We start from the raw sequence: 56,775 nt of genomic DNA, 5'->3' as shown, positions 1-56,775 counted from the left end.
CTGGCCGCCGCCGTGCCCAGGGCGGTGCCCAGGGCGGTGCCGAGGGCGAAGGGAGAGGCATGATCCGGGTGCTGCTGGCCGACGACCACCTCCTCATCCGGGAGGCGCTGGTGCTGCTGCTGGAGACCGAGGACGGCATCGAGGTCGTGGCGGACGTCGGCCGCGGCGACGAGGCCGTCGAGAGCGCGCTGCGCCTCAAGCCCGACATCGCCGTGCTCGACATCGACATGCCCGGGCTGGACGGCCTCGCCGCGGCCGAGCGGCTCTCCCGGGAGCTGCCCTCCTGCCGGCCGGTGATCGTGACCGCGCACGGCCGTCCCGGCAACCTGCGCCGCGCGATGGCCGCGGGCGTGCGCGGCTTCCTCGGCAAGGACGCCCCGGGCGCCCGGCTGGCGGAGGTCGTCCGCCAGGTCGCCGCGGGCGCCCGGTACATCGATCCGCAGCTGGCGGCCGACGCGCTCGCCGCCGAGGAGTGTCCGCTCACGCCGCGCGAACTCGACACGCTGCGCGCCGCCGCCGACGGCGCCCCGGTGAGCCGGATCGCCCGCGGCCTGGGCCTGTCGGAGGGCACCGTGCGGAACTACCTGTCGGCGGCGGTCACCAAGCTCGGCGTCGACAACCGCCACGCGGCGGTGCGGGCCGCCCGCGACCTCGGCTGGTTGTGAGCGGGGCCGGGGCGAAACGTCCCGGCAACCTTCCGGTAACGCGCGGCCCCTAACCTCTCCGGCACCCGCCGAAAGGTTCCCCGTGCATCCCGTTAGCCCGGCCCGCCGCCTGGTCCATCGCCCAGGTCGCCGACGTTCAGGCGCGGGCCAGGGTGTAGTCCAGGTCGAGGGCGTCGAGGATGGCGCCGTCCAGGGCCAGGGCCTCCACGACGGGCGCGCGGCGGGCGCCCCAGACCACGACGGTGTGACCGTGTGCGGGGACCTCCAGCATCCGGTTGCCCACGCGCAGGTGGCTGGCCTCCGCCGCGACCCGGAGGCGGGCCTGGCTCACCCACTTGGCGCCCCAGGGGAGCAGCCGGTTGGCGTTGCGGACGGTGCGGCCCGTCCCGTACCGCTGCAGGTGCCGTCCGCCCAGTTCGGCGGCCGAGCGGCGGGCGAGGGGCTCGTCGAAGGCCGAACCGCCGGCGCCGCCCAGTTCCATCCACTCGCCGTCGCGGCGGTGGAACATCCAGCCCTCGATGAAGGGAGGGAGCCCTCCTGAGACGCCCCCCGGCCGTCTTAGGAACGTGACAACGGCGATGTCACCGTCGACGTCGAGGCAGAGCGGCAGGAACCCCCGGCCGTCGTCGAACCCGGCGGCGGTGGGCTCGGGGAGGCCCTCCCGCAGCAGCCGCACACACTCCGCGTGCACCTCGTGGTCGTTCATCCGGTGACCTCATGATCAGGCAGGCAGGGGAAAGGGCCCTCCCGCAGAGAGGGCCCTACGTCGGATTCACTCTAAAGGTCTGGGTCACTCGGTTTCATCCGTCTCTCTGACTCCCGTCGGCTCCGGATATGCCGGGAGTGGTCGCAGCGACCGGACGGCAGGGTGCCCGGCGGGGTTCGGCCCGCGGGTGCGGGCCTTTTCCGGCATGTCCGGATCACGGGTCAGCGCGCGCACCGCCAGCGTCGCGCACAGCCCGGCGACGGGCAGTTCCACGCCGGCGGCGAGGGCCAGCGCGGCCGTCCGCCCGGGCCCTGCGGGAGCGGTGGTCACGTCGAACCAGGCGTCCATGACCAGGAGCGACGCGGTGGCCGCGGCGGTCAGGCTGTGACGAACATCGCCCCGGGCCAGCAGCGTCCCGGTGGCGATCAGCCCGGTCGCGAGCGCCGCGTCCAGGCCGATCCACGCCGCGGACCAGTTGGACACCTGCGTCGTGGACGGCAGCCGCGCGGCCAGGACGCCCATCCACGGCACCAGCGCGGCCCCGCCGGCGACCAGCCCCCAGCCCGCGAGCCGCGTCCTCCTGTCGACGGGGTCCGCCAGACCCGCACGCCACTCCGGCCACTCGCGCCGCCGCCGGGACGGGCGGCGGGCTCCTAGGGGGGCGGCGACCATCGATGACCTCCTTGGCTCGGTTCCCCGTCAGCCTGTCGTGCGGGCGGGCCGCTTTCAGTAGCGCGGAAGTCCGTTTCGGGGGTGGCACTAGGTACAGCCCGGGGCTGCACCCCGCTGCATGGCGCGGTCCATTTCAGGGCAATACGGTTTGCCCATGGCGTCCCTCTCCCTGCTGCGGCGTGCGCGCGTGCACGCTCCGTGGTCGGCGGCGGCGTGGCGCGACACCGCGTTCGCCGCCTCCGGGGTGCCGCTCCAGTTCGGCGCCTGGGTGATCATCGGCGCGCCGTGGACGGTCTGGGAGCCGTGGGACGTCCTGCCCCTCCTGGCGCCGCTGGTGGTCGTGATCCTGGCGCACCCCTTCGCCGCGGCGCAGCGCGAGCGCTGCTGGGCGATGCTGGGCCTGCACGTCGCGCCGCCCGGGGAACGGCCCGGGCGCCTCCGCATGGACGGGCTCTGGCGGTCCCTCGCCTACCACCTGATCGCGGGCCCGGTCGTGGGCTGCGCGGCCCTGCTCGTCCTCGCCGCGTGGGCGGGCGGCGCCGCGCTCGCCGGGATCACCGCCTACGCCTGGACGCTCCCGCAGATCGGCCCGTACGGGCAGTGCGCGCTCACCGCGGCCGGCGTGCTGCTCCTGATCGCCGCGCCCTGGACCGCGATGGCGGTGCGGCGGCTGGACACCCGCGCGATCGGGCTGCTCCTCGGCCCGGACCGCGCCAAGGAGCTGGAGCGCCGCGTCGAGGACCTGGCCGAGAAGCGCGCCGGCGCGGTCGACGCCGCTGACATCGAACGCCGCCGCATCGAGCGCGACCTGCACGACGGCGCCCAGCAGCGGCTCGTCGCCCTCGCCATGAACCTCGGCCTGGCCCGCGAGACGCTGACCGGCGTCCCCGACGAGGCCATGCAGGTGATCGTCGAGGCGCACGAGGAGGCCAAGGAGGCGCTCACCGAGATGCGCGACCTGATCCGCGGCCTGCATCCGGCCGTCCTGGAGGACCGCGGCCTGGACGCGGCGCTGTCGGGGATCGCCGCCCGGGTGCCGCTGCCGGTGCGGCTGCGCGTGGACGTCCCGCGGCGCGCCTCGTCCACCGTGGAGGCCGTCGCCTACTTCGTGGTCTCCGAGTCCCTCGCCAACGTGGTCAAGCACGCCCGCGCGTCCGCGGTGGAGATCGACGTGGCGCGGCGCGGCGACGTGCTGCGGGTGACGGTCGCCGACGACGGGGTGGGCGGCGCCGACCCGGCCCGCGGGTCCGGCCTGGCCGGCCTGGGGCGCCGGGTCCGGTCGGTGGACGGTACCTTCCGCATCGTCAGCCCCGAAGGGGGACCGACCACCGTGACCGTGGAGCTGCCGTGCGCATTGTGATCGCCGAGGACTCGGTCCTGCTGCGGGCGGGACTGATCAAGCTGCTGGAGACCGCGGGGTTCCAGGTCCCGGCGGCGGTCGGGGACGCCGAGGCGCTGCTGTCCGCGGTGGAGGAGCACCGGCCGGACGCGGCGATCGTGGACGTCCGGATGCCGCCCGCGTTCACCGACGAGGGCGTGCGCGCGGCGCTGGTGATCCGGCGGCAGTGGCCCGAGGTGGCGCTGCTGCTGCTCTCGCAGTACGTGGAGGAGCGGTACGCCGCGGACCTGCTGGCCACCAACACCAGCGGGGTCGGCTACCTCCTCAAGGACCGGGTCGCGGACGTGTCCGCGTTCCTGGACGCGCTGCGCCGGGTGGCGGGCGGCGGCACGGCGCTGGATCCTGAGGTGGTCGCGCAGCTGCTCCTGCGCCGCCAGAGCGACCCGCTGGACCGGCTCACGCCGCGCGAGCGGGACGTCCTGGGGCTCATGGCGGAGGGCCGCTCGAACGCGGGCATCGCCGCCGCCCTGGTGGTGAGCGAGAGCGCGGTCGCCAAGCACATCAACGGCATCTTCGCCAAGCTGGACCTCCCGGACGCCGAGGGCGACCACCGCCGCGTACTGGCCGTGCTGCGCTTCCTCGGCGGCGGCGCGGGGAGCGGTGGGGACGCATGACGCGGACCGCTCCCCCGGCGCCGGGCGGGGGCGGGGAAGGACGGCCGCGGCGGCGCGGCATCTGGGTGCTGCTGGCGGTCGGGACCGCCCTGGCCGTGGTGATGCCCGCCGGGCTGCGCGTCTACGGGACGGCCATCCGCCGCACCGTCTTCGACACGGTGGTGCACCACCGCCCGGTCAGCGAGGTGGAGATCGACGCCGGGCGGGCCCGGGTGACGGTCGGGCCGGGACGGGCCGGCCAGGTCCGGGTCTTCCGGCGGCTGACGTGGGCGTTCAGCAGGCCGGAGGTGGAGCAGATCTGGGCCGGGGACGTCCTGCTGGTCCGGTTCACCTGCGAGGGGGACAAGGGGATCTACTCCGACATGGAGTGCGGCGCCGACCTCGACCTCCAGGTGCCGCCGCGGGTGCGGATCAGGGCCACGGCGGACTCGGGCGAGGTACGGGTCCGGGGCATCGAGGGCGATCTCCGGCTGGAGGCCCGGTCGGGGCTGCTGGACATGGCCGAGATCCGCGGCCGGGTCTGGGCGCGGGCGGCCTCGGGGCGGATCACCGGTACGGGACTGGCCGTCCCGGAACTGGAGGCCGAGGTGGGCTCGGGACGGATCGGCGTCGGCTTCGCCGTGCCGCCGCGGCGCGTGAAGGCGTCCGCGGGGTCGGGGGAGGTGCGGGTGACCGTGCCGCGAGGCTCCTACTACGGGGTGGAGGTCGAGTCCGGCACCGGGGACGTGCGGGTGGACCCGGCGCTGGACGACCGCTCGTCGCCGCGGACCATCGTCGCGAAGGTCGGCTCGGGCCCGGTCCGGATCGGGTACCACGGCGCCTCCGGATGACCGGTCGGCGTTGAGGCCACCGGGCTTGTGATCCTGTTCACGGCGGTGCCCGAGAATTTGCGTCAGCTGCGTGGGCCGGGTTTACTCATGGCATGACCGCCGTACGCCCCCGCCCCGCGCCGTGCCGCACGCGCGCCGTCCGGGACCTCGGGTGTACGCGCCGGCGGCGAATGTGTGGGTGCTGAGGGCCCCCGCCTGACCTCGCGCCCCGAAGCGAGCCGTTCACTCCGAGAATCACCGCCGCCATGAGCTTCCAGCGCCACCTTCTGAGCCACGCGCCGTACCCGCCCGGCCGCTCCTGAACCCCGGCGCGCCCCCATGCCCGGCCGGCCTGCCTGAACCGCCTGTCTGCGTGGTCTGCCCGGCCGCCCCCATCCCATCTGCCCGTCTGGACGGATGATTTCCTGTGATTCAGATCGAAAAACTCAGCAAGGTCTACCGCTCCCGGGGACGCGAGGTGACCGCCGTCGACGGCGTCGACCTCACCGTCCGCGAAGGTGAGATCTTCGGCGTCCTCGGCCGCAGCGGCGCCGGCAAGAGCACCCTGCTGCGCTGCGTGAACCTGCTGGAACGCCCCGACTCCGGCCGGATCGCGGTCGACGGCCGGGACCTGCTGTCCCTGGACGGCCGCGAGCTGCGCCGCGCGCGCCAGGGCATCGGGATGATCCACCAGCACTTCGGGCTGCTGTCCAGCCGTACCGTGGCGGGCAACGTGGCCTTCCCGCTGGAGGTCATGGGCGTGCCGCGGTCCGAGCGCGCCGCCCGGGTCGCCGAGCTGCTCGCACTGGTCGGCCTGGACGAGCACGCCCAGGCGCACCCCGCGCAGCTGTCGGGCGGGCAGAAGCAGCGCGTCGGCATCGCGCGTGCGCTGGCGGGCCGTCCCAAGGTGCTGCTCTCGGACGAGGCCACCTCCGCGCTCGACCCCGAGACCACCGCCTCCATCCTGGAGCTGCTGCGCGACCTCAACCGCCGCCTCGGGCTGACCGTGCTGCTGATCACCCACGAGATGGAGGTGGTCAAGCGGATCTGCGACTCGGCCGCGATCATGCGGCGGGGCCGCGTGGCGGAGTCCGGCCCGCTGCGCGAGCTGCTGCTGCGCCCCGGCTCCGAACTGGCCCGCGACCTGCTGCCGCTGCCCGACACCCCGCCGCACCCGGGCGCGGGGACGACCGTGGTCGACGTCACCTTCGAGGGCGACAGCGCGGACCGGCCGTTCGTGTCCTCGCTCGCCCGCACCTACTCGATCGACGTCAACATCCTGGGCGGCGCGGTCGAGCGGATCGGCGGCACCCGGATCGGCCGGCTGCGGATCGAGCTGCCCGGCGACCCCGACGTCAACGCCGCCCAGCTCGCCCACCTGCGCGAGGCCGGGCTCACCGTCGAGGTCCGCACCCCCGCCGACACCCCCGCCGCCGAGGAGGCGTCGCTGTCATGAGCTGGGACGAGATGGCGCCGCTGCTGCGCCAGGGCACCCTCGAGACCCTCCAGATGACCGTCTGGTCGACCCTGTTCACCGCGGCCGGCGGGATCCTGGCCGGGGTCCTGCTGATCCTCACCGCGCGGGACGGCCTGATGCCCTCCCGCCCGGTGAACGCCGTCCTCGGCCTGGTCGTCAACATCGGCCGGTCGGTCCCGTTCGTCATCCTGATGATGGGGATCATCCCGTTCACCCGGCTCCTGGTGGGCACCTCGATCGGCACGCAGGCGGCGATCGTGCCGCTGACCGTCGGGGCGATCCCCTTCTACGCCCGGCTGGTGGAGACCGCGCTGCGCGAGGTCGACCCCGGCACGATCGCCGCCGCCCGCGCGATGGGCGCCTCCCGGCCCGCACTGGTCCGCAAGGTGCTGCTGCGGGAGGCCGCGCCGGGCCTGATCGCCGGGCTCACCATCACCGTCATCGCGCTGATCAGCTACTCCGCCATCGCGGGCGCGATCGGCGGCGGCGGGCTGGGCGACCTGGCCATCCGGTACGGCTACCAGCGGTTCGAGACGCAGATGATGCTGGCCATCCTCGTGCTGCTGGTGCTGCTGGTGGCGATCGTCCAGTTGGTCGGCGACCTGTTCGTCCGGCGGCTCACGCACCGGTGAGGCTCACGCACCGGTAGGCCGCCGCGGCACCCGTCCACCTCCCCTCTTCCGCATCCCTCTTCACGAACGAGAAAGGCACTCCTCGTGCTGCGCAAGATCACCACCGTCCTCGCGTCCGCCGGGCTCCTGCTGGGCCTGGCGGCCTGCGGCGGGTCGGGCAACGACAGCGGGACCCTCACCGTCGGCGCCACCTCGGTGCCGCACGCCGAGGTCCTCACCTACGTCAAGGACAACCTGGCGGCCAAGGCCGGGCTCAAGCTGGAGATCAAGGAGTTCAGCAACTACGAGCAGCTGAACCCCGCCCTCAACGACGGCCAGCTCGACGCCAACTACTTCCAGCACCGCCCGTACCTGGCCGAGTCCAACCAGAAGACCGGGCAGAAGCTGGAGTTCCTCGCGGGCGTCCACCTGGAGCCGCTGGGCGTCTACTCCAAGAAGGTCACCAGACTGCAGGACCTGCCCCAGGGCGCCACCGTCGCGCTGCCCAGCGACCCGTCCAACCTGGCCCGCGGCCTGAAGCTGCTGGCCGACAACGGCGTGGTCACCCTCAAGCCGGGCGCGGGCGAGAGCGCCACCGAGAAGGACGTCGCCGGCAACCCCAAGGGCATCACGTTCCGTCCCACCGACGCCGCCGCGCTGCCGCGCCAGCTCGCCGACGTCGACGCCTCGGTCATCAACGGCAACTACGCCCTGGAGGGCGGCCTGACCCCGGCCAAGGACGCGCTCGCCATCGAGAAGCCGGAGAACAACCCGTACGTCAACGGGCTGGTGGTCAAGCCCGAGAACAAGGGCGACGCCGACATCAAGAAGCTGTCGGAGCTGCTGACCGGTCCCGAGGTCAAGAAGTACATCCAGGACAAGTACAAGGGCTCGGTCCTCCCCGCCGCCTGAGGCCGCCGCGAAGCCCCTGGACGCCCGCGTCCGGGGGCTTCGGCCTTTCCCCCGGAGGAAACCACTGATTTCAACCGTTTCGAGGAGGATGTCGCCGGCGACTGATAGGACGGTCCCCGAATCGAAGGGGAACCGATACCGATGAGCATCTACGAGCACCTCAGCACTTTCGCCGGACTGCGGGTGTGCGATTTCCAGCACGAGCACGAGGGCGACACCGTCCAGGAGCACTACAGCGGGGAGGAGGAGCCCGACTCGCCCGGAGAGGCCGCCTGGCGCGTGGGCAGCTGGTTCGAGGGCCCCTCCTTCGACGACCTCTTCGCCGCGTTCCTGGAGAGGATCGACACCACCGAGGTCACGCACCTGATCATCGGCTTCTGGGGCGCCGATTACGACGACGGGGCGGTCGACCCCGTGCCGGTGCTCGCCGGCGCCGCCGACCGCCTGCCCAACCTGCGCGCGCTGTTCCTCGGGGACATCGTGATGGAGCAGGCCGAGATCTCCTGGATCGAGCAGTCCGACATCACGCCGCTGTTCGCCGCGTACCCAGGACTGGAGCACCTGGGCGTCCGCGGGGGCGCGGGCCTCGCCCTCGAGCCGTTCCGCGCGCCGGCCCTGAAGACGCTGCGGTTCGAGACGGGCGGGCTTCCGGCCGGCGTGGTGCGGGCCGTCTGCGCCAGTGAGCTGCCCGTCCTGGAGCACCTGGACCTGTGGCTGGGCACCGCGAACTACGGCGGCGACGCCACCGTGGACGACCTGGCGCCGATCCTGGGCGGCGAGCGGCTGCCGTCCCTGCGCCACCTGGGCCTGGAGGACAGCGAGATCCAGGACGAGATCGCGGCGGCCGTCGCCGGCGCCCCGATCGTGGCGCGGCTGGAGTCGCTGAGCCTGGCGATGGGCGCGCTCACCGACCTGGGCGCCGAGTCGCTGCTGTCGGGGCAGCCGCTCACCCATCTCAAGCGGCTCGACCTTCACCACCACTTCCTCACCGACCCGGTGGTGAAGCGCGTGCACGCCGCCCTCCCCGGTGTCGAGGTGGACCTCGGCGACCAGCAGCAGAGCGACCGCGACTGGCGCTACGTGGCGGTCGCCGAGTAGCCGGGGCCGGTGGCGGGCGGCGTTCGGCGGCGGTATGTCGGCTCCGGCTGGTAGGACAGGTCCCGACGATCATCCGAGAGGGCTTCAGGGGTGGGAAGCGAATGACGATCAACAGCCATCTGACGGAGTTCGGCGGTCTCCCGGTGGCCGTCTTCGACGCCGAGACCGATCCGGAGACCGCCGAGCTGCCGCCGGCCGCGTCCCGCGCCTGGCGGGTCGACCTGAGCAGCGGCTGGCAGGAGGAGAAGGTCACTCCGGCGGTCCTCGACCGCTTCACCGGCGCGGTCGACTCCACCGCGGTCACCCACCTGATCATGGGGCACTGGGGCATCCAGGAGTACGGCGACCCCACGCCCGTCGAGGTCCTCACCGCCGCCGCCGACCGCTTCCCCGCGCTGCGCGCCCTCTTCCTCGGCGACATCGTCATGGAGGAACGCGAGATCTCCTGGATCGAGCAGTGCGACATCACGCCGCTGTTCGCCGCGTTCCCCGGCCTGGAGACGCTGGAGGTGCGCGGCGCCGAGGACCTGGGGCTCAAGCCCGTGCGCGCCGAGCGGCTGAAGAGGCTCCGGTTCGAGTCGGGCGGGCTTCCCGGCCAGGTCGTCCGCGGCATCGCCGCCTGCGACTTCCCGGCGCTGGAGCACCTCGACCTGTGGCTGGGCACGGAGAACTACGGCGGAAACGCCACCGTGGACGATCTCGCCCCGATCCTGAGCGGTGAGCGGCTGCCGTCGCTGCGCCACCTGGGCCTGGAGGACAGCGAGATCCAGGACGAGATCGCGGCGGCCGTCGCCGCGGCCCCGATCGTGGCGCGGCTGGAGTCGCTCAGCCTCGCCATGGGGACGCTCACCGACCGGGGCGCCGAGTCGCTGCTGTCCGGGCAGCCCCTCACCCACCTGGCCTCGCTCGACCTGAGCCACCACTACATGACCCCCGCCACGGCCGACCGCCTGAGGGCGGCGCTGCCAGGCGTCAAGGTCGACGTCGGCGACGGGCAGGACCCGGACGACGACTGGCCCTACGTCGCCATCGCCGAGTGACCCCCGTACGAAGACCACATCGAGGAAGTCGATGACGTTCAACGAGTACCTGGACGAGTTCGCCGGACTGCCGGTGGTGGGCTTCACCCCCGAAACCGAGGTCGACGAGGGGGAGGCGCTGCCCGACGACCGGGTCGCCTGGGCGGTCCGGGGCGACTGGGGCGACGAGTCGTACCCCGACCTGTTCACCCGGTTCATGGACGCCGTCGACACCACCCGGGTCGAGGCGCTGGTGCTCGGCTTCTGGGGCTGGGACGACGCCGACGGCCTCGGGGTCAAGACCCTGGTCGAGGCCGCGGACCGCTTCCCCGCCCTGCGGTCGGTCTTCGTCGGCGACATCCTCGACGAGGAGTACCACCTGTCCTGGATCCCGCACGGCGACCTGACGCCGCTGGTCGAGGCGTTCCCTTCGCTGGAGCGGCTGGAGGTGCGCGGCTGCGCGGGCCTGAACCTCAGCCCGTTCAAGAGCGACACCCTCAAGGCGCTGCGGTTCGAGTCCGGGGGCCTGCCGGCCGAGGTGGTGCGGGCGGTGGCGGCCAGCGACCTGCCCGCCCTCGAAGAGCTGGACCTGTGGTTCGGCGTGCAGATCTACGGCGGGCACGCGGAGGTCGACGACCTCGGCCCGATCTTCGAGGGGGTGCGGCTGCCCTCCGTCCGCCATCTGGGCCTGCGGAACGGCGAGTTCCAGGACGACATCGCGGCCGCCCTGGCGTCCGCGCCGATCGTGGCCCGGCTGGAGACGCTGGCGCTGGGCCTGGGGATGCTCTCCGACCAGGGCGCGGAGTCGCTGCTGGCCGGGCAGCCCCTCACCCACCTGAAGCGGCTCGACCTGAACTACCACTACGTCTCGGAGCCGATGATGGAACGCCTCCGGAAGGCGCTCCCGGGCGTCGAGCTCGACCTCGGCGGGGCGCGCGCCGTGCCGGCGGAGGGCTGGGAGGAATGGGAGGGCTTCATGTACGTCGCGGTCACGGAATGACGTCCGCCGCGTTCACCGTGATCGGCGCGCCCGGCGACCGGCGCACCGCGCTCTTCGCCGCCGCCTGCCGCGCCGCGGGCCTGCCGGGGCCGCTCGTGATCGGCTGGCACGACGTCCTCACCGCCACCTCCCTGGACATCGGGGCGGCGGGGGACGGGACGCTGGTACGGATCGACTCGCCCGGTGAGGACGCCGCCGTCGACGCCCTGCTGCGCGGCCCGGGGGAGCCGGCGCGGGTGGGCGGAGGCGCCCGCTGGTACCGGACGTTCACCGCGGGCCTGTCGCGCATCGCGGCCGAGGCGGACAGGGCCGGCGCGCGGCTGCTCAACGACGTGGACGACATCGCCGTCATGTGCGACAAACGGCGCTGCCACGCGCGCCTCCGGGCCGCCGGTGTGCCCGTACCGGAAGCACTTCCGCCGGTGTCCTCCTACGCCGAACTCCGCACCCGCATGGCGGAGGCGCGGATGCACCGCGTCTTCGTCAAGGCCGCGCACGGTTCGTCGGCCTCCGGCGTCATCGCGCTCCAGACCGCCCCCGGCGGCCGCGTCAAAGCGGTCACCTCCGCCATCCCCACCGGCTTCGGCTACGTCAACTCGCTGCGCGTCCGGTCGTACGAGACGGAGGCCGAGGTCGCCGACCTGGTCGACGCGCTGGCCCCCGACGGCCTCCACGTCGAGCGCTGGTTCCCCAAGGCGGCGCTGGACGGCCGCGTCCTCGACCTGCGCGTGGTCGTCGTCGCGGGCGAGCCGACGCACGCGGTCGTCCGGACGAGCCGCTCGCCCATGACCAACCTCCACCTCGGCGGCGCGCGCGGCGACCTCGGCGCCGTACGGCGGGCCATGGGCGAGGACTCGTGGCGGGACGCCCTCGACGTGTGCGCGCGCGCCGCCGCCTGCTTCCCCGGCAGCCTCATGGTCGGCGTCGACCTGCTCGTCCGGATCGGGTGGCGCGGGTACGCGGTCGGGGAGGTCAACGCGTTCGGCGACCTGCTGCCCGGCCTGACCGGTCTCCCCGGGAGCGGGGCCGAGGGGATCGACACCTACACTGCCCAGGTCAGAGCCGCCCTGTCAGGAAACCTCCCAGCATGTACGACATGAACGAGGTCATCGGCAGCCATGACCTGCTGCTGGTGACCCTCGACACGCTGCGCTACGACGTGGCGGCCGAACTCGCCTCCGCCGGGGAGCTCCCGACGCTCGCCGGACTGCTCCCGGGCGGCCGCTGGGAACGGCGCCACAGCCCCGGCAGCTTCACCTACGCCGCGCACGCCGCGATGCTGGCGGGCTTCCTCCCGACGCCCGCCCGGCCCGGCCCGCATCCGAGGCTGTTCGCGGCCCGCTTCCCGGGCAGCGAGACCACCGCCTCCGGCACCTGGACGTTCGACGCCGCCGACCTGCCCACCGGCCTCGCCCTGGCCGGCTACCACACGGTCTGCGTCGGCGGCGTGGGCTTCTTCAACAAGCTCACCCCGCTCGGCTCCGCCCTGCCCGCCCTCTTCGCCGAGAGCCACTGGGAACCGGAGTTCGGCGTGACCGACCCCGGCTCGATCGGCCACCAGATCGACCGGATCGCCGCGACGATCCGGCGGCTGCCGTCCACCCGCCGCCTGTTCCTCCTGCTCAACGTGTCCGCCCTGCACCAGCCCAACTGGTTCTACCTGGACGGCGCCACCCGCGAGCACGGCGACTCGCGGGAGAGCCACGCCGCCGCCCTCCGCCATGTCGACCGGCATCTGGACCGCCTCTTCGCGCTCATGCGCCGCCCCTGCTTCGTGATCGTCTGCTCCGACCACGGCACGGCGTACGGGGAGGACGGCCACACCGGTCACCGCATCGGCCACGAGGTCGTGTGGACCGTTCCGTACGGGGAGTTCGTGCTGACATGACCGGGCCCTACCAGGGATACGTGTACGCCTATCCCCACAAGACCGCCTACCGCCCCCTCGACCCCCAGCCGTCCCTCCGCGAGGTCTGGGCGGACGAGGACCGCGCTGCCCTCTTCCTCTACCTGCACGTGCCGTTCTGCGAGATGCGCTGCGGGTTCTGCAACCTCTTCACCCGTACGGGAGCGCCCGAGGAGCTCACCGGCGCCTACCTGGACGCGCTCGACCGCCAGGCGACCGCCGTCCTGGGGGGCCTGGGCGACGCCACGTTCGCCACGGCGGCGTTCGGCGGCGGCACGCCCACCTACCTGACCGCGTCCGAGCTGGAGCGGCTGTGCGACATCGCCGGCCGCTTCGCCGGCCTCGGCTCGATCCCGCTGGGCGTGGAGACCTCCCCGGCCACGGCCACGAGCGACCGCCTCGCCGTCCTCGCCGAACGCGGCGTCACCCGCGTCTCGATCGGCGTCCAGAGCTTCCTGGACGAGGAGGCCCGCGCCGCCGTGCGTCCACAGAAGCGCGCCGAGGTCGAGGCCGCCCTGGACCGCATCCGCGCCGCCGCCATCCCGACGCTCAACATCGACCTCATCTACGGCATCGACGGCCAGACCCCGGCGACCTGGCTGCACTCGCTCGACGCCGCCCTCGCGTGGGAACCCGAGGAGCTGTACCTGTACCCGTTGTACGTGCGTCCCCTGACCGGCCTCGGGCGCCGGGCGCGGGACTGGGACGACCAGCGCATGGAGCTCTACCGCACCGGCCGCGACCACCTCCTCGCCCAGGGGTACGAGCAGGTCTCCATGCGCATGTTCCGCCGCCCCACCGGGCCGGCTTCCGCCGCGTCGCCGCTCACCGGGACCGAGTACTGCTGCCAGACCGACGGGATGATCGGCCTCGGCTGCGGGGCGCGCTCGTACACCACCGGGCTGCACTACTCGTTCGAGTACGCGGTGGGCGCGACCCCGGTCCGCGCCATCATCGACTCCTACGTACGGGAGGCCGACTTCACCACGGCACGGGTCGGATTCACCCTGGACGACGGCGAACGGCGGCGCCGCCATCTCATCCAGTCGCTGCTCCAGGCGTCCGGCGTCGACCGCGCCGCCTACCGCGAACGCTTCGGCACCGACGCCGCCGCCGACTTCGACCTGGAGCCGTTCGCCGAGCGCGGCTGGGTGGAGGAGGATCGCGACGTCGTCCGGCTCACCCCCGAAGGACTGGCGCACTCGGACGCCATCGGGCCGGCGCTGTTCTCACCGGAGGTGCGGACCCTGATGGATTCCTACGAGGCGCGCTGATGGGGCACGGGCATCTCACGATCCTCTACCGCGGGCCGCTGGCGAGCTGCGACTACGACTGCCCCTACTGCCCGTTCGCGAAGCGGCGCGACACCCCCGAGCAGTTGCGGGCCGACCGCGCCGCCCTCGAACGCTTCACCGGCTGGGTCCGGGACCGGCGGCACGCGGTCTCGGTCCTCTTCACGCCGTGGGGAGAGGGCCTGGTGCGGTCCTGGTACCGGCGGGCGCTGGTCGAGCTCAGCCACCTTCCGCACGTGGAACGCGTCGCGATCCAGACGAACCTGAGCCACCGCGTCGACTGGACGGCCGAGGCGGACCTTTCCCGGCTGGCGCTGTGGACCACGTACCATCCCGGCCAGGTCCCCTACGACCGGTTCCTCGGCAAGTGCCGCGACCTCGCCGCGCGCGGGGTGCGGTTCAGCGTGGGCGTCGTGGGGCAGCCGGAGCATCTCGACGCCGCCCGCCGCCTCCGCGCCGACCTGCCGGGCGAGGTGTACCTGTGGGTGAACGCGGCCGAGGGGCGCACCTACACCGACGCCGAGGCCGCCGACTGGACGGCCCTGGACCCGCTCTTCGCCTACAGCCGCGAGCCGCATCCCAGCAAGGGCCTGCCCTGCCGTACCGGCGAAACGGTCATCTCCGTGGACGGCGAAGGGACGGTACGGCGCTGCCACTTCATCCCGACCGTCCTGGGCAACCTCTACGACGGCTCCTACGAGGCGGCCCTGCGCCCCCGCCCCTGCCCCGCCGACATCTGCGACTGCCACATCGGCTACGTCCACCTGGAACCCCTGCCCCTCTACGACGTTTTCGCCGGGGGCATCCTCGAACGCATCCCCCTGACGAGCTGAACGAGAGACCACGGCGGAAGGGCATGTGAAGCCGTGACCGCGCTCGGCTCGTGAGCGAGCATGGCCGGAAATGCCTGGGCGGATGTCCCCTGATGACTAGGGAAGTGATCATCAAGGGACATCCGCCGTGGCGGCCGGGGACACCGCCCCGACCGGTCTAGAACCGCCCTCCACCACCCCGCGGGCCTGGACCCTTGAGCACGGGCCCGGCAGGTAGCGGCGTCCCGCCCGGCGGCGGTTCGGCGATGGGCGTTTGGGATGGGCGTCAGGTCTCCTTCTCCGGGCGGTAGTCGCGGGGGTCGATGCCGAACGTCCAGGCCACGCCCTCGCGGGCGGTGCGCGTGCCCGGCGGGACCCGCAGGAAGTAGGTGCGGTACGACCCGTCCGGCTCCGGTGTGGAGTTGACCACTTCGACCATGGCGATGGCCTCGTCGCCGGGGAGGTCGATCCGCCACAGCACTCCGGACTCGCCCCGGTTCACCGGCTTGGCCCCGGTCTCGGCGAGGTAGCGGTCGTAGCCGAAGATCTCGAGCATGATCCGCCGCTGCTCGGCGTTGGCCTCGGCCCGGATCCGCTCGGGCGTCAGGTCGGTCAGCGACTCGATGAAACCGCCGGGCATCGGCATGCCGCGCCAGGCGTGCAGCGAGAGCCCGTCACCGTAGGCCAGGGCGGGCCCGTCGCCCCGGTGCAGGCGGCCCTGCTCGTCGCGGTGCAGGACGACCGGGCGCTCGGAGATGATCGCGATCCGCTCGTACGGCCACCACCAGCCCGCCACCCGGGAGACCTCCGCCAGCCCGGCCAGCGCGGCGCCGGGATGGCCGTGGGCGTCGAGATGGCCGAGGGAGTCGACCAGCGACAGCCACGGGGCGTCGTGCTGGCCGAGGACTGCGTCGAGGGTGGCGCCGCGCAGCAGGGTCGCGGTCGCGGGGTGGTCCGCGGCCAGTTCGCCGATGGCGCGGCGGACCCGCGTCGCGAGGTCGTCGACCTGGGCCCAGAGGCGGCCGCCGGTCTCCGCCCAGGCGCGTGCCCACTGCTCCGGCCCCAGTTCGGAGCATGCGGCGGTGCGCGCCTTCTCCCACGGGAGGGTGCGCACGGCCTCGCGCACGCTCGCACCCGTCTCCGGCATGTCGACCAGGGGCGCGACCGGCGCGATGTACTCGCCGAGCCCCGCCTCCCGGAGCGCGTCCCCGTGGCCGGCGATCAGTGCGGCGGCGATCGCGCCGTGCGCGGGGGAGGGCACCCAGACGATGCGTTCGGGCGGCGCCAGGCCGGCGGCCGTGTAGGCGGTGCGGACTCCGGCCTCGGCGCGCTCGTGCTCGGCGGTGCCGGTCGGGCCGGAGGAGAAGGCGACGGACTGCCAGGCGAGGACGGTCTCGCCGCGCGTCCGGACGGGGGCCTGCGGCTCGTCGGCGCCGGCGGGGGTCTCCTGGGTCGTGGTCTGCACGTCGGGCCTCCGGCTCAGTCGGCCACGACGCGGACGGCGCCCGGCACGTACTCGCGCTGGCGGATGACGCGGAACCAGCCCTTCGGGAGGGCGATCGCCGCGTGCTCCTCGTGCACCAGGCGCCCGCCGTGGGGGAGATGCAGATGGTCGGGGCGCAGCGGATCGGCGTCGCGCAGCAGCTCGCCGGGGGCCGCGACGGCGTGCGCGTGGCCGGTCGCCTCGCCCAGCGCGAGCACCATGCGACCGCGGTCGTCGCGGGGCGCCGGCGACAGCCCGCGCGCGGCGGCGGGGATCTCGTCCTCGGGGACGGGAACGATGAGGATGTCTCCCTGTCGGTACATGTGCCGCAACGTAACCGGCGCCACTGACATTTCCGCGCCGCCGGACCGCCGGAAACCCGCCGCGTCCCCCGGAACCATCGGCCTCTGAAGCTCTGACCAGCGAGGCCACCCGTCTCGGGGACCGCCGGAAAATCGGTGCCGGGCGACCGCCGGACGAGCGATCGCCCGGACGGTCAGTAGCCGCGGGTGCGGCGGGCGGCGGGACGCGCCCAGCGGCCCGAGGCGCTGAGCCCGACCCGCTGGAAGGCCCGGACGAGTTCACCGCCGAGGTTGACCCCCGCGCCCAGGGCCAGCGCCACCGACAGCGCGGCGATGAGGCTGAGCACCCCCGCCTCCGGGTCGCCCGTGTTCAGCTCGACCATGCCCCGGTAGAGGAGCGTTCCCGGCAGCAGCGGCGCGATGGCCGGGACGACGTAGGGCAGCACGGGCGCGTTCCGGCGGCGCGCCAGCATGCTGGCCAGCAGGCCGATGGTGGTGGCGGAGATGGCCGAGGCCAGGACCGGGGTCACGTTCCAGTTGAGCAGGAGCACGTACATGACCCAGATCACGCCGCCGCCCAGGGCCGCCGCGACGAGCACGTCCTTGGGCACGGCCAGGGACACCGCGAACGCCAGTGACACCGCCGCGGCCGCCAGCACGGGCACCGGCTCGAAGAGGGCGGGGGATTCGGGCAGGTGGGCGACGCTCACGTTCACGTTCAGCTTCACCGCCACGTACACGACCACGCCCAGCCCGGCGACGATCGCGGCGATGATGAAGAACACCTCCAGCATGCGCGCGCCCGCGCTCACCAGATCGCCGGTGATGCCGTCCTGGATGCTCGCCACCAGGGGGCGGCCGGGCAGCAGCGCGAGGACCGCGCCGGTCACCACCGTGGACGCGCGCGCGGGGCTGCCCATCGCCACCACCATCGCGGCGGCCGTGGCGCCGAACGACGAGGCCACGAGAAGCTGGAAGAACTCGGCGATCCCCCGGCGCGCCAGGGCGGCGGCGGCGCGGTCGCCCAGCATCGTCGCCACGAACGCGGTCGCGGCGACCAGGGGTCCGCCGCCCACCAGCACGCTGGCGGACGCCGCGATCAGCCCGAACGACACCACCAGCAGCCACGGCGGGTAGGGGCCGCGGCCCCGCTTGATCGCGGCCAGGCGGGCGTGCGCCTCTTCGAGCTCCAGCATCCCGATCGAGGCTTCCTGGACGATCTGGTGCAGCGCGGTGAGCCGCCAGTACGCGGGGGTGCGGCGCCGGATCGCGCGCGACCCGGTGACCGGGAGCGCGCTGCCCCCCGGGTGGGCCGACACCAGCAGGCTGGTGAAGGTGACCTGGACCTCGCAGCGGGGCAGTTCGTAGGCCACCGCCAGGCCGAGCATCGCCTCGTTCACCCGCTCGGTGGACTCGCCGCTGGCCAGCAGCAGTTCCCCCACGCGCAGCACGAGGTCGATCACCCGTGCGTTGACGATCTCGCTGGGTTCGTCCTCCGGGGGTTCCGGTGGCGAGCCGTCCATCAGGACCTGCCAGGTCCGCCGCAAGCGCTCCGTCGCCCGCCTCATTCCCGGTCCTACGCCTCCGTCCGTTCCCGGCACCGAATTCGACGGAAGGCTACCCGTTTGGGGATCATGCTCAATCCAGCGGGGAGGGGAGAGTTGTCCCCAGAATCGGGTTCGGGTGCATGCCGTCGGCGGCGGCTGGTAGCAAGGACGAATGAGCCTTCCCGAGACTCCGCCGGGCCCCGCCGACCCCGCCTCCGACGACGGGCTGCGCGCCGAGGCCGAGCGCTGCCTGCGCGCCCTGGCGGGGGAGGGCGCGCGGCTGCGCGACGACCAGTGGACCGCGATCCACGCGCTGGTCGTCGGGCGGCGCCGGGCGCTGGTCGTGCAGCGCACCGGCTGGGGCAAGTCCGCCGTCTACTTCGTCGCGACCCGGCTGCTGCGCGGCCGCGGCGCCGGCCCCACGGTGATCGTCTCGCCGCTGCTGGCGCTGATGCGCAACCAGATCGACGCCGCCGCCCGGGCCGGGATCCACGCCCGGACGATCAACTCCGCCAACACCGACGACTGGGAGCCGATCTTCGCCGAGGTCGAGGCGGGCGCGGTGGACGTGCTGCTGGTCAGCCCCGAGCGGCTCAACAACCCCGACTTCCGCGACCTGGTGCTGCCCAAGCTCGCCGCCGGGGCGGGCCTGGTCGTGGTCGACGAGGCGCACTGCATCTCCGACTGGGGCCACGACTTCCGCCCCGACTACCGGCGCCTGCGCACCCTGCTGGCCGAGCTCCCGCCGGGCATCCCCGTGCTGGCCACCACGGCGACCGCCAACGCCCGCGTCACCCAGGACGTCGCCGAGCAGCTGGCCGCCGACGACGCGCTGGTGCTGCGCGGCGCCCTCGAACGCGACTCGCTGCACCTGGCCGTGGTGCGGCTCGCCGAGCCCGAACGCCGGATCGCCTGGCTGGGCGAGCATCTCGGCACGCTCCCCGGCTCGGGCATCGTCTACACCCTCACCGTCGCCGCCGCCCACGAGATCGCGGGCTACCTGCGCGACCGCGGGTACGAGGTGGCCGCCTACTCCGGCCAGACCGATCCCGCCGAGCGGCTCCAGGCCGAGCGCGACCTCCTCGACAACAAGCTCAAGGCCCTGGTCGCCACCAGCGCCCTGGGCATGGGCTTCGACAAGCCCGACCTGGGCTTCATCGTCCATGTGGGCGCCCCGCAGTCGCCGGTGGCCTACTACCAGCAGATCGGCCGTGCCGGACGCGGCGTCGACCGCGCCGAGGTGATCCTCCTCCCCGGCCGGGAGGACCGCGACATCTGGGCCTACTTCGCCAGCCTGGCGTTCCCCCCGGAACCGGTCGTGCGGGCCACGCTCGACGTGCTGGAGGCGGCGGGCCGCCCGCTGTCCACCGGCGCCCTGGAGCCCCGCGTCGACCTGGGCCGGGCCCGCCTGGAGATGATGCTCAAGGTCCTGGACGTCGACGGTGCCGTCCGCCGGGTGAAGGGCGGCTGGACGGCCACCGGCCGGGACTGGTCCTACGACCGCGAACGGTACGAGCGGGTGGCCGGCGAGCGCACCCGCGAGCAGCGCGCCATGCTCGACTACCTCGCCACCGAGGGCTGCCGCGAGGAGTTCCTGCGCCGCCAGCTGGACGACCCCGCGGCCGGTCCGTGCGGCCGCTGCGACAACTGCACCGGCCGGCACTGGCCCGCCGAGGTGTCCGAGGCGGGCGCCGCCAAGGCCCGCGACCGGCTGCGCCGTCCCGGCGTGGAGGTCGCCCCGCGCCGCATGTGGCCCACCGGGGTCAAGGACGACCTCGGCGTCTCCGGCCGCATCGCCCCCGACCACCAGGCCGAGCCCGGCCGGGCCCTGGGCCGCCTCACCGACATCGGCTGGGGCAACCGGCTCCGCGAGCTGTTCGCCGGGTCCGACACCGACGTCTCCCCGGAGATGTTCGACGCCGTGGTGAAGGTCCTGGCCGCCTGGGACTGGTCCAGCCGTCCGGCGGGCGTGGTCACCATCGGCTCCCACACCCGCCCTCGCCTGGTCGAGGGCCTGGGGCGGCGGCTGGCGGAGATCGGCCGGCTGCCCTACCTGGGCGGGTTCGTCCCCCTAGGTGAGCCGATCCCGCGCCGCCACAACAGCGCCCAGCGCCTGCGCTCGGTCTGGCACGCTCTGACCCTGCCCGACGACGTCGCCGCCGCCGTCCGCGAGGCGGACGGCCCGATCCTGCTGGTCGACGACCGGATGGAGACCGGCTGGACCATGACCGTGGCCGCCCGCCGCCTCCGCGAAGCCGGCGCCCCGGCCGTCCTCCCCCTGACCCTCGCCGTGACCACATGACCCGCGATCACGGACTTCCTCACCAAACCCTTCACCGCCCCGGCAGGCCCGTTCCCCAGAACGAGAGGACGAGACCCCGCGCGTGACCGCCCCTCGTGGGTCGCGCGCAGGTGCCCTGCCGGTGCGGGTGGGCGGTGGGACGGGGCCGTGCGCGGCCCCGGGCAACGGGAGAAAAGTGTTCTAGAGGTCAGTAAAGATCGTCCAGCTGTTTGGGAGAACATCTAGAGATTAGTTCGGGGGTAATTGTCATCAGTTCCCCTTGGAATGGCCGAGCGGCCATTTGGCGAGGTCGTCGCCCGCCGATCCGGCGGGGTAGTACCGTCCGTGTCCGTGTCGTCCTCTTTGCCGTCCCCCGCCCGTCCGCTGCTCGACGAGCTCCTCGACTGCCCGCCCGGGTTGCTGGACACCACCTTCGACCAGCTGCGGACGCTGCTGGTGGTGTACGAGACGGGCTCGGCGCTGCGGGCCGCCCGCGCCCTCGGCCGCGAGCAGTCCAGCGTCCAGAAGCAGCTCGACACGCTCAACCGCAACTGCCAGGCGCTGTGCGGGGAGGTGCTCACGCTGCGGCAGGGGCGGGGCAAGGACTTCCTGTTCACCCCGACCGGCGAGGGCGCGGCGCGGCTGGCGCGGGAGACGCTGCGGGAGTGGCTGGACGCGGTGCACCTGAGCCGCCGCCGCCTCGGCCGGATGATCACCGTGGGCACCACCGAGTTCACCCTGCCGATCGTGTCCCGCGCCTGGGACCTGGTGGCCGAGGAACTGCGGCAGCGCGAGGTGGAGTTCAAGGTCGTGCACGTGCGGACCAAGGACCTGTGGTCGCGGCTGGAGTCCAAGGAGATGGACCTGATCTGCGGCACGATCGTCAGCACCCCCGACGGCGACCGGAGGCTGCGCGACCACGAGGTGGTGGAGTACGCGCGCGGCCGGGCGATGCTGCTCACCAATCTGGGCGAGCCGGAGCTGCCCGGCGACACGGCGCGCACCAGCGACCTGGCGGGCCTGCCGCTGGTGGTCCCGCCGGCCGGGCTGATCGCCGACTTCCTGGCCTGCTGGTACGGGCCGGGCTTCCGGGAGCGGCTCAACGTCGTCGCCGACATCGACGACGTGCACTACGGGTTCTCGCTGCTGCGCTCCGGCTTCGTCCGCGGCTGCATGATCGTCACGGCCTCGATCGGCCGCCGCATGGCCGAGCGGGTCGAGCCGGGGGAGCGGCCGCTGCGCACCCTCGACCTGCACGACGACCTGGAGCCCAAGGCCGAGCTGATGACCGGCGCGTTCGTGCGCAAGGCCGACCTCGAACGCTACGACACGGGCCATCCGCTCAACCGCCTGTGGCACGCCGTGCAGGAGGACGCCCGCCTCTACACGACCCAGCCCTAAGCGCTCCACGACACAGGCCCCACCCCGCGACAACCCTCGCCAGGCCACAAGCACCCCGGCACGCAACCATCGCCGCCCTACCTGCTGGCCCGCCGGCCGGACGCCGCTGGACCACGTCGTTGGCGCCCTGTCGCGGCCGCCCGCCGAGGTGCCGCGCGCTGCTGATCGCCGGCCCCCCCAGCGCAGCGAGCTGGCCAGCGCGACCACAAGGCACCGCCGGCTTCGAGGGGATTTCGCGGAGATCCATGCGGGCGGCGGCGCCCGTGAAGCGCATGGTGGCCGGGACGAGCAGGGAGCGGACCGGCAGGGCGTCCACGACGACGGCGACGAACGTGCCGATGACGACGAGGAACAGCGGCGCGAGTCCTCCTGGCCGTCGCCCCAGAGACGGAGATGGCACGGAGCGCAGCTCTCACCCAGGCTCAGGCCGGAGTTCGCGTGGTGAGCTGGGCCGCCGTCGGCCACCGCCGAGGAGCCCCATGGTCGACTTCAGCACCTCGCTGGAGAGCACGGCCGCCAGCGCCCCGGGCCAGGGCCCGCGGTGCGGCGGGTCGCCGCGCTGCGGCGCGCTGCGGCTTGGCCGTGCGGCTACGGCGGCCGGTCTTCCCGGATCTTCGGCGGCTCCCGGCGCCGGCGCGCCGGGAAGCCTGCCCGCGCGAGCCAGCCTGAGGTCCGGCGGGTCGCCGCGCTGCGGCGCGCCGCGCTTGGCCGTGCGGTAACGGCGGCCGGTCTCCCCGGATCTTCGGCGGCTCCCGGCTCCTGTACTTCGCTGGAGGGCATGGCCAACGGCGTCCCGGAGCCGGGCCCGCGGTGCGGCGGGTCGCCGCGCTTGGCCTTGCGGCAACGGCGGCTGGCCTTCCCGGATCTTCGGCGGCTCCCGGCGCCGGCGCGCCGGGAAGCCCGCCCGCGCTAGCCAGATGGACACGCGCGGGTCTCAACGGCGCCTTGGCGGGTCGCCGTGCCGCATTCGGCTCGCGGCGGCCGACCATGAGGGCGAGATCCACCACCCCGACCGCGCGCCGGGCGGGGGCCGCCGAACGGCCGGGCCGCGTGGGCGAGCGTCACCGGGCAATCGCCAAGCGATGTCATTGCGGCTGCGGAACCCCGGTGGCGCGGGGTGCCGCCGGGCGGCGCCGACTCGGGTGCGCTCGTACGCGGATCCGGCGCGCCACACATGCCCGTCGTCGGGGCGAACCGCCGGGCGAGCGCCGTGGGCCGGCGCCGTGGATCGGCGCGCCGGTAGACGTCGCGGGTAGGCGCGCCCGCCCTTGTTCTCGGCGCCCCGCGCCGCCGCCCGAGCCGCCGGGGCGCGACCGGCGCTCGCCGCCGGCAGCTAGCGCCAACCCCCGGGGACTCAGGACGGCGCTGCTCGGCGCGCGGCAGCGCGAGCGCTGGCCTCAAGCGTCGGCCTCAAGCGTCGGCCGCCGCTGGTGACCGTGCGCGGGCCGGGCTCACGGCGGCCACGGGGTGTGGGCATGGCGAAGGGCCCGGGGCCTTGCGGCGCCGGGCCCTCCAGCCGAGCGGTCAGTTCTTGATCTGGTTGTCGACCACGTCGAGGGTCGGGCGGGCGCCCAGGTGCTGCATGGCGCGGGCGGCCAGGCGGCACCCGGCGTTCAGCGCCTCGGCCGGCGGCTTGCCGTCCAGCCACACCGGGAGGAAGCCCGCGACGAACGCGTCCCCGGCGCCCGTACCATCGATGATCTTGTCGACCGGTTCGGCGGCGACGGTGACCGGCTCGGGACGGCCGTTGGTGTACCAGAGCGCCCCGTCACCACCGTTCATGATCACGACCTGCGGGTACCAGGCGGTGAGTACCTTGGCGGCCTGGTCGGGCGTGTCCCGCCCGGTCAGCACCTCGGCCTCCTTGGCGTTGACCACCAGCAGCCGGGCGCCCTGCGTCCACTCCAGGAACGGTTCGGCTCCCATCCGCTTGAGCGGGGACGAGGAGCCCGCGTCCACCGAAATGGACATCTGGGCCTTGCGGGCCAGTTCCAAGGTGTGGACGGCGGCCTTCCTCGACCCCTCGTTGATCAGGGAGTACCCGGAAAGGTGCAGGTGGGTTCCCTGGTTGAAAAGGTCTCTGCAGCGTTCGATGTCCTCCGGGAGGAGTGCCGCGTTGGCCCCGGGGTCGGACAGCATGGTCCGGTCACCCTTATGGGTGATCAGCACCACACAGGTCCCCGTGGGCCGCTCCTGGTCCATGACCAGGCGGGCGTCCACGCCGTACCCCATGAGCTCCATGTCCCGGTTCCGGCCCGCGATGTCGGAGCCGCGGCGGCCCACGAAGGCGGCCTCGACCCCCTCAAGGGCGAGCCACGAGGCCACGTTGGCGCCCGAACCGCCTCCGTGCGTCGTCACGGCGGCGGGCGTGTCGCTGCCCTTGGCCAGGGGAAATGCGGCACGAGCCACGGTATCAGTCATCAAATCGCCGACCACGACCACGCGCGTCATGGAGTCATCACCTCGATCAACACGGCCCGCGCGAGCGGCATTCTGGGCGTGTGGTCGACCGTAACAGTTCTTGCCCCCCGAATAGGTCTCGAACGCGCAGCGAAACCAGGGAACCCGGCGTTTTTCCCTGCGCATGGTCACCGGATGGTGACGGAGGCGGAGGTGGGCGAGGTGCCATAACCTCGGGTACGTGAGCGAGCGTTATCCGGATCATTGGGAGGCCGACGTCGTCCTCACCGACGGCGGGACGGCGCATCTGCGTCCCATCCGGAGCGGCGACGCCGACCTGCTGCGCGCCTTCTACGCCCGGCTGTCGCCCGAGTCGATCTACTACCGGTTCTTCTCGCCGCGGCCGAAGCTGTCCGACCGTGAGATCGAGCACTTCGTCAACGTCGACCACGACCGCCGGGTCGCGCTGATCGCGACGATCGGCGGGTCGATGGTGGCGGTGGTCCGCTACGACCGGCTGTCCGACCGTCCCGGCACGGCCGAGGTGGCCTTCCTGGTCGAGGACGCCCACCAGGGGCGGGGCCTGGGCGCGGTGCTGCTGGAGCACATCGCGGCCGCGGCCAGGGAGTGCGGGGTCGACCGGTTCGTGGCGAGCGTGCTGCCCGACAACCGGCGGATGACCCGGGTGTTCCGGGAGGTCGGGTACCGGGCCGAGCAGCGGTTCGAGGACGGCGTGATCGAGATGCGGCTGGACCTGGAGCCGACCGAGACGGCGGTGGAGGTGATGGCGGCCCGCGAGCACCGCGCCGAGTCCCGGTCGATCCAGCGGCTGCTGTTCCCCGGGTCGGTGGCGGTGGTCGGCGCGAGCCGGGCCGCCCACAGCGTCGGGCAGACCGTGATGCGGCACCTGCTGCGCGGAGACTTCACCGGGCCCGTCTACCCGGTGCACCCCACCGCCACCGCTGTGGCGGGGGTGCGGGCCTACACCTCGGTCCTGGACATCCCCGACGACATCGACTTGGCCGTGGTGTCCGTGCGGGCCGACTCCGTGCACGAGGTGGTCGAGCAGTGCGCGAGCAAGGGCGTGCGCGGCCTCATCGTGGTGTCGTCCGGTTTCGGGGAGACGGGCCCGGAGGGCAGGGCGCGGCAGGAGGAGCTGGTCCGGCTGGCCCGCGCCTACGGGATGCGCGTGGTCGGTCCCAACTGCCTCGGGATCGCCAACACCGACCCCGAGGTGCGCCTGAACGCGACCCTCGCCCCCACCATGCCCGGCAGGGGGCCGGTCGGCTTCTTCTCGCAGTCGGGCGCGCTGGGCATCGCGATCCTGCAGCGCACGGCCGAACGCGGCCTGGGCCTGTCGTCCTTCGTCTCGGCCGGCAACCGGGCGGACGTGTCGGGCAACGACCTGATGCAGTACTGGGAGGAGGACCCGGCCACCAAGGCGGTCCTGCTGTACCTGGAGTCGCTGGGCAACCCCCGCAAGTTCGCGCGGCTGGCGCGCCGCCTCAGCCGCCGCAAGCCGATCGTGGCGGTCAAGAGCGGCCGCAGCACCCAGGGCATCCCGATCGGGCACGCCGCCCAGGCGCTGAGCCTGCCCGACCACGCGGTCAGCGCGCTGTTCGCCCAGGCGGGCGTGATCCGGGTGGAGGACCTGTCGGAGCTGTTCGACGTGGCCCAGCTGCTGGCCTACCAGCCGCTGCCCTCCGGCGACCGCATCGCGATCATCGACAACTCCGACTCGCTGGGCCTGCTCGCCCAGGACGCCGCCGTGGCCCTCGGCCTGGACGTCGGCGCCCCCGTCAACCTCGGCCCCCGCGCCGGAGCCGACGAGTACGAGGCGGCGCTCGCCGGGGCGCTGGAGGACGAGAGCGTGGACGCCGTCGTGGCGCTGTTCACCCCGCCCACGATCGGCGGCTACGACGTCCGGGTGCCGGAGAAGCTGCTGCGGCTGGCCACCGGAAGCTCCAAGCCGATCGTGGCGACCTACCTGGGCTCCGAGGGCATGCCGGAGGAACTGCGCGTCCTCGGCCCCGACGGGACGGCGGCGGAGGGGTCGATCCCCTCGTACCCGGCGCCGGAGGACGCGGTACGGGCTCTGGCCTATGTCATCAGGTACGCGCAGTGGCGGCAGCGCCCGCAGGGCACCGTCCCAGAGCTGGCGGACACCGATCGCAAGCGCGCGCGGGCGCTGGTCGGCGAATGGCTGGATTCGGGCGCCCCGGTGACGGCCACCCCAGAGCAGGCGGCCGAGCTGCTGGCCTGCTACGGGGTCACGATCGTCGACAAGGACGACGCCGGATCTCTGGGCGACGGCGTTCCGGCGCGCATCGTCACCATGGAGGACGCCTCGTTCGGGGCGGTCGTGTCGTTCGGCCTGGCCGATGAGACGGCGGCGCTGCTGGACGACCGTGCCTACCGCCTGGCTCCCTTGACCGACGTCGAGGCGGCCGAACTGGTGCGCGCGATTCGCACGGCGCCCCTTCTCCTAGGTCACCGCGGCGCGGAGCCTGTCGATGTGCCCGCCCTGGAGGAACTGCTCCTGCGGGTGTCCCGCCTTGGCGACGACCTGCCCGAGGTGGCGAGGCTGGAACTCGACCCCGTCATCGTGGGTACCTCGGGCATCGCCGTACGCGAGGTGACCTTGCGCCTGGAACGCCCCAGAGGCCCTCGCCCCGAACTAGGCCCCCGCCGTCTCCCCTAGAACTCCCTCACCGGCCACCCCGTCCACTGTCGGCCGACGTACGCCGACCGCATCGCCGGGCGGATCAGTCCGGTGGGTTGGGAGGGCTGGGTTCCGGCGTGGGCGGGACCGGATCGGGGGCCGGTCCCGGCGGCTCGGGCTCGGGGCCGGGTCCCGGCGGCACCGGCTGCGGCTCCGGGGTCGGCGGTACGGGGTCGGGTGCGGGTCCCGGCGGGACGGGCTGCGGCGGGCGCGGCGGAGGCTGCGGCGTGGGGCCGGGGGGCGGGACCGGAGGCGGCACCGGCGGCTGAGGGGGAGGAGCCGGGTCCGGGGTGGGCGGCGGAACCGGGGGTGGAGAAGGCAGCGGATCGCGATCTAACATGCACCTCCCCTACCCATAGGGGACCCAAATGACCACGTTGGGGGGACGGCATGTGCGCAGCCCACCCGGGACAGGGCAGGATGGGGCCATGAGGGAAACCCGAGCGACGGCTAACGGCTTGCGCACGGCCATCGAGCGCAGCGGTTACTACCCGGCACTGGTCGCGGACGCGGTCGAGTCGGCGATAGGCGACGAGCGGGTGATCGCCTACGTGGTGCACCACGAGGCGACGTTCGACCCCGCGATGGAAGTGCGGCGCCACGTGACCGTGCTGGTGCTGTCGGCCTCCCGGCTGCTGGTCTGCCATACCGACGAGCACCCGCCCGGCGAGGGCATGGCCCAGCCGCACGCGTCCACCACGACCGAGGCGGTCAAGCTGGACCGCGTCCAGTCCGTCGCCGTGACCCGGGTGGTGCCCGACCCGGCCTCGTACGTGCCGGGGGTGCCGCCCACGGAGGTCGTGCTGACCATCGGCTGGGGCGCCATCGCCCACATCGACCTGGAGCCGGCGACCTGCGGCGACGAGAACTGCGAGGCCGACCACGGCTACACCGGCAGCGTCACCGCCGACGACCTGTCGCTGCGGGTGAGCGAGGCCGCCGACGGCCGGGACGCGGTCGCCCAGGTGCTGGCCTTCGCCGAGGCGCTCTCGGCCGAGACCGCCAAGTGAGCGCCCCGCCGGTCCCGCACTACGGAACGGGGGCGCTCGCCGACCTTCCTCCGTCGGTGCTGGCGTCCCTCGGCGTCCCGGGCGCGGTCGACGTGCTGGGCTTGGAGGCGCTGCCGCGCGCCTGCGTGCTGATCATCGACGGGCTGGGCAGCGACCTGCTGGCGGCGCACCGCGCGCAGGCGCCGTTCCTGTCCTCGATGGCGAGCCGCACGCTGACCGCCGGGTTCCCGGCCACGACCGTGGCCAGCCTGGGGTCGCTGGCCACCGGGCTGCCGCCGGGCGGGCACGGGCTGCTGGGCGTCCAGGTGGCGATCCCGGGCACCGGGCGGCTGCTCAACTGCCTGCGCTGGCAGGACGACTCGGTCGACCCGGAGACCTTCCAGCCCGCTCCGACCATGTACGAGCGCGCGGCGGCCGACGGGGTGGCGGTCTCCTACGTGGCGCTGCGCATGTACCGGGGGAGCGGGCTGACCCGTGCGACGGTGCGCGGGGCGGAGTACGCGGGGGCCGACGGCCTGGGAGAGCTCGTGGGGCGTGCCGAGCGCGCGCTGCGCCTGGGTGACCGGGCCTACGTCACCGTCTACCACGCCGACCTCGACTCCACCGGCCACCGGTACGGGGTGGGGTCGTCGGAATGGCGGCACCACCTCCGGTTCGTCGACCTCCTCACCGAGCAGATCGCCGACGTGCTGCCGCCGGGGACGGCCCTGTACGTCACCGCCGACCACGGCATGGTCGACCCCACCGAACGCGTGGACGTCGACACCACACCGGCCCTCCAGCAGGGGGTCGCCCTGGTCGGAGGGGACGCCCGGGCCCGGTACGTCTACAGCGAGCCGGGCGCCCACGACGACGTCCTGGCCGCCTGGGAGGAGACGCTGGGCGACAGGGCGTGGGTGTGCCCGCGGGACGAGGCGGTGGCCGCGGGGTGGTTCGGCCCGGTCGCCCCCGATCTCCTGGACCGGATCGGCGATGTCATCGCGGTGCCCCACACCGATCTGGCCATCGTGGCGTCGGAACGCGAGCCGTGGCTGGAGCGGATGGTGGGCATGCACGGCTCGCTCGTCCCGGCCGAACTGATGGTGCCGCTGCTCACCCACACCCGCTCCTAGGCGAGCGTCGCAGGGGCGCCGGTCAGTCGAGCCGCTCTTCGAGCCGCTCCAAGCGCTGGACGAGCGGTGCCAGCTCCTGCCGGATCGCCGCCGCCAGGATCTCCGGCCCGGCCTGACCGGCTCCGGCCACCGGCTGCGCGGGCGCGGCGGTCTGGGCGCGGAGGTGGACGTAGCCGGCGAGGGCGGCGTTCACCGCGCGCCTGGCCAGCCGGGGCTCGGCGCCGAGGGAGCGCAGGATGCGGCCCGCGGGCCCGTCCGGTTCGCTGATGAGGCCGAGCAGCAGGTGCTCGCAGCCGATGTAGTTGTGGCCGAGCGAGGTCGCCTCGGTGACGGTCATCTCCAGCGCGGCGGCGGCCTGGGCGCCGAAGCGCAGCGCGGGGTCGTCCTGGACGGGCCCGCCGTCGCCGGTCGCGCGGACGATCTCGCTCCAGATCCGGTCCGGGTCGATGTCGAGGGCGCGCAGCACCTGCAGCGCCAGGTTGCCGCCTTCGGCCAGGAGCCCGCCGAGGAGATGCTCGGTGCCGATCTCGGTGGCGCCCGCGGTGCGGGCCTGCTCGTGCCCCAGCGTGACGGCGGCTCGGGCGCGCTGGGTGAAGCTGTTCAGCTCGGCCATGGCGGCGGCGATGTCGGAGGTGGTGGACGCCGTCTCGCGGATGGCCGTCACGCGCCGCACGGCCTGTTCGAGGGCCCGCTGGCAGACCGCCGAGACCGGGATTCCGGTTTCCTTGACCGCCTCGGCGAGCTCGTCCGGCAGATAGACGTTGATCTTCGGCATCGGGTCCCTTTCGCGGAAGTTGGGGTTACATGGGGGTTATGACCCCAAGATAACCCCAACTCGGGAACGCCGTCCAGTGCGGGCGTCGTAGGCTCGGGACGTGACGAACGCGACTCCGCCCCTCCCGGATCCGGGCAAGGGGGGTCAAACTGACGATGTGCACCCTCTCATCGACGTTCCCGCACTGGCCCGGCTCCTCCGGCACGATCCCCCGCCCGTCCTGCTGGACGTGAGATGGCACCTGGCGGGCCCGCCGGGGATCGACTCCTACCGGCAGGGCCATCTCCCCGGGGCCGTGTTCGTCGACCTGGACCGTGACGTGGCGGGACCGCCGGGCGACGGCGGACGCCACCCGCTGCCCGCGCCCGCCGATTTCGAGGCGGCGATGAGACGTGCCGGCGTATCGGGCGACCGCCTCGTGGTCGTCTACGACGACGCCGACTCCACCGCCGCGGCACGGCTGTGGTGGACACTGCGCTACTTCGGCCACGATCGCGTCCGCGTGCTGGACGGCGGCTTCCGCGCCTGGAACGAGGCAGGACGCCCCGTCACCGATGAGGAGCCCGCCGTCAAGCCCGGCGACTTCATCGCCCGTCCCGCGCGGCTGCCCGTCCTGGACGCCGAGGGCGCCGCCTCACTCGCCAAGGCCGGAACGCTCCTGGACGCCCGCGCGGCCGAGCGCTTCCGCGGCGAGACCGAGCCCGTCGATCCGGTCGCGGGCCACATCCCCGGCGCCCGCAACGCCCCCACCGTGGGCAACGTCGGAGTCGACGGCCGTTTCCTTCCACCCGCGCTGCTCCGCGAGCGCTTCGCCGAACTGGGCGCCACCGACGCCGTCGACGTGGGCGCCTACTGCGGCTCAGGCGTCACCGCCGCGCACGAGATCCTCGCCCTGACCCTGGCGGGCATCCCCGCCGCCCTCTACGTCGGCTCGTGGTCCGACTGGATCACCGACCCGGCCAACCCCGTCGCCACCGGCAACACCTGACCCACCCCCACCCCAGCCCCGGCTGCGGGCGGGGGCCGGGTACGTCGGTGGTGTGGGTGGGGCGGGCCGGGTGGGGTCAGCCTGCGCCGTAGCAGTTGAAGCCTGTGACGCCCGGCGGGCGCGGTGTGGCGGCCAGGGCCCGCGCGGGGCTCTGGCCGGTGGCGAGTGCGGCGTGGAAGGCGGCCATGAAGGACGGGGCGTCGGCGTCGCGCACCGGGGTCACGCTGGCGATCACCGTGGCGGTGCCCAGCGCGAGGAGGACCCCGACCATGCCGATCACCGCGTCCTGGCTCCCGGCGCGGCCCAGATCGCAGGCCGACAGGACGACCACCCGCGGCGGCGCCTCCAGCTCCTCCAGGTCGCACAGCAGCAGCGGGCCGTCGGCCAGGCGGAGGCTGGAGAACAGGACGTTGCCGTCGCGGAACTCGCCGTGCGCGGCCACGTGGGCGAGGTCGGCCCCGTCGAGGGCGTCCCGTACGGTCTCCGCCTCGGCGCGGCCGCCCGTGTACGTTCGCGCCTCCGGATACAGGTCCACGAGCATGCGGACCTCCTGCTCGGCGTGCTTCAGGCCGGGGCCCGAGGCGAGCATCACGTGCCGGGGCTTGCGGGTGGCGTCCGCAGCGTGCGCTTGAAGCCATGCCGCGGCCGATGGGACGACGGTGTACGGCCGTCCTTCCAGGGACGGGAGCATGCCCCAGGCAAGGCCGTGCAGAGGTCCGACAGGAGCGAGGACGACGTCCCCTGCACCGGACAGCTCCGACTTGAGCGGCGCTAGGAGCAGGTCGTCCAGGCGATACATGGCTTGAAGCAACCCGCTGTGCGGGTCGTCATCGGCGCGCTCGACGAGCCGACGCGCGGCGAAGCGGCACAGGCGGGCCTCTTGCTCCACCCGCTTGTACGGCCCCAGGCGATGGCGCTCCAGCCGTCCTGCCCGGACGGTCACGGCGTGCAGCTCGTCCCCGACCCGGATCAGCTCGACCAGCACGCGCCGTCCCAGTGCCGAGGCCAGCCCGGTGAGGGCAGGCCGTTGCGCGGGGCCCCTGCCCGAACGGCTCCGGGTGCGGGCCCGGATCACGGTCTCCAACTGGGCCAGGCGGCCGGACAGCGCGTCGGCGGGCGCTTGGGCGTGGGCCAGGGCGGCGGCGTGCCGGGCGCTCAGGGTGCGGAGTTCGGAGAGGGCCGCGGCCCGGACCGGATCCCGCGGCGGCCGCAGCGACGCCGGGCGCGCCAGGGCCCGGCGTCGCTCCTCAGCCGACAGGAGTTCGCGCGGCGACCGGGCCGCGTGCAGGCCCAGGTCGGCCAGCTCGGCGCCCAGACCGGCGGCCCGGGCGCGCAGTTCGAACGCCCCGAACACCTCCGCGTACTCCTCCACGACACGCAGCCCGGCCCGGACCGCGGCACGGGCGCCGTCGTCGTCGTGCCGCGCCGACCGTTCGAGCGCGGTCGCGTGCCAGGCCGCCGCGCGCAGGGCTGCGGGCCCGTGGTCGCGGGCGCGGGTGACCGGCTCCAGCAGGTGACCGGCGGGACGGCCCAGGAACAGGGCGATGCGGGCGGCGATCACGCGGGCCTCGGCGGAGGTCTCCGCCCAGCCCCGGTCCTGCAGCCGCTCGGCCGTCGCCACCGCCGAGCGCAGGAAGACCGCCGAACGGTCGCCCGCGGCCCAGCGGGCGCGGAGCAGGAGGTGCTCGGCCAGCAGCATCCAGCCCGCGCGCCCGTGGTCGGCGAAGGCGGCGCGGGCGCGTTCGGCGGTCGCCGCGGCGTGCTCCGGGTCGCCGTCGGCCAGCTCGGCGTGCCCCAGCAGCAGGAGGCCGTCGGCGACGTCGCACCGGTAGCCGTTGGCGGTCACCTCGACGAGCGTGGCCTCCAGGAGGGGACGCGCCTCGCCGGGCAGCCCCGCCTGGATCAAGGTCTCGGCGACATCGAAACGGCACTGCGCGACGCGTTCGGGCGTCAGCCTGGGCTCGGCGGCGGCGAAGAGGCGCAGCGCCCGGGGGACGTCGCCGCGCCTGGACGCGACGAAGGCGAGGTTGCCCCGGGCCATCGCGGCGACGTGACACAGGCCCGCGTCCTCTCCCACGGTGACGGCCTCGGTGAGGGCCGCCTCGGCGGTGTCGAGGTCGCCGCGAAGGGCACGCGCCAGGCCGAGGTTGGTGAGGAGCCCGGTCAGCGTCACGGGGTCGTGCTGCCGGCGAAGACGGGGGAGGGTCTGGGACGCGACGGCATCGGCCTCGGGAACCCGTCCCGCACGAGCCAGCGCACAGGCGATATTGGCCGCCAGCCGGTCCGCGTCGGCGCCCTGCAGAACACCCTCCGCACGAGCCCCTTCGGCCAGCGCCCCATGGAAGTCGCCACGCGCGGAGAGCAGGCCGACGAGGTTCATCCGTACGAGGGCGGCCTCATAACCCTGCGCGCGTGCCAGGGCCTCGTTGAGCAGACCTATGCCTTCCTGCAGTCGGCCCAGTTCCTTGGCGGCCAGCCCTGCGGCGCGCAACGCGATGACCATGGCCCGTCCTGAGGAGGCGGTGCCCGCACGGGACAGGAAGGCCCGTGCGCTGGCATACGCGGTGGCCGGGTCGGACATCGCCAGCCGCAGCAACTCCTCCGCCCCATCGTCAGCTGCCCTTTTCGCAGTCTCGCGCTCCCCGGATTCGCGTTGCTTGGTTTGGGGTCCGGTGGTCACAGGCGGATCCAGCTGGTCACTACGGACGTGTCGTCCGGCAGCAGGAAGACGAGGCTGACCAGGCCCTCCGGTAGGTCGGGCAGGACGAACTGGCCCGCGCGGTCGGCCTCGGCCGTGGGCTGTTCGGGTACCAGCGCCAGATGCCGGACGCGCACCCGGGCGGCCACCGGCGGGGCCACCCGGCCGACGATCTCCCGTGTCCGTCCCGTCCCGCCGATCTCCAGCTCGATGGCCAGGCCGGGCGCGGTGAACGTCAGGGAACGGGTGCCGTCGCCGCCGGCCCGCACGCCCGGCCCCGCGGCGCTCGGGGCGTCTCCGGAGTTCTCGGCCAGCATCGCCCCCGGCACCCGCCACGCCAGCGCCGATCGTGCCGCGGCCAGGACCTCGCCCGGCACCGGATCGATCGCCTGGAACGTCGCTCGTATCCGGGCCAGCAGCTCGTCGCTCATGAGGCGAGCCTTCGCATCAGGCGGTCGAGGCAGCGGGCACGGGTCGGGCCGATGCTCCCCAGCGGCATCTCCAGGGCCGCCGACAGCTCCGCGTAGCTCGGTGCGACCGCCAGCAGCCGCAGCAGCACCTGGCAGCGTCGCGGCAGCGCCTCCAGCGCGACGGCGACCTGCCCGAGCCGTTCCCGCGCCAGCGCCCGTTCCTCGGGGGTGGTGTACACGGGTGCGGCCAGCACGTCGTCGGCGATCAGCTCACGGTGCGCCGAGGCGCGGCGGGCCGTGCGGAGGCTCTCCCGGCGGGCGGTCACCACCAGCCAGCGTCCGACCGCGGCGGGCTCCTGGATCTGGTCGATCCGCTCGACAAGCCGCAGCCAGGTGGTCTGCACCACGTCGCCGGCGTCCGCCGTGCCCAGGCCGTAGGAGCGCGTGATCGACCAGAGCAGCCTGCTGTAGCGCTCGACCAGCCGCGTCCAGGCCGCCCCGTTTCCCGCCCGCGCGCGGACGACCAGCGCTCCGACGTCTTCCGCCGGTTCGTCCTCCGCGCGCGGCGCCGTCGTCGGTTTGTCGTGGACGGTCACGTCGCCTCGCACGGGGTGTCCACGACGACTCCCAGGTCGGGCAGGGCGCGGTGGGACGAGGGGGCCAGCACGCGGTCGGCGGCCTCCGCCGCCTCGATCCCCTCCGCGGCGGCCAGCCCCGCGATCCGTCCCGCCACGGCGGGGGTCGCGAACGACGTGCCGCTCCAGGTCGCGAACCCGCGGAACTCGTCGGGGTCGACGCCGCGCATCCCCGGACGCGGTCCGTCGAAGTAGACGTAGCTGCTGGCGATGTCCTCGCCCGGCGCGCAGGCGTCCACCCACCAGCCGTAGTTGGAGAACCAGGCGCGGTCCGTGCCGTCGCGGCCCAGCGCCGCCACCCCGATGACCTGCTTGAGCGCGGCGGGCCAGAACGGGCGGTCGCCGCCGGTGTTCCCGGCGCAGGCCACCACGACGGTGCGGCGGCCGAGCGCGGCCACGGCGCGGGCCATCAGGGGGGACGGCCGGTCGTCGAAGGTGTGGCAGCCGATCGAGAGGTTGACCACGTCGGCCCCGCCCCGGGCCACCACCCGGGCCAGCGCCCGGATGATGTCCAGCTCGTCGCCCACGCCGTCGCCGCCGATGACCCGGTGGGCGCACAGCCGCGCGGTCGGCGCGTGCCGCAGCAGCACCCCGGCGATGAACGTGCCGTGTCCGGCCTGGGCGTCCAGCTCGAAGTCCAGATCGGAGTCGAGGATCTCCGCGACCTCGGCGCGCTGCTCGGCGAACCAGTCGGCGTCCTCGTACCAGGGGTGGGGCGACAACCCGGTGTCGAGCACGGCGACCGTGACCTCGCGGCGCGCGGCCGCGGCGTGCGGCGCGGGCAGGGGCTTCGCCGGGCGGGGCAGGTCGGCCGGCCCGCTCCACCACATGGGCTGGCCGTGCACCAGGTGGTTGGGGGACAGGCTCAGCCTGCGGTGCCGGCCGTCGCGGCCCAGGCCCGCCACGAGCTCGCACACGTCGACCTTGGCGGGGGCGCGCAGCCGCAGGCTGGTCACGCCGTGCTCGTCATGGCTGGAGTCGTGCCAGCGGCGGACCAGTTCCTGCGCGGCGGGCGCGTCGCGCTCGGCGACCAGGAGCTGGTCGCGGCGGATCAGCGCGCGGCGGCCCGGCATCGGCTCGACGACGACGGCGTCCGAATGGCGGGCCAGCAGGCGTTCCAGACGGGCTTCCTGATCGAACATCCATCCTCGCTCTTCACTTAGTGTGATCGCTCAATGACCCATGGTGCCCGCTCATGTCGCCCGGCGACGGTCGTTCAGGAAAATGTGCGTTACTGGAGAAGTGATCGGACGTGAGGGGGCCCGCGGGCGGGAGCGTCCGTCCGGTCCTCGGCCGGAGACGCCGCCGTCCGGGTCCGCGGGCGACGTCGATCAGCGGCGCCCGGGACGATGGCGCATGCGTGCCGCGTGCCTCCTGGCGGGCGCGCTGCCCGTGCTCACCTTCCCCCGGCCCGGCCTTGCCTGGCTGGCGTGGGTGGTGCTGGTGCCCGGCCTGATGCTGATGAGGTCGGCCCCCACCGTCAGAGCGGCGGCGGTGCGCGGCTGGTGGTTCGGGGGCGCCTACCTGTTCGCCGCCCTTTACTGGACGATCCCCAACATCGGCCCCGGCCTCCTACTGGTCGCGTTCGTGTTCGGCGCGATGTGGGCGGGGTGGGGAGCGGCGGCCCGATGGCTCCCTCCGCTCGCGGCAGTGGCCGTCCTCCCCTGCATATGGGTCGCCATAGAGTTCGTACGGTCGTGGCCGCGCCTGGGAGGTCCCTGGGCTGTGCTGGGGGCGAGCCAATGGAGCCACCCGACCGTCCTGAGCCTGGCGGCCTTGGGGGGCGTGTGGCTGATCTCGCTCGTCCTGGTGGCGGTGAACACGGCACTGGCGCTCGCCCTGCTCTCTCCGCGGCATCGCTATGCGCTCCTGCCCTACGCCCTCGCGCTGGTGGCCGTGGGGCCCGCGGTGTACGCCGTCCGTAGCGCGCCCCCGGCCGACCGCACGTTCCGGGTGGCGCTCGTCCAGCCGGGCGTGGTGCACAGCCCCGCGGCGCGGCTGGCCGAAGGCGAGCGCATCACCGCCCGGATCCCCCCGGTCGACCTCATCGTGTGGGGGGAGAGCAGCGTGGGGTACGACATCGCGAGCAACCACGAGGTGGCCGCCCGTCTCAACGCGCTCGCCACCACGACCCCGCTCCTGGTGAACGAGGACGCCCGGGACGCCCAGGGCCGCATCTCCAAGAGCGCGATCCTGCTGCGCCCCGACGGCACCCGCGAACGCTACGTCAAGACGCGGCTGGTGCCGTTCGGCGAGTACATCCCGTTCCGGTCCGCGTTCGGCTGGCTCGCCCGCATCAGCAGGGCGGCGGGAGAGGACAGGGTGCCCGGCACGGGGAACGTGGTCATGCGCACCTCGCCCGGCGGGGTGGTGATCGGGCCGCTGATCTGCTTCGAGTCGACGTTCCCCGACCTGGGACGGGCCGTCACCCGGCAGGGCGCGCAACTCCTCGTCTACCAGTCCTCCACGTCGACCTTCCAGGACAGCTGGGCCCCGCCCCAGCACGCCTCGCTCTCCGCCGTGCGCGCCGCGGAGACCGGCCGCCCGGCCGTCCAGGCCGCGCTCACCGGGGTCTCCGCCGCGTTCGACGCCCAGGGGCGCAAGCTCGCCTGGGCCGACACCGACCGCCGGGGATTCACCGTCGTCACCCTGAGAACGTCCGCGCCCGGAGTCCGGACACCATACGATCGCCTTGGCGACTACGTCGCCCACCTGGCCATCGCCGTCTCGGCGGGCACCGCCGTCGCCGCGGCGGCCGCCTCCGCCCGCGGCCGGCGCCGGGCGGGGGACGCGGAGCGCTAGCCGCCGTCACCCACGGCGCCCGGCGGGGACGGGACCGCGGTCCCTCGTGTCCGGGACGGCACCGCCCGTAGTTTCTGAGACGCGACGGCCACCTGACCACCGCTCGCCGCGTCCGCAGACGGGGGTTTCCGCGAGACCGCGAGCGGGGTCGTCGCGTTTCCGCGTCCGGACGGCCCGTTCTCCATGTCCGGGGATCCCGATTCTCACTTCCGCGCCCCGTCGCGAGCCGTTTCGGCGTACCGTCCTGGTGATGGACAGGGCACGTCCTGTGGTCAAGGTCTCGGCAAACAGCGGACGTGCGGTGGTGCGACCGGTGTCAATGATGCAGAATGAGGGACGCGGACGCCGTTCTGGGATGTACGAGGCCGTAGGGGAAGACGAGCCTCAGTACAGATCCAGGAGGTCCGGTGACCGCACGTGGCGTTTTTTACGTCCACTCCGCGCCACCTGCGCTGAGCCCGCATATCGAATGGGCCGCCGCAGGTGTTCTTGGCGTGCCTGTTTCCCTTGAGTGGGCCGATCAGGCGGCCGCGCCGGGGACCCTGCGCGCCGAGCTGCATTGGGAGGGCAAGCCCGGTACCGCCGCCGGGATCACCTCCGCGCTGCGCAACTGGAAGCTCCTGCGCTTCGAGGTCACCGAGGACGCCACCACCGGCTGCGACGGCGTGCGCTACAGCTTCACGCCGTCGCTGGGCGTCTTCACGGGCGTCATCGGCGCGAGCGGCGACATCATGGTGCCCGAGGACCGCCTCCGCGCCGTCATGGCCAACGCCGCGGTCGGCAAGGCCACGCTCGAGCACGAGCTGGAACGCCTCCTCGGCACCCCCTGGGACAACGAGCTGGAGCCGTTCCGGCGGGCCGGCGACGGCGCCCCCGTCCGCTGGCTGCACGCTGCTGTGTAGATTTGCGTTCCCGAGCTGCGGTCTCGCCTGGCGGCTCGGCCTTGTCGGCAGCGCGGCGAGCGCTAGCATCGCTTCGCGATCTGCCGTGAGGAACTTCGCCTTCGGCTCGTTCCCCCCGGCAGGCCTTCGGACGCGCTCGCGGCGGTCGGGGTCGTCGCGTGGCCGGGGAGACGGGCTGGGGTTGTCGCGAGCTTGGGGCCCCTGAGCCTTGCTTGGGGCCTTAACGCGCTTGAGGACCCGGCCCTGGTGGGGCGGGTCCTCGTTGCGTCTTGTTCCGGCGGAACGGTGGCTTCTCAGGCGCGGCGGAAGGCCACCGACACGTTGTGGCCGCCGAAGCCGAACGAGTTGTTGAGGGCGGCCAGCGGGCCGTCCGGGAGCTTGCGCGGCTCGCCGCGGACGATGTCCAGGTCGACCTCGTCGTCGAGGTCCTCGAGGTTCGCCGTGGGCGGGACCAGGCCCTCCTTGAGCGACATGACCGTGATGATCGACTCCAGCGCGCCGGCGCCGCCGAGCAGGTGGCCGGTCATCGACTTGGTGCCCGTGACGATCACCTTGGCGGCGGCCTCCGGGCCGAGCGCGCTCTTGATGGAGGCGAGCTCGGCGACGTCGCCCTGCGGCGTGGAGGTCGCGTGCGCGTTGATGTGCGCGATGTCGGACGGCTCCAGCCCCGCGTCGGCCATCGCGCGGCGCATGGCCTTGGCCTGGCCGGTGCCGGTGGGCTCGGGCTGGACGATGTCGTGCGCGTCGCCGGAGTAGCCGCAGCCGGCGGCGATGCCGTACACCTGGGCGCCGCGGGCGCGGGCGTGCTCCTCCGACTCCAGGATCATGACGGCGGAGCCCTCGCCGAGGACGAACCCGTCGCGGTTCTTGTCGTACGGGCGGGACGCGCGCTCGGGCTCGTCGTTGCGGGTGGACAGCGCCCGCATCACGCCGAACGAGGCCATCTGCAGCGGGTGGATGCACGCCTCGGTGCCGCCGCAGATCACGACGTCGGCGCGGCCGTTGCGGATCATGTCGACGGCGTAGCCGACCGCCTCGGCGCTGGAGGCGCAGGCGCTGACCAGCGCGTGCGAGCCGGCCATCGCGCCGAACTCGATGCCCACGTGCCCGGAGGCGCCGTTGGGCATCAGCATCGGGACGGTGAACGGGGTGACCCGCGTCCAGCCCTTCTCCCGGTAGACGTCGTAGCTGCCGAGGGCGGTGTGCAGGCCGCCGATGCCGCTGGACACCACGACGCCGAGCCGGTCGCCGTCGACGGTGAACCCGCCGGCGGGTTCGTCCTCGGCGCCCTTGCGGGAGCGGGCTGGCGCGGCGAAGCCGGCGTCGTTCCAGGCCTCGCGGGCGGCGATCAGCGCGATCGCCTGGTTGCGGTCGAGCCGGCGCAGCTGCTGCTTGGGCATGACCTCGGACGGCTCCACCGCGAGCGTGGCGGCGAACCGGACCGGCAGCTGGTCCACGTCCTCCCAGTCCAAGCTGCGCACCCCGGACTTGCCGGCGAGCAACGCGGACCAGGTCGACGGCCAGTCGCCGCCGAGTGGGGTCGTGGCACCCAGCCCGGTGACGACGACGGTGGTCTGGCTGGTGCTCATGTGTGAGTGCTCCTCGCGAACTGGGGAAACGGGACCGCGGCGCGCCGCCGCCCGGCCCGCCCCCGGCGCGGGGGCGGGGGAGCGACGGCGCGCCGCTCCAGCCGCCTTACGGCTGCAGGTTCTGAACGAAGTTGATGACGTCCTTGACGGTCTTCAGGTTGCGCAGCTCGTCGTCGGGGATCTCCACGCCGAACTTGTCCTGGGCGGCCACGGCGATCTCCACCATCGACAGCGAGTCGATGTCGAGGTCGTCGATGAAGTTCTTCTCCGGGGTCACCTCGGCCTTGTCGATGCCGACGATCTCATCGATGATCTCGGCGAGACCGTCCAGGATCTCCTTCTCGCTGACTGCCATTTCGTGCGTTCTCCTTCTTCGGTTGGGTCCCAGGTGCCCTGGTTGCGGTCCTCGCCGGTCGGCGGGGGCGTTACGGGATCTGGATGACCTGGGCAGCGTAGGCCAGTCCGGCGCCGAAGCCGACCAGGAGGGCCGGTGCGCCGGACGGGACGTCGCCGCGTTCGATCATCCGGGAGAGCGCCAGGGGGATGGACGCTCCGGAGGTGTTGCCGGAGTGGACGACGTCGTCGGCCACGACGGCGTTGGTCGCCTTCACCTTGCGGGCGATGGCGTCCACGATGCGCAGGTTGGCCTGGTGCGGGACGATGGCGGCGAGCTCGTCGGGGCGGACCCCGGCGCGTTCGCACGCCTCGAGCGCGACCGGTGCGATGGCGCTGGTGGCCCAGCGGAACACCGCCTGGCCCTCCTGCTGGATGAAGGAGTGCCGGTCCGGAATGATGATCTTGTCGAACTGGTCGCCGGCGCTGCCCCACACGACCGGGCCGATGCCGGGCTCGTCGGCGGCCGCGACCACCGCGGCGCCGGCGCCGTCGGCGAAGATGATGCAGGTGGAGCGGTCGGTCCAGTCGAGCCATTGCGACATCTTCTCGGCCCCGACGACCAGCACGTTGCGGGCGGCGCCGTCGCGGACGGCCGAGGCGGCGGCGGCCAGCGCGTAGCAGAACCCGGCGCAGGCGGCGTTGAGGTCGAACGCGCCGGGCGCGCCGATGCCGAGCCGGTGCGCGACGATGCCGGCGTGGCTGGGCATCGGTGACTCGGCCGAGCAGGTGGCGAGGATCACCAGGTCGATGTCCTCGGGGGCCAGGCCGCTGCCGGCGATGGCCTTGCCGCCGGCCTGGACGGCCATGTCGACGATGCCCTCCTCGGGCCCGGCGATGCGGCGCTCGACGATGCCGGTGCGGGCGCGGATCCACGCGTCGTCGGTGTCGACCTTCTGGGCGATGTCGTCGTTGGTGACGACCGTGGCGGGCTGGTAGTCGCCGAACGCCAGGATGCGGGCGCCGGCGGCGGCCTGGGGGACGCGCAGCTTCATGACGCCACCTTCTCGGCGTCCTCGGAGATGAGGGCGCGTGCCTTGTCGAGGTCGTCGGGGGTCTTGAGCGCCAGCGTGGCGATCCCCTTCAGCTCGCGTTTGGCGATGCCGACCAGCGTGCCCGCGGGCGGCAGTTCGATGAGGGCGGTGACGCCGATGTCGCGCATGGTCGCCATGCAGGCGTCCCAGCGGACCGGGGCGCTGACCTGCTCGACCAGCCGGGACAGGAACTCGGTACCGGAGGCGACGACGGCGCCGTCGCGGTTCTGCAGCAGCGTGACGCGCGGGTCGGCGACCTCGACGCCCGGCGCGAGCCGGCCCAGCGTGCCGACGGCGGGCGCCATGTGCTCGGTGTGGAACGCTCCGGCGACCGACAGCTTGCGGAGCCGGGCCTTGGCCGGGGGTTCCTCGGCGAACGCGGCGAGCTGCGCGGTGGTGCCGGCGGCGACGACCTGGCCGGCGGCGTTGACGTTGGCGGGGGTGAGGCCGTGCTTCTCGAGGGCGGCCAGCACCTCGTCGGCGTCGCCGCCGAGGACCGCGGTCATGCCGGTCTCGGTGACGGCGGCGGCCTCGGCCATCGCCCGGCCGCGCTCCCGGACCAGGACCAGCGCCGACTCCGGGGACAGCACTCCGGCGATGGCGGCGGCGGCCAGTTCCCCGACGCTGTGCCCGGCGACGGCTCCCGGCCCCGCGTCGGGAGCGTCGCCGTACAGCGCCTCGTAGGCGGCCAGCGCCGCGGCGACCAGCAGGGGCTGGGCCACGGCGGTGTCGCGGATCTCCTCGGCGTCGGCGGTGGTCCCGTAGCGGACCAGGTCCAGACCGGTGACCGCGGACCACCACGCCAGGCGGTCGGCGACTCCGGGGACCTCGAGCCACGGCTGCAGGAATCCGGGGGTCTGGGCGCCCTGGCCGGGCGATGCGAGGAGAATCACGCGCTCAAGCCTGCCGGGTACGCGGTCCAGGCTCGATGCCGATCGGCACGAAGTTTGGTCGGAGGGCTTTGTACGACCCCTACAAGCACCCCCTACCGGCACCCCCTATGTGCCGTGACTGCTCAGGACTGCGGCGAGCGGTCGGTGAAGCGGCCGAGGACCAAGGCTATCCGGAGAGTGAACGCGTTGCGTCCGTCCGTGGGCGCCAGGCCCGTCAGCTCGGCGACGCGCCGGAGCCGGTAGCGGACCGTGTTGGGGTGGACGAACAGCAGCCGCGCCGTCGCCTCCAGCGACGACCCCTGCTCCAGGTAGGTGGTGAGGGTGTCCAGCAGCGGGGCGCCCGCGGCCAGCATCGGGTTGTAGACCTCATCGACCAGGTGGCGGCGGGCGGCGTCGTCGCCGTCCAGCGCGCGTTCCGGGAGGAGTTCGGCGGCCAGGACGGGACGGGGCGCGTCCGGCCATCCGGCGGCGGCGCGCAGCCCGGCCATCGCGGCGCGCGCGGAGCCGGTGGACTCGTACAGGTCGTCGACCTGCGGGCCGATGACGACCGGGCCGGGCCCGCACTTGGCGGCGATGGGCCGGGCGGCCTCCAGCGGGTCGGCGGCCCCGCCGACGATCACCACCACGCGGCGGCCCTGGACGCCCGCGAGCACGTCGACCCGGGCGCGGCGGGCGGCCAGCTGCATCTGGTCGATGGTGACCTCGGGCTCCTCGTCCTCGGGGGTGTACCCGGCGACCACGGTGACCGGCTTGGACGTCCAGCCGAGCGCCGCGGCCCAGGAGTGCATGCCGTCGTCGACCTCGCCGCGCAGCACCGCGTTGACGACCAGGGCCTCCAGCCGGGCGTCCCAGGCGGCGCGGGTCTCGGCGGCGCGGGCGTACACCTGGGCGGCGCCGAACGCCACGTCGCGGGTGTAGCGCAGGATCGCCTCGCGCAGCTGGGCCTCGCCGCCGGGCCCGGCCAGCTCGTCCAGCCGGGTCTCCACCACGTCGATGATGACGCGGATCATGTCGATGGTGTGCTGCAGTTTCATGGAGCGCAGCAGCTCGCGCGGGGCGGTGCCGAACACCTCGCCGGCGAGCGCGGGACGGGTCCGCTCGGCGCTCTTGAACCACTCCACGAACGCGGCGATGCCGGCCTGGGCGACCAGGCCGATCCAGGACCGCTGGTCGGGCGGCATCCGCCGGAACCAGGGCAGCTGCTCCTCCATGCGGGCCAGTGCCGCGGTTCCGAACGTGCCCATCGCCTTTTCCAGGCGTTCGCTCGTCTGCTCCCGGATTGCGGCCTCGCTCGCGGTGTCCACACCCCCAGAGTGCCACCATCGCGGCGATGAACGGGCCCGGCGCGGCCGAGCGGCCCGTCGCGGGGGCCCTGGTGGGAGCGCTGCTCTGGCCGCTTCCGGACGGTCCGGAAGGTCAGGCGGAGGAGACCCTTGTCACGTTCGACGGCCGTCCGAGGGCGATGTCGGCGAGGTTGCGCAGGGACGCGGACCCGGGTTCGAGGTAGTCGCTGTGACCGCCGGAACCGGCGTCGAAGACCCGCGCGCCGAACCGCGGCGCGACCGGGTCGGGGCCGAGGCCGAGCCCGAAGATGCGCACGTGCGGGACGTCCTCCATCCAGTCGGAGGCGCCGCGCGCGGCCCACACCCGGGCGGTGCCGCCCAGGCGGGAGGCCGACCAGGCCGTCGTGCCGGGGCTGCCGTACAGCGCGATGTCGGTGACGGTACGCCAGGCCGCGCCGCCCGGCCCGCGGCCTTCGAGCGCGGCGCGGCCGCAGACCACCGAGCCGTAGCTGTGGCACAGCAGGCTCACCTGCGCGCCCGGGTTGACCCTGTGCAGGCCGCCGAGGAAGGTGCGCAGCTCGTGCCCGCCCTGGTCGGCCCGCTCGTCGGTGAGCACGTCGCTGCTGAAGGTGCGCGGCGCCGCGTACCCGAGCCAGGCGACCACCGCCAGCCCGGCCGCCGTCCCCGCCGCGCCGGCGGCCGGAACGCGCGGGTCGAGCCTGCGGGCCTGGTCGTAGAGGGCGCGCGCGCCGCCGCCCGGGGTCGACCAGGGCTTGCCGGAGCGGCGGTCGAACGCGCTGAGGGTCGTGTCGGCGCCCGGGACGATCAGCGCGACCCGCCGGGCGCGGGCCAGGTCGCCGACCACCTCGATGGCGCGTCCGCGGCCGCGCGGATCGAAGAACAGGAACCGGCGGCCGGGGTCGAGGAAGCCGTCGAGCGCCCGGGCCCGCTCCTGGTCGCCGACCTCCCGCGCGGTGTCCAGCGCCGTTGCGATGGACCGCCGTTCGGCGGTGTACCGGGCGGCCAGGGTGGCGGAGCTGAGGGACGGGGCGGGCGCGGGCGCCGCGTAGGGGTCGGCGTGGCCGGTCCCGGCGGTCGTCAGCAGCACCCCGGAGATGGTCGCGGCGCAGGCAAGGGCCCGTCGCAGCCGTCGGGCGCGCGGTGAGGGTGTGCGTGGCGGCGGCATGGTCCGCCTTTCTACCGGATGCCCGGTGATGGTCGGTGCACCCGATGACCGTCTGCGTGTTGGGGCCCCCGGATCACCGCCGGGGGCGTTCGAACCGGCGCGCCGCCGCCCACAGCACGGCCAGCGCGGCGGCGAACGCCGGCAGCCAGCACAGCCGGCCGAACGCCCACCCGGAGTGGTCCGGCCTGGAGTGCAGGCCGGGCAGCGCGCCGGCGAGCAGGAACGCGCCGACCGTGACCGACATCATCGCGGTCTGGTGCCAGAGGAACACCGTCATCGCCGACAGGTTGGCCACCGCGACCGCCGCCCAGGCGCGGGGCCGCCGCATCCAGCCCTCCAGCCGGTCCCGGACGAGCAGCGCCAGCCCGGTCTGCGCGAGCCCGAACGCGACGGCGGCGAGCGTGGGCGGGTTGAGGTTGGACACCTCGGCGCCGGGGACGCCGACCATGCTCGCCGGGTAGCCCGCGAACAGGATCAGCGCGGCCGTCGCGGCGGCGCCCCCGGCCAGCAGCGACGCGGCGGCGCGGCGCGAGCCGAGCGCCCCGTCCGCCCAGGCGACCCCCAGGTAGAACGGCACCAGCCAGCCCGTCAGCAGCGTGCCCCAGCCCAGCCACGCGGGACCGTCCAGCCCGAACCGGGCCACGTCGATCGCGGCGGTGGCGGCGACCGGGACGGCGGCGCCCCACACCCCGGCGCGCCGGTACGCGGTCACGATGAGCGGCGCGAGCGCGGTCAGCGCCCCGTACACGAGCAGGAACCACAGCGGGCTCAGCACCAGCTTCACCAGCACCCGCGCGGTGTCGCCGGTGAACCCGGCCCACAGCAGCCCGGCGGTCGCGGGGACCCACGCGAGCAGCAGCACCGGGACGGGCCGCAGCAGCCGCGCCGTCCGCCGCCGTGCCCACGGCGCCCACGGCTCGCCCGGCCGGTACCCCTTGCCCGCCGTGTAGCCGCCGACCAGGAAGAACACCGCGAGCGTCTGCAGCACCCACGAGATCGGCGTGAACGCGGGCATCGCCGACAGCGGGCTCGTCACCCGCAGCTCGGTGCCGTCTCCGGCCGCGACGAACGCCGTGACCAGCCAGTGGCCGAGCACGACGCCCAGGATCGCGAAGGCGCGCAGCGCGTCCACGGCCCGGTCGCGGCCCGGCGGCGTAGCGGCGTTGATGCGGGCGACCGGCCCGGGGCGCGGCCCGGTTCCTGAGGGGGGCTTACGCGTTTCGAGCATGGGTGGCCTCCGTGTCGTGCGCCCCCGGGTCACGGCCGAGCGCGATGGATGTGAGGTTGCGCAGCGAGCGGGAGCCGGGCCGCAGGTAGGCGCTGTGCGGGCCGGAGCCGGCGTCGAAGCGGAGCGCGCCGAACGACGGCGCGGCCGGGTCATGGCCGAGACCGATCCCGGCGATCCGAACTTTCGGGACGAACCGCGTCCAGTCGCCGCTCGACCGTCCCGCCCAGATCCGGGCGCCGGACGCCAGGCCGGCGCAACACAGGGCGGCGGCGCTCGCGGCGGCGACACCGGGGCTGCCGTACAGCGCGACCTCGTCCACCGGCAGCCGCTGCCGGGCCAGGCGCGGCGCGGCCTTGCCGCACACCACCGACCCGTAGCTGTGGCACAGCAGCGCCACCTCGGCGCGGCCGTTGACGCGGTGCAGCTCGCCGACGAAACGGGTCAGCTCCCGCGCCCCGTCGGCCGCGCGGCCGTCGGTGAGGACGGCGGGGCTGCGCGTGGACGGCGAGTCGTACCCGAGCCAGGCCACGACCGCCAGCCGCGTCCCGGGCGCGGCCGCCGCGGCCTGCCGGTGGAGCGACCGCGCGCCGCCCCCGGCCCACTTCCAGGAGTCGAAGTTGGTGAGCAGGCCGTCGGCGCCGGGGACGACGACCGCGACGCGGTCCGCCCGCGCCAGGTCGCCGACCGCCTCGACCGCCCGGCCGTGGCCGCGCGCGTCGAACGACAGGAAGCGGCGTCCCGGTGCCAGGAACCCCGACAGCGCCTTCAGCCGGTCGCGGTCCTGGGCGCGGGCCGCGTCCGAGTGCGCCCGGAGGATGTCGCGCGCGACCGCGTCGAACCGGGCCGCCAGCGAGTACGCCCCCGACAGCACGGGGAGCGAGCCCGGCGCCGCGTACGGCTCGGCCCGGCCCGGGGCCGCCGCGGTGGTGGTGACCGCGGCCAGCGCCGTCACGGCGGCGGTCCTGCGGTGGAGGGTGCGCACTGGGGCCGTCCTTCCTGCTCAGTGGTTCGTTCACTGAGCAGGAAGGTAGAAATCGGCGCCTGTAGCGCAGATCAACCCGAAGAGCCGTCTTCCCCCGTAGGACCGGGGTACTACAGGGGCGACCGCCTCACCTGTCCCCGGCTAACCGCCGGGGGTCACCAGCCCCACCTCGTAGGCGAAGACGATCGCCTGCGGACGGTCGCGCAGGCCGAGCTTCATCAGGATCCGCCCGAAGTGGGTCTTGACGGTCTGCTCCGCCACCACCAGCTCGGCGGCGATCTCGCCGTTGGACAGGCCGCGGGCCACCAGGACCAGCACCTCGGTCTCCCGTTCGGTCAGCTCCTCCAGCCGCTTGCGGGACGGGGCGCGCGGCGCGCCCAGGCGGGAGAACTCGGCGATCAGGCGGCGGGTGATGGAGGGGGACAGCAGCGCGTCCCCGGCGGCGATGATCCGCACCGCGTCCGACAGCTCGCCCGCGGAGGCGTCCTTGAGGAGGAACCCGCTGGCGCCCGCGCGCAGCGCCTCGTACACGTAGTCGTCGAGGTCGAAGGTGGTCAGCATCAGCACCTTCGGCCCCGCGCGCCCGCCGTCGCCGTCGCCGGACGCGCCGTCGAGCAGCCGGCGGGTCGCCTCCAGGCCGTCCATGACCGGCATCCGCACGTCCATCAGGACCACGTCGGGCTCCAACTCGGCGATGACCCGCAGGCCCTCCTCGCCGTTCACGGCCTCGCCGACCACCTCGATGTCGGGCTGGGCGTTCAGGAGCACCCCGAAACCGGTGCGGACCATGCCCTGGTCGTCGACGATCACGACCCTGATCGTCATGCCTCCCGTCCCAGGGGGAGCGTGGCGGTCACGGCGAATCCTCCTTCGGGGGTGGGGTTGGCGGTCAGGCCGCCGCCCAGCATCGCGGCGCGTTCGCGCATCCCCAGCAGCCCGTGCCCGCTGCCCGGCGCCGACAGCGCGGACGGCTCCGAGGTGGCGGGCGGGCCGTTGATGACGCTGAGGAGGAGTATGCCCTCCTTCTGGATGAGCTCGACGTCCACGCGCGATCCGGGAGCGTGCCGCATCGCGTTGCTCAGCGCCTCCTGCAGGATGCGGTACGCGGTGATGCCGACGCCCTGCGGCACCCGCTCCAGCTCGCCGACCACCTTCGTGTGGATCGACAGCCCGCTGCCGTGGGTGCCGGCGAGCAGCGAGTCGAGCCGTTCCAGGCCGGGCTGCGGGGCCGTCTCCACACCCTCCTCCGAACGCAGCACGCCGAGGATCCGGCGCATCTCGGTGAGCGCGTCCAGCGCGGTCGCCCGGATCTCGGCGAGATCGGAGCGGATCTTGTCGGGCACCTCGGGGACGGTGTACGGCGCGGCCTCCGCCTGGATCGCGATCATCGACATGTGGTGGGCGACCACGTCGTGCAGCTCGCGGGCGATCCGCTGCCGCTCCTTCAGCACGGCCTCGGTGTCGCGGTGCCGGCGCTCCTGCTCGGCCAGCTCGCGCTGGGCCGCCTGGTCGCGTTCGGCCAGCTCGCGGCTGGCGAGATGGCGCTGCCGCACCAGGTAGCCGGTCAGCAGCGGCACCAGCGCCAGCGCCGCGGCACCGAACGAGGATCTCTCGTCGATGAAGAACCCGCCGACGAACAGCACCAGCCCCGCGCCGGCCGTGACCCCGCGCGGGCAGCGCACCGCCACCGAGTACAGGCACAGGATCATGACGAAGACCCCGCCGGGCACGTACGGCATGTCCTTGGGACTGTCCAGCATCCAGCCGTGCAGCGCGGTGAGCACGAGCGCGAACGCCGACAGCCGGAACGCCCCCAGCGGGTGCCGCTGCCGCAGCGCCGCGGGCGCGGCCAGCGCGATCGAGCACACCATCAGGTACCAGTGCGGGGTGTACGGCTCGGTCTTCGCGGCCTGCGACTGCAGCAGCGAGTAGGTCCCGAACATCACGGCCACCGCGATGATCAGGTCGGTGACCTGGAGCGCGAGGTCGTACGGGACGCGCTGGGCGCCGAAGCGCCGCGTCCAGCCGAGCCAGGAGGGCCACGGCCGCCCGGCCGGCGGGGGATCGGCCCTGCCGGTCACCAGGGCCGCGACGGGCCAGGCCGCCGGCCGGGTCAGGAGCCGGAACGTGGCCGCGGCGCCGTCGCCGTTCTCGCTGGTCATGCCGCTCAGGCTAGAGGCCCCGGGGGACGTCCCGAATGCGACCACGGTGCCATGGCCTTGTAGTACCTGGGTACGGTCTGTGGGTGGACCCCGTTGAGGCGCTGCGCCGGATCGCGTTCCTGCTGGAGCGCGCGCACGAGCCGACCTACCGCGTGCGGGCCTTCCGCAAGGCGGCCGACGTCGTGGCGGGCCTGCCGTCCGGCGAGCCGGAGGAGCGGGCCCGAGAGGGCACGCTGACCGCGCTGGACGGGATCGGGAAGGTCACCGCCCTGGTGGTCGAGGAGGCGCTGCGCGGCGAGGTCCCGGTGTACCTGCGGCGGCTGGAGGCCACCGAGGGCGAGCCCCTGGACGCGTCGGCAGCGGCGCTGCGGACCGCGCTGAAGGGCGACCTGCACACCCACAGCGACTGGTCGGACGGCGGCTCGCCGATCCGGGAGATGGCGGAGGCGGCGCGCGGCCTCGGCCACGACTACGTCGCGCTGACCGACCACTCGCCGCGCCTGACGGTCGCCAACGGCCTGTCCGCCGACCGGCTGCGGCGCCAGCTCGACGCGGTCGCGGAGCTGAACGAGGAGCTGGCGCCGTTCCGGATCCTCACCGGGATCGAGGTCGACATCCTGGAGGACGGTTCACTCGACCAGGACCCCGGTCTGCTCGACCGCCTCGACGTGGTGGTGGCCAGCGTGCACTCCAAGCTGCGCATGGAGAAGGTCGCGATGACGCGGCGGATGGTCGCGGCCGTCGCGAACCCGCGCGTGAACGTGCTGGGGCACTGCACGGGCCGCATCGTCAAAGCGGGCGGCAGGCGCGGCGGGCTGCGCCCGGAGTCGGAGTTCGACGCGGACCTGGTCTTCGACGCCTGCGCGGCTTACGGGGTCGCCGTCGAGATCAACTCCCGTCCCGAGCGGCTCGACCCGCCCAAGCGGCTGCTGCGGCTGGCCCTGGAGGCGGGCTGCGACTTCTCGATCGACTCCGACGCGCACGCGCCCGGACAACTGGACTGGCAGCCCTACGGGTGCGAGCGCGCCGCGCGCTGCGGGGTGCCGGCCGACCGCGTCGTCAACACGTTGAGCGTCGACGCGCTGCTGGCCTGGACGACCGACTCCCGCTGAGGTTCGCCGGTCACCGCGCCAGGGTGCAGGTGTTGGCGAGGTCTCCGGTCGCCGGGCGGGGGTGCGAAGTGTTCGCCTGTGAGGTCGGTTGAGTGAACATGCGGGTGATCAAGCGATCCGGCTTGACGGTTTGTGTTCGTCTCTGTACTTTGAGTAGCGCGATCTGGGACGCCGGGTTCGATGTCGGCGTGCGGGGCCCCCTTTCCACCGGAGTGATGGTCTGGGGCCTCCCCGTCGCCTCCGGTCGAGCCCACCTGGCCAGGTCGCGTAGGGAGCCGGCCTCCCGGGAACGGACCACGCACGGGATGCGTGTCGCCGCCCCGGGGCCGAGTACGCCGGGGACCAGCGCGTCCAAGACCGTTCGGGGCGCGCGGCTGAGCAACTTATGCACAGTCCTTAGGAACGGTGCCTGTCCGCCTGGGAAGGGCCGTGAAGGCGGTGCGCGACGGCGGCCACGTGTGCGGGTGCCACTCTCGGCGGGCCCTGTGTGGGCGGCGTCCCCATGCCGGTGGGGACGCCCCCGCCGTGTAACCCGCGCGCAGGATCGCCTTGTGGGCCTTGGGGTCTCCGGTGGCGGCGTACGACGGGTACGCGCGCAGCACCGGCGGGAGATAGGTGAGCAGGTTCGGCCCGTCCGCGCGCCACAGGGTGCCTTCGGAGTCGATGCCGCCGTCATAGAGGTCGGGCCGATTCTCCAGCTGCCAGCGGACGAGGTAGCCGCCGTTGGAGATGCCCGCCGCGTACGTCCGCCGCGGGACGCGGCCGTAGCGCTGCGCGACGGCGGCCTTGGCGGCGACGGTCAGCTGGGTGGTCCTGCGGTTCCACTCCGCGATGGCGTCGCCGGGGCGGCGCCCGTCGCGGAAGAACTCCGCGCCGCTGTTGCCCTTGTCGGTGGAGGCGAAGGCGTACCGTTCCTATGGACTGTGCATGAGTTGCTCAGCCGCGCGCCCCGAACGGTCTTGGACGCACTGGTCCCCGGCGTACTCGACCCGGGGCGGCGACACGCATCCTGTGCGTGGTCCGTTCCCGGGAGGCCGGTTCCCTGCGCAATCTGGCCATGTGGGCTCGACCAGAGGCGACGGGGAGGCCCCAGGCCATCACTCCGGTGGAAAGGGGGCCCCGCATGCTGACATCGAACCCGGCGTCCCAGATTGCGCTACTGAAAGTACAGGGACCAGCACAAACCGTCAAGCCGGATCACTTGGATTGCCCGCATGTTCACTTAACCGACCTCACAGGCGAACAGTTCGCACCCCTTGGCCAGCACCCAGTCGGAGATGGTCACGTCGCCGCCGGCGGCGTGCGCGGACGCGGCGGCGGCCGGTGGGAAGGGCGCCAGGACGGCGGTCAGCGCCGCGGCTGCGGCGGTCGTTCCGCGGAGGGTGGGCATTCGACGCTCCCGGGGGGTGGGGGATCCCGCCATCGTTCAGGACCGGCCACCGGCCCGGCCACGTGTGCGGGCGCCACTCTCGGCGCGGCCGCTGTGGGCGGCGCCCCCATGCCGGTGCGGGCACCCCCGCCGCACCGTCCACATGCCCGCAGGTCACGGCATGGGCGCCCAGGACGCCCGGGATGTGGTGTGGCTCACATCCGTATCGAGCCGTCCGAATGTGTGGACCGGTCACATGGCCGGGTCACCTTGCGCGACCTAGCGTTCACGGTCACGGCGTCCCGGATGTGGTCCGGGTCACCTCACGGACCCGAGGAGGGCGCATGGCAGAGGAACGCGGGGACGCCCCGGCCCCCGTTCTGGCGGCGCGGGGACTGGTCAGGGAGTTCCGGGGGTTCCGCGCCGTGGACGGCGTGGACCTCGACGTCGCGGAAGGCGACGTGCACGCGCTCGTGGGCCCGAACGGCGCCGGCAAGACCACGCTGTTCAACCTGCTCACCGGCTTTCTGCGGCCCACCTCGGGCAGCGTCGTCCTGGAGGGCCGGCGCGAGCTGGCCGGGCGCGCCCCCGAGGCGATCGCGCGCCTGGGCGTGGCCCGCTCGTTCCAGATCACCAGCCTGTTCGCGGAGATGACGCCGCGCCGGCACGTGGAGCTGGCACTGGCGAGCGGCACCGGACTCGGCTGGCGGTTCTGGCGCTCGGACAAGGCGCTGGGCCGGTTCGCCGCGCGCGCTTCCGAGCTCCTCGACCAGGTGGGGCTGGACGAGCACGGCGACATCCCCGCCGGGTCCCTCTCGTACGGGCGCAAGCGCGCGCTGGAGCTGGCCCTCGCACTGGCACTCGACCCCAAGGTGCTGCTCCTGGACGAGCCGACCGCCGGAATGGGCGTGGAGGACGTCGACCGCACCATCGAGCTCGTCCGCCGGATCCGCACCGGCCGCACCGTCGTCCTGGTCGAGCACAACATGAACGTCGTCGCCAGCCTCGCCGACAAGGTGACCGTGCTCCAGCACGGCGCCGTCCTGGCCGAGGGGCCCTACGCCGAGATCCGCCACGACCCGCGCGTCATCACCGCCTACCTCGGAGACTCCCATGCTGCGCGTTGACGGACTGTCGTCCTGGTACGGCGAGGCGCAGGCGCTGCGCGAGGTGTCGCTGGAGGTCGGCAAAGGCGAGATCGTCACGCTGGTCGGCCGCAACGGCGCGGGCAAGACCACGCTGCTGCGCTGCCTGATGGGCCTGCACCCCGCGTCCGGCACGGTCTCCTTCCTGGACGAGGACATCACCGCGCTCGGCCCGCACCGCAGGGCCCGGCGCGGCCTCGGCTACGTCCCCGACGACCGCGGCATCTACGCCACCCTCTCCGTGGAGGAGAACCTGCTCCTGCCGCCGGAGACGGGGCCGGAGCCGTGGTCTCTGGAGCGGGTGTACGAGGCGTTCCCCCGCCTGCGTGAACGCCGCCGCTTCCCCGGCACCAAACTCTCCGGCGGCGAGCAGCAGATGCTCGCCCTCGCCCGGGTGCTGCGCATGGGCGCCCGGCTGCTGCTGTGCGACGAGCCCACCGAGGGCCTGTCGCCGCTGATCGTCGCCCAGATCGGCGACATCCTGCGCGAGGTCAAGGCCGCCGGGGTCACCGTCCTGCTGATCGAGCAGAACGTCCACTTCGCCGCCACCGTCGCCGACCGCCACTACCTGCTCGCCGAGGGCCGGATCGTCGAGTCGCTGGACAACGACGAGGTCCGCGAGCGCGAACACGAGCTGCTCGACTATCTCGGAATCTAAGAGGAGAACCCCGATGAGACTCATGGGCTGGGGCGGCCTCGCCGCCGCGGGAGTGCTGCTGGCCGGCTGCGCGGGGGGACCGGGCGGCGGCGGAGGGAAGATCAGCGACGGCAAGGTGGTGCTGGCCGTGCTCAACGACCAGACCGCCATCTACGCCGACCTGTCCGGCCGCAACAGCATCGAGGCCGTGCGGATGGCCGTCGCCGACTACAAGGCCAAGTACGGGGACAAGGCCGCGGCCAAGGAGGTCGAGGTCGTCTCCGCCGACCACCAGAACAAGCCCGACGTCGCCAACACCAAGGCCCAGGAGCTGTACGACCGGCAGCGCGCCGACATGATCCTGGACGTGCCGACCTCCTCGGCCGCGCTCGCCGTCGCCAACGTCGCCAAGAACAAGAAGAAGATCTTCATCGACGTGGGCGCCGCGACGACCGAGCTGGAAGGCAAGCAGTGCAACAAGTACACCTTCCACTACGGCTACAACTCCTACATGCTGGCGCACGGCACCGGCACGGCCGTCACCCGGGACGGCGCCAAGAACTGGTACATCGTCTACCCGGACTACGCGTTCGGGCAGGACATGAACAAGACGTTCACCGCGGCCGTGCAGGCGGCGGGCGGCCAGGTGGTCAAGGCCGATCCGGCGCCGTTCCCCAACGACAACTTCTCGACCTTCCTCCTCAAGGCGCCGGGCCTCAACCCCAAGCCGCAGGTGCTCGGCACCATGCAGGCCGGCGGTGACCTCGTCAACCTGGTGAAGCAGTACAACGAGTACAAGCTCAAGGACAAGGGCGTGCAGCTCGCCGCGGGCCTGATGTTCCTCACCGACATCCACTCCCTCGGCCCCGACGCCATGGCCGGGACCCGCTTCACCGACGCCTGGTACTGGAACGCCAACCCGCAGAACCGCGCCTGGGCCGACAAGTTCCAGGCCAAGACGGGCAAGCGTCCCACCTCCGTGCACGCCGCCAACTACTCGGCCGCCCTCCAGTACCTGGAGGCCGTGCAGCGCGGCGGCACCGACGCCTCCGACGACGTCGTCAAGCAGCTCGAGGGCCGCAAGGTCGAGGACGTCTTCGCCCGCAACGGCACCATCCGCGCCCAGGACCACCTGCTCCTGCACGACGCCTACCTCGCGCAGGTGAAGCCGTCCAGCGAGGTCAAGGAGCCCTGGGACTACCAGCGGATCCTCAAGACCATCCCGGCGTCGGAGGCGTTCCAGCCGCAGCCCGACCCGGCCTGCAAGCTGTAGGCGGCCGGCATGCTCCAGCAGGCGTTCAACGGGCTGGTGGGCGGGGCGTTCTACGCCCTGCTCGCCCTCGGCCTCGCCGTCATCTTCGGCATGCTCGGCGTCGTCAACTTCGCCCACGGCGCGTTCTACATGCTCGGCGCCTTCGGGGCGTTCGTGCTCCTCGACTCCTTCGGCGTGAACTTCTGGCTCGCCCTGCTGCTGGTCCCGGTCGTGCTGGGGGTCGTGGGGGTCGTCCTGGAGAGGCTGTTCATCCGGCGGCTCACGCCCCTGGACCCCCTCTACAACTTCCTGTTCACCTTCGGGCTGGCGCTGATCCTGCAGGACCTGGTCAAGCGGCAGTACGGCGTGCAATCCCAGCCCTACCCCCGCCCGTCCGCGCTGAGCGGCTCGATCGACCTGGTGGCCTTCAGCTACCCCGCGTACCAGGTGTTCGTGCTGGCCGTGTCGGCCGTGGTGTGCGGCGCGGTCTGGGTCGTCCTCACCCGCACCCGGGTCGGGATGATCGTCCGCGCCGCCACCGAGCGGCCCGAGCTCACCCGCGCCCTCGGCATCGACGTCGGCCGCTGGGTCACCCCCGTCTTCGGCTTCGGGATCGCCCTGGCCGGGTTCGCCGGGGTGCTGGCCGCGCCGATGCGCGCGGTCAACCCGCTGATGGGCGCCGACCTGATCATCACCGTGTTCGCGGTCGTGGTCATCGGCGGGCTCGGCTCGGTGTTCGGCTCGGTCGCCGCCGGCTTCGCCGTCGGGCTGGTGTCGGCGCTGGGCAACCTGTACGTCCCCGCGCTCTCCCAGACGCTGGTGTTCATCCTCATGGCCGTCGTCCTGCTGTGGCGCCCGGCCGGCCTGTTCGGACGCGAGGAGGCGTTCCGTTGATCCTCTCCAAGCTTGCCGGACGCCCGGTCCTGCTGGCCCTCGGCCTCTTCGCCGCCCTCGCCCTCCCCTGGATGGTGTATCCGCCGGTCGCCCTGGACATCGCCTGCTGGGCGCTGTTCGCCGCGGCCGTGGACCTGCTGCTCGGCTTCACCGGGCTGCTGTCGTTCGGGCACGCCGCCTTCTGGGGCGGGTCGGCGTACTGCACCGGCCTCATCGCCCTGCACTCCGGCCTGCCGTTCCCGCTGGCCATCCTTGGCGGCGCCGTGTTCGCCGCCCTGCTCGCGGTTCCGATCGGCTTCCTCTCGGTACGGCTGAGCGGCATCTACTTCGCCATGGTCACCCTGGCCTTCGCCCAGATGCTGTACTTCGTCGCCAACCAGTGGCGGGACGTCACCGGGGGAGAGAACGGCCTGCAGGGCATCCCGCGTGAGTTCTTCGGGCTCGACCTGTCCGACCCGTTCTTCTTCTACTACGCGGGCCTGCCCTTCGTGCTGTTCGGGCTCTTCGCGGCCTGGCGCATCGTCCGGTCACCGTTCGGGCGCGTCCTGGTGTCCATCCGCGACAACCCCGCGCGCGCCCGCGCCCTCGGCTACCCCGTGGACCGCTACAAGCTGCTCGCCTTCGTCCTGTCCGCCGCCCTGTCCGGCATAGCCGGAGGACTGTTCGCCATCAGCCACGGCTTCGCCTCCCTGCAGGAGGTCTACTGGACGACCTCGGGCCAGGCCGTGATGATGGTCGTCCTGGGCGGCATCGGCACCCTGTGGGGAGCGGTGGTGGGGGCGGCCCTGATCGTCCAGCTGCACGACTACCTCGCCACCGCGGGCTTCCAGGAGATCGGCATCGTCACCGGCTCCATCTTCATCGCCGTCGTGCTCCTCTTCCGCCGGGGCATCTGGGGCACCGCCCGCCACCTCCTGACCACCCGCCCGTCCCGCCGCCGCCCCGAAGCCCCCTCCACCCCCGAACGCACGACGGTGGACGCCCGAACCTGACCGCCGAACCCCTACCTGACGACGGGCCCGCTACCGGCGGGCCCGTCGTCTGCCTAGCGGCGGAGGCGGTGGAGGCGCAGGGCCAGCTGGATCTCCAGGGTGCGGTCGGGGGCCTGCCAGTCGTCGCCGAGGAGGCGGGCCACGCGGTCGAGGCGCTGGGTGAC

At 73.5% G+C, this 56,775-nt stretch carries 53 protein-coding genes (2 of these 53 running past the window's edge); 29 read left to right on the top strand and 24 right to left on the bottom strand.

Going from position 1 to position 56,775, the window contains the following annotated elements; translation table 11 throughout:
• On the top strand, nt 1–63 hold the end of the coding sequence (locus ACZ466_RS06800; RefSeq protein WP_378285977.1) for a sensor histidine kinase. The gene continues 1,104 nt to the left of window position 1, outside the view; only the last 63 of its 1,167 coding nucleotides appear in the window; the start codon falls outside the window, past its left edge; the stop codon is at nt 61–63.
• Entirely contained in the window at nt 60–665 is a 606-nt protein-coding gene (locus ACZ466_RS06795) for a response regulator (RefSeq protein WP_378285976.1), read from the top strand. The genes ACZ466_RS06800 and ACZ466_RS06795 overlap by 4 nt, the downstream gene beginning before the upstream one ends.
• Nucleotides 666–801: 136 nt before the next feature.
• On the opposite strand, the gene ACZ466_RS06790 is transcribed toward ACZ466_RS06795, so the two are convergent.
• Both ACZ466_RS06790 and ACZ466_RS06785 read right to left on the bottom strand, forming a co-directional pair.
• Nucleotides 802–1,371, bottom strand: a complete 570-nt coding sequence (locus ACZ466_RS06790; protein WP_378285975.1) for a hypothetical protein — start codon at nt 1,369–1,371, stop codon at nt 802–804.
• 84 nt (nt 1,372–1,455) lie between these two features.
• Complete coding sequence (locus ACZ466_RS06785; protein ID WP_378285974.1) at nt 1,456–2,043, bottom strand: hypothetical protein; 588 nt, start codon at nt 2,041–2,043, stop codon at nt 1,456–1,458.
• Between the two features lie 154 nt (nt 2,044–2,197).
• Between ACZ466_RS06785 and ACZ466_RS06780 the strand changes: the two genes are divergently transcribed.
• From ACZ466_RS06780 to ACZ466_RS06720, 13 genes are all read left to right on the top strand, one after another.
• A complete protein-coding gene (locus tag ACZ466_RS06780; protein WP_378285973.1) occupies nt 2,198–3,403 on the top strand; it encodes a sensor histidine kinase in 1,206 nt (401 codons plus the stop codon).
• Nucleotides 3,391–4,056, top strand: a complete 666-nt coding sequence (locus ACZ466_RS06775) for a response regulator (RefSeq protein WP_378285972.1) — start codon at nt 3,391–3,393, stop codon at nt 4,054–4,056. Before ACZ466_RS06780 ends, ACZ466_RS06775 begins: the two co-directional genes overlap by 13 nt.
• Nucleotides 4,053–4,886 (top strand): DUF4097 family beta strand repeat-containing protein, encoded by an 834-nt coding sequence (locus ACZ466_RS06770; protein ID WP_378285971.1) that lies wholly within the window; start codon nt 4,053–4,055, stop codon nt 4,884–4,886. Before ACZ466_RS06775 ends, ACZ466_RS06770 begins: the two co-directional genes overlap by 4 nt.
• A 406-nt stretch (nt 4,887–5,292) precedes the next feature.
• Nucleotides 5,293–6,321 carry a methionine ABC transporter ATP-binding protein gene (locus ACZ466_RS06765; protein WP_378285970.1) on the top strand — a complete coding sequence of 343 codons (1,029 nt, stop codon included), beginning with the start codon at nt 5,293–5,295 and terminating at the stop codon, nt 6,319–6,321.
• Nucleotides 6,318–6,974 (top strand): methionine ABC transporter permease, encoded by a 657-nt coding sequence (locus tag ACZ466_RS06760; protein WP_378285969.1) that lies wholly within the window; start codon nt 6,318–6,320, stop codon nt 6,972–6,974. The genes ACZ466_RS06765 and ACZ466_RS06760 overlap by 4 nt, the downstream gene beginning before the upstream one ends.
• 84 nt (nt 6,975–7,058) lie before the next feature.
• The gene (locus ACZ466_RS06755; RefSeq protein WP_378285968.1) at nt 7,059–7,865 is read left to right on the top strand and encodes a MetQ/NlpA family ABC transporter substrate-binding protein; all 807 of its coding nucleotides are present in this window, start codon (nt 7,059–7,061) and stop codon (nt 7,863–7,865) included.
• A 141-nt stretch (nt 7,866–8,006) separates the two neighbouring features.
• Complete coding sequence (locus ACZ466_RS06750; RefSeq protein WP_378285967.1) at nt 8,007–8,963, top strand: STM4015 family protein; 957 nt, start codon at nt 8,007–8,009, stop codon at nt 8,961–8,963.
• 101 nt (nt 8,964–9,064) lie between these two features.
• Nucleotides 9,065–10,003 carry an STM4015 family protein gene (locus ACZ466_RS06745; RefSeq protein WP_378285966.1) on the top strand — a complete coding sequence of 313 codons (939 nt, stop codon included), beginning with the start codon at nt 9,065–9,067 and terminating at the stop codon, nt 10,001–10,003.
• A 31-nt stretch (nt 10,004–10,034) separates the two neighbouring features.
• On the top strand, nt 10,035–10,982 hold the full coding sequence (locus ACZ466_RS06740) for an STM4015 family protein (RefSeq protein WP_378285965.1): 948 nt from the start codon (nt 10,035–10,037) through the stop codon (nt 10,980–10,982).
• The gene (locus tag ACZ466_RS06735) at nt 10,979–12,082 is read left to right on the top strand and encodes an STM4014 family protein (protein WP_378285963.1); all 1,104 of its coding nucleotides are present in this window, start codon (nt 10,979–10,981) and stop codon (nt 12,080–12,082) included. The genes ACZ466_RS06740 and ACZ466_RS06735 overlap by 4 nt, the downstream gene beginning before the upstream one ends.
• Nucleotides 12,070–12,870: an STM4013/SEN3800 family hydrolase gene (locus tag ACZ466_RS06730; protein ID WP_464043016.1), complete on the top strand. Its 801-nt coding sequence runs from the start codon at nt 12,070–12,072 to the stop codon at nt 12,868–12,870. Before ACZ466_RS06735 ends, ACZ466_RS06730 begins: the two co-directional genes overlap by 13 nt.
• Nucleotides 12,867–14,162, top strand: coding sequence for an STM4012 family radical SAM protein (locus ACZ466_RS06725; protein WP_378285961.1), 1,296 nt, complete (start codon nt 12,867–12,869; stop codon nt 14,160–14,162). Before ACZ466_RS06730 ends, ACZ466_RS06725 begins: the two co-directional genes overlap by 4 nt.
• On the top strand, nt 14,162–15,013 hold the full coding sequence (locus ACZ466_RS06720) for an STM4011 family radical SAM protein (protein ID WP_378285959.1): 852 nt from the start codon (nt 14,162–14,164) through the stop codon (nt 15,011–15,013). The genes ACZ466_RS06725 and ACZ466_RS06720 overlap by 1 nt, the downstream gene beginning before the upstream one ends.
• 265 nt (nt 15,014–15,278) lie before the next feature.
• Here ACZ466_RS06720 and ACZ466_RS06715 read toward each other — a convergent pair whose 3' ends face one another.
• From ACZ466_RS06715 to ACZ466_RS06705, 3 genes are all read right to left on the bottom strand, one after another.
• The gene (locus ACZ466_RS06715; protein WP_378285958.1) at nt 15,279–16,457 is read right to left on the bottom strand and encodes a DUF6745 domain-containing protein; all 1,179 of its coding nucleotides are present in this window, start codon (nt 16,455–16,457) and stop codon (nt 15,279–15,281) included.
• A gap of 14 nt (nt 16,458–16,471) precedes the next feature.
• Nucleotides 16,472–16,798, bottom strand: a complete 327-nt coding sequence (locus ACZ466_RS06710; protein WP_378285957.1) for a hypothetical protein — start codon at nt 16,796–16,798, stop codon at nt 16,472–16,474.
• 173 nt (nt 16,799–16,971) lie between these two features.
• On the bottom strand, nt 16,972–18,345 hold the full coding sequence (locus ACZ466_RS06705; protein WP_378285956.1) for a threonine/serine exporter family protein: 1,374 nt from the start codon (nt 18,343–18,345) through the stop codon (nt 16,972–16,974).
• Nucleotides 18,346–18,496: 151 nt separating this feature from the next.
• Between ACZ466_RS06705 and ACZ466_RS06700 the strand changes: the two genes are divergently transcribed.
• Nucleotides 18,497–20,626, top strand: coding sequence for a RecQ family ATP-dependent DNA helicase (locus ACZ466_RS06700; RefSeq protein ID WP_378285955.1), 2,130 nt, complete (start codon nt 18,497–18,499; stop codon nt 20,624–20,626).
• A 330-nt stretch (nt 20,627–20,956) separates the two neighbouring features.
• Nucleotides 20,957–22,006 (top strand): LysR family transcriptional regulator, encoded by a 1,050-nt coding sequence (locus ACZ466_RS06695; RefSeq protein WP_378285954.1) that lies wholly within the window; start codon nt 20,957–20,959, stop codon nt 22,004–22,006.
• Nucleotides 22,007–23,530: 1,524 nt separating this feature from the next.
• Here the strand turns inward: ACZ466_RS06695 and ACZ466_RS06690 are convergent.
• Nucleotides 23,531–24,457: a carbohydrate kinase family protein gene (locus ACZ466_RS06690; protein WP_378285953.1), complete on the bottom strand. Its 927-nt coding sequence runs from the start codon at nt 24,455–24,457 to the stop codon at nt 23,531–23,533.
• A gap of 190 nt (nt 24,458–24,647) precedes the next feature.
• Between ACZ466_RS06690 and ACZ466_RS06685 the strand changes: the two genes are divergently transcribed.
• The 3 genes from ACZ466_RS06685 (at nt 24,648) to ACZ466_RS06675 (ending at nt 29,250) form a co-directional block, all read left to right on the top strand.
• Complete coding sequence (locus ACZ466_RS06685; RefSeq protein WP_378285952.1) at nt 24,648–27,107, top strand: bifunctional acetate--CoA ligase family protein/GNAT family N-acetyltransferase; 2,460 nt, start codon at nt 24,648–24,650, stop codon at nt 27,105–27,107.
• A gap of 449 nt (nt 27,108–27,556) precedes the next feature.
• On the top strand, nt 27,557–28,138 hold the full coding sequence (locus ACZ466_RS06680; protein WP_378285951.1) for a DUF5998 family protein: 582 nt from the start codon (nt 27,557–27,559) through the stop codon (nt 28,136–28,138).
• On the top strand, nt 28,135–29,250 hold the full coding sequence (locus tag ACZ466_RS06675; protein ID WP_378285950.1) for an alkaline phosphatase family protein: 1,116 nt from the start codon (nt 28,135–28,137) through the stop codon (nt 29,248–29,250). Before ACZ466_RS06680 ends, ACZ466_RS06675 begins: the two co-directional genes overlap by 4 nt.
• A gap of 22 nt (nt 29,251–29,272) precedes the next feature.
• On the opposite strand, the gene ACZ466_RS06670 is transcribed toward ACZ466_RS06675, so the two are convergent.
• Nucleotides 29,273–30,025, bottom strand: a complete 753-nt coding sequence (locus tag ACZ466_RS06670) for a Clp protease N-terminal domain-containing protein (protein WP_378285948.1) — start codon at nt 30,023–30,025, stop codon at nt 29,273–29,275.
• A 157-nt stretch (nt 30,026–30,182) separates the two neighbouring features.
• Between ACZ466_RS06670 and ACZ466_RS06665 the strand changes: the two genes are divergently transcribed.
• Nucleotides 30,183–31,013: a sulfurtransferase gene (locus tag ACZ466_RS06665; RefSeq protein WP_378285947.1), complete on the top strand. Its 831-nt coding sequence runs from the start codon at nt 30,183–30,185 to the stop codon at nt 31,011–31,013.
• Nucleotides 31,014–31,089: 76 nt separating this feature from the next.
• Here the strand turns inward: ACZ466_RS06665 and ACZ466_RS06660 are convergent, their stop codons facing one another.
• From ACZ466_RS06660 to ACZ466_RS06645, 4 genes are all read right to left on the bottom strand, one after another.
• On the bottom strand, nt 31,090–33,609 hold the full coding sequence (locus tag ACZ466_RS06660; RefSeq protein ID WP_378285946.1) for a CHAT domain-containing protein: 2,520 nt from the start codon (nt 33,607–33,609) through the stop codon (nt 31,090–31,092).
• Between the two features lie 80 nt (nt 33,610–33,689).
• Nucleotides 33,690–34,142, bottom strand: a complete 453-nt coding sequence (locus ACZ466_RS06655) for a hypothetical protein (protein WP_378285945.1) — start codon at nt 34,140–34,142, stop codon at nt 33,690–33,692.
• Nucleotides 34,139–34,729, bottom strand: coding sequence for an RNA polymerase sigma factor (locus tag ACZ466_RS06650; protein WP_378285944.1), 591 nt, complete (start codon nt 34,727–34,729; stop codon nt 34,139–34,141). Before ACZ466_RS06650 ends, ACZ466_RS06655 begins: the two co-directional genes overlap by 4 nt.
• Nucleotides 34,714–35,898 (bottom strand): S8 family peptidase, encoded by a 1,185-nt coding sequence (locus tag ACZ466_RS06645; protein WP_378285943.1) that lies wholly within the window; start codon nt 35,896–35,898, stop codon nt 34,714–34,716. The genes ACZ466_RS06650 and ACZ466_RS06645 overlap by 16 nt, the downstream gene beginning before the upstream one ends.
• A gap of 214 nt (nt 35,899–36,112) precedes the next feature.
• Between ACZ466_RS06645 and lnt the strand changes: the two genes are divergently transcribed.
• On the top strand, nt 36,113–37,558 hold the full coding sequence (gene lnt, locus ACZ466_RS06640; protein WP_378285942.1) for an apolipoprotein N-acyltransferase: 1,446 nt from the start codon (nt 36,113–36,115) through the stop codon (nt 37,556–37,558).
• 407 nt (nt 37,559–37,965) lie between these two features.
• Nucleotides 37,966–38,460, top strand: a complete 495-nt coding sequence (locus tag ACZ466_RS06635) for a DUF3145 domain-containing protein (protein ID WP_378285941.1) — start codon at nt 37,966–37,968, stop codon at nt 38,458–38,460.
• A gap of 293 nt (nt 38,461–38,753) precedes the next feature.
• On the opposite strand, the gene ACZ466_RS06630 is transcribed toward ACZ466_RS06635, so the two are convergent.
• From ACZ466_RS06630 to ACZ466_RS06585, 10 genes are all read right to left on the bottom strand, one after another.
• Nucleotides 38,754–40,049, bottom strand: a complete 1,296-nt coding sequence (locus ACZ466_RS06630) for a beta-ketoacyl-[acyl-carrier-protein] synthase family protein (RefSeq protein WP_378285940.1) — start codon at nt 40,047–40,049, stop codon at nt 38,754–38,756.
• 106 nt (nt 40,050–40,155) lie between these two features.
• Nucleotides 40,156–40,404: an acyl carrier protein gene (locus tag ACZ466_RS06625; RefSeq protein WP_378285939.1), complete on the bottom strand. Its 249-nt coding sequence runs from the start codon at nt 40,402–40,404 to the stop codon at nt 40,156–40,158.
• Nucleotides 40,405–40,474: 70 nt separating this feature from the next.
• Nucleotides 40,475–41,437 carry a beta-ketoacyl-ACP synthase III gene (locus ACZ466_RS06620; RefSeq protein WP_378285938.1) on the bottom strand — a complete coding sequence of 321 codons (963 nt, stop codon included), beginning with the start codon at nt 41,435–41,437 and terminating at the stop codon, nt 40,475–40,477.
• Nucleotides 41,434–42,369 (bottom strand): ACP S-malonyltransferase, encoded by a 936-nt coding sequence (locus ACZ466_RS06615; RefSeq protein ID WP_378285937.1) that lies wholly within the window; start codon nt 42,367–42,369, stop codon nt 41,434–41,436. The genes ACZ466_RS06620 and ACZ466_RS06615 overlap by 4 nt, the downstream gene beginning before the upstream one ends.
• A gap of 122 nt (nt 42,370–42,491) precedes the next feature.
• Entirely contained in the window at nt 42,492–43,673 is a 1,182-nt protein-coding gene (locus tag ACZ466_RS06610; RefSeq protein ID WP_378285936.1) for a PucR family transcriptional regulator, read from the bottom strand.
• 112 nt (nt 43,674–43,785) lie between these two features.
• On the bottom strand, nt 43,786–44,760 hold the full coding sequence (locus tag ACZ466_RS06605; protein WP_378285935.1) for an alpha/beta hydrolase: 975 nt from the start codon (nt 44,758–44,760) through the stop codon (nt 43,786–43,788).
• 151 nt (nt 44,761–44,911) lie between these two features.
• The gene (locus ACZ466_RS06600; RefSeq protein ID WP_378285934.1) at nt 44,912–46,066 is read right to left on the bottom strand and encodes an acyltransferase family protein; all 1,155 of its coding nucleotides are present in this window, start codon (nt 46,064–46,066) and stop codon (nt 44,912–44,914) included.
• Nucleotides 46,050–47,048 (bottom strand): alpha/beta hydrolase, encoded by a 999-nt coding sequence (locus tag ACZ466_RS06595; RefSeq protein ID WP_378285933.1) that lies wholly within the window; start codon nt 47,046–47,048, stop codon nt 46,050–46,052. The genes ACZ466_RS06600 and ACZ466_RS06595 overlap by 17 nt, the downstream gene beginning before the upstream one ends.
• 141 nt (nt 47,049–47,189) lie before the next feature.
• Entirely contained in the window at nt 47,190–47,873 is a 684-nt protein-coding gene (locus ACZ466_RS06590) for a response regulator (protein WP_378285932.1), read from the bottom strand.
• Entirely contained in the window at nt 47,870–49,210 is a 1,341-nt protein-coding gene (locus ACZ466_RS06585) for a sensor histidine kinase (protein ID WP_378285931.1), read from the bottom strand. Before ACZ466_RS06585 ends, ACZ466_RS06590 begins: the two co-directional genes overlap by 4 nt.
• An 83-nt stretch (nt 49,211–49,293) precedes the next feature.
• Between ACZ466_RS06585 and ACZ466_RS06580 the strand changes: the two genes are divergently transcribed.
• Nucleotides 49,294–50,322, top strand: a complete 1,029-nt coding sequence (locus ACZ466_RS06580; RefSeq protein ID WP_378285930.1) for a PHP domain-containing protein — start codon at nt 49,294–49,296, stop codon at nt 50,320–50,322.
• 383 nt (nt 50,323–50,705) lie between these two features.
• On the opposite strand, the gene ACZ466_RS06575 is transcribed toward ACZ466_RS06580, so the two are convergent.
• Nucleotides 50,706–51,125, bottom strand: a complete 420-nt coding sequence (locus ACZ466_RS06575) for a prolyl oligopeptidase family serine peptidase (protein WP_378285999.1) — start codon at nt 51,123–51,125, stop codon at nt 50,706–50,708.
• Between the two features lie 419 nt (nt 51,126–51,544).
• Nucleotides 51,545–51,712 carry a hypothetical protein gene (locus tag ACZ466_RS06570; protein WP_378285712.1) on the bottom strand — a complete coding sequence of 56 codons (168 nt, stop codon included), beginning with the start codon at nt 51,710–51,712 and terminating at the stop codon, nt 51,545–51,547.
• Nucleotides 51,713–52,035: 323 nt separating this feature from the next.
• On the opposite strand from ACZ466_RS06570, the gene ACZ466_RS06565 reads away from it, so the two are divergent.
• From ACZ466_RS06565 to ACZ466_RS06545, 5 genes are read left to right on the top strand one after another with little or no spacing between them, the layout of a single operon-like run.
• The gene (locus ACZ466_RS06565) at nt 52,036–52,818 is read left to right on the top strand and encodes an ABC transporter ATP-binding protein (RefSeq protein WP_378285713.1); all 783 of its coding nucleotides are present in this window, start codon (nt 52,036–52,038) and stop codon (nt 52,816–52,818) included.
• On the top strand, nt 52,805–53,494 hold the full coding sequence (locus ACZ466_RS06560) for an ABC transporter ATP-binding protein (protein ID WP_378285714.1): 690 nt from the start codon (nt 52,805–52,807) through the stop codon (nt 53,492–53,494). The genes ACZ466_RS06565 and ACZ466_RS06560 overlap by 14 nt, the downstream gene beginning before the upstream one ends.
• 13 nt (nt 53,495–53,507) lie before the next feature.
• Nucleotides 53,508–54,746, top strand: coding sequence for an ABC transporter substrate-binding protein (locus ACZ466_RS06555; RefSeq protein WP_378285715.1), 1,239 nt, complete (start codon nt 53,508–53,510; stop codon nt 54,744–54,746).
• Nucleotides 54,747–54,755: 9 nt separating this feature from the next.
• Nucleotides 54,756–55,619 (top strand): branched-chain amino acid ABC transporter permease, encoded by an 864-nt coding sequence (locus ACZ466_RS06550; RefSeq protein WP_378285716.1) that lies wholly within the window; start codon nt 54,756–54,758, stop codon nt 55,617–55,619.
• Entirely contained in the window at nt 55,616–56,611 is a 996-nt protein-coding gene (locus ACZ466_RS06545) for a branched-chain amino acid ABC transporter permease (protein ID WP_378285717.1), read from the top strand. Before ACZ466_RS06550 ends, ACZ466_RS06545 begins: the two co-directional genes overlap by 4 nt.
• A 53-nt stretch (nt 56,612–56,664) precedes the next feature.
• On the opposite strand, the gene ACZ466_RS06540 is transcribed toward ACZ466_RS06545, so the two are convergent.
• Nucleotides 56,665–56,775 carry the 3' end of a helix-turn-helix domain-containing protein gene (locus ACZ466_RS06540; RefSeq protein ID WP_378285718.1) on the bottom strand. It continues 1,770 nt past the right edge of the window, so only the last 111 of its 1,881 coding nucleotides appear in the window; the start codon falls outside the window, past its right edge — the gene reads right to left on this strand; its stop codon occupies nt 56,665–56,667.

The organism is Actinomadura rugatobispora (assembly GCF_055379765.1).
Note: the sequence above shows the minus strand (reverse complement) of the source record. Positions and strands in the feature narration are given on the sequence as shown.

Coding starts and splice junctions, on each gene's coding strand:
- ACZ466_RS06550 (WP_378285716.1), top strand. CDS start 54,756: ATGCTCCAGCAGGCGTTCAACGGGCTGGTGGGCGGGGCGTTCTACGCC.
- ACZ466_RS06620 (WP_378285938.1), bottom strand. CDS start 41,437: ATGAAGCTGCGCGTCCCCCAGGCCGCCGCCGGCGCCCGCATCCTGGCG.
- ACZ466_RS06740 (WP_378285965.1), top strand. CDS start 10,035: ATGACGTTCAACGAGTACCTGGACGAGTTCGCCGGACTGCCGGTGGTG.
- ACZ466_RS06735 (WP_378285963.1), top strand. CDS start 10,979: ATGACGTCCGCCGCGTTCACCGTGATCGGCGCGCCCGGCGACCGGCGC.
- ACZ466_RS06680 (WP_378285951.1), top strand. CDS start 27,557: ATGAGGGAAACCCGAGCGACGGCTAACGGCTTGCGCACGGCCATCGAG.
- ACZ466_RS06625 (WP_378285939.1), bottom strand. CDS start 40,404: ATGGCAGTCAGCGAGAAGGAGATCCTGGACGGTCTCGCCGAGATCATC.
- ACZ466_RS06690 (WP_378285953.1), bottom strand. CDS start 24,457: ATGACGCGCGTGGTCGTGGTCGGCGATTTGATGACTGATACCGTGGCT.
- ACZ466_RS06655 (WP_378285945.1), bottom strand. CDS start 34,142: ATGAGCGACGAGCTGCTGGCCCGGATACGAGCGACGTTCCAGGCGATC.
- ACZ466_RS06705 (WP_378285956.1), bottom strand. CDS start 18,345: ATGAGGCGGGCGACGGAGCGCTTGCGGCGGACCTGGCAGGTCCTGATG.
- ACZ466_RS06570 (WP_378285712.1), bottom strand. CDS start 51,712: ATGCCCACCCTCCGCGGAACGACCGCCGCAGCCGCGGCGCTGACCGCC.
- ACZ466_RS06710 (WP_378285957.1), bottom strand. CDS start 16,798: ATGTACCGACAGGGAGACATCCTCATCGTTCCCGTCCCCGAGGACGAG.
- ACZ466_RS06645 (WP_378285943.1), bottom strand. CDS start 35,898: ATGTTCGATCAGGAAGCCCGTCTGGAACGCCTGCTGGCCCGCCATTCG.
- ACZ466_RS06790 (WP_378285975.1), bottom strand. CDS start 1,371: ATGAACGACCACGAGGTGCACGCGGAGTGTGTGCGGCTGCTGCGGGAG.
- ACZ466_RS06590 (WP_378285932.1), bottom strand. CDS start 47,873: ATGACGATCAGGGTCGTGATCGTCGACGACCAGGGCATGGTCCGCACC.
- ACZ466_RS06730 (WP_464043016.1), top strand. CDS start 12,070: ATGTACGACATGAACGAGGTCATCGGCAGCCATGACCTGCTGCTGGTG.
- ACZ466_RS06760 (WP_378285969.1), top strand. CDS start 6,318: ATGAGCTGGGACGAGATGGCGCCGCTGCTGCGCCAGGGCACCCTCGAG.
- ACZ466_RS06770 (WP_378285971.1), top strand. CDS start 4,053: ATGACGCGGACCGCTCCCCCGGCGCCGGGCGGGGGCGGGGAAGGACGG.
- ACZ466_RS06750 (WP_378285967.1), top strand. CDS start 8,007: ATGAGCATCTACGAGCACCTCAGCACTTTCGCCGGACTGCGGGTGTGC.
- ACZ466_RS06795 (WP_378285976.1), top strand. CDS start 60: ATGATCCGGGTGCTGCTGGCCGACGACCACCTCCTCATCCGGGAGGCG.
- lnt (WP_378285942.1), top strand. CDS start 36,113: ATGCGTGCCGCGTGCCTCCTGGCGGGCGCGCTGCCCGTGCTCACCTTC.
- ACZ466_RS06725 (WP_378285961.1), top strand. CDS start 12,867: ATGACCGGGCCCTACCAGGGATACGTGTACGCCTATCCCCACAAGACC.
- ACZ466_RS06745 (WP_378285966.1), top strand. CDS start 9,065: ATGACGATCAACAGCCATCTGACGGAGTTCGGCGGTCTCCCGGTGGCC.
- ACZ466_RS06720 (WP_378285959.1), top strand. CDS start 14,162: ATGGGGCACGGGCATCTCACGATCCTCTACCGCGGGCCGCTGGCGAGC.
- ACZ466_RS06780 (WP_378285973.1), top strand. CDS start 2,198: ATGGCGTCCCTCTCCCTGCTGCGGCGTGCGCGCGTGCACGCTCCGTGG.
- ACZ466_RS06600 (WP_378285934.1), bottom strand. CDS start 46,066: ATGCTCGAAACGCGTAAGCCCCCCTCAGGAACCGGGCCGCGCCCCGGG.
- ACZ466_RS06555 (WP_378285715.1), top strand. CDS start 53,508: ATGAGACTCATGGGCTGGGGCGGCCTCGCCGCCGCGGGAGTGCTGCTG.
- ACZ466_RS06670 (WP_378285948.1), bottom strand. CDS start 30,025: ATGCCGAAGATCAACGTCTATCTGCCGGACGAGCTCGCCGAGGCGGTC.
- ACZ466_RS06585 (WP_378285931.1), bottom strand. CDS start 49,210: ATGACCAGCGAGAACGGCGACGGCGCCGCGGCCACGTTCCGGCTCCTG.
- ACZ466_RS06630 (WP_378285940.1), bottom strand. CDS start 40,049: ATGAGCACCAGCCAGACCACCGTCGTCGTCACCGGGCTGGGTGCCACG.
- ACZ466_RS06560 (WP_378285714.1), top strand. CDS start 52,805: ATGCTGCGCGTTGACGGACTGTCGTCCTGGTACGGCGAGGCGCAGGCG.
- ACZ466_RS06785 (WP_378285974.1), bottom strand. CDS start 2,043: ATGGTCGCCGCCCCCCTAGGAGCCCGCCGCCCGTCCCGGCGGCGGCGC.
- ACZ466_RS06565 (WP_378285713.1), top strand. CDS start 52,036: ATGGCAGAGGAACGCGGGGACGCCCCGGCCCCCGTTCTGGCGGCGCGG.
- ACZ466_RS06700 (WP_378285955.1), top strand. CDS start 18,497: ATGAGCCTTCCCGAGACTCCGCCGGGCCCCGCCGACCCCGCCTCCGAC.